At 70.2% G+C, this 54,759-nt stretch carries 54 protein-coding genes and 1 tRNA gene (2 of these 55 running past the window's edge); 13 read left to right on the top strand and 42 right to left on the bottom strand.

Annotated features, from left to right (window positions below; translation table 11 throughout):
* Window positions 1-445, top strand: partial view of a 3-methyladenine DNA glycosylase gene (locus ACTJJ4_RS01090; RefSeq protein ID WP_440941661.1) — the 3' portion only. 434 nt of this gene lie to the left of the window's left edge; only the last 445 of its 879 coding nucleotides appear in the window; the start codon falls outside the window, past its left edge; the stop codon is at window positions 443-445.
* On the opposite strand, the gene ACTJJ4_RS01085 is transcribed toward ACTJJ4_RS01090, so the two are convergent.
* A complete protein-coding gene (locus ACTJJ4_RS01085) occupies window positions 439-1,605 on the bottom strand; it encodes a glycoside hydrolase family 3 N-terminal domain-containing protein (protein WP_440941660.1) in 1,167 nt (388 codons plus the stop codon). The two genes, ACTJJ4_RS01090 and ACTJJ4_RS01085, sit on opposite strands and share 7 nt — an antisense overlap.
* 9 nt (window positions 1,606-1,614) lie before the next feature.
* Window positions 1,615-2,685: an NAD(P)-binding domain-containing protein gene (locus tag ACTJJ4_RS01080; protein ID WP_440941659.1), complete on the bottom strand. Its 1,071-nt coding sequence runs from the start codon at window positions 2,683-2,685 to the stop codon at window positions 1,615-1,617.
* A gap of 123 nt (window positions 2,686-2,808) precedes the next feature.
* On the opposite strand from ACTJJ4_RS01080, the gene ACTJJ4_RS01075 reads away from it, so the two are divergent.
* On the top strand, window positions 2,809-3,957 hold the full coding sequence (locus ACTJJ4_RS01075) for a calcium:proton antiporter (RefSeq protein WP_440941658.1): 1,149 nt from the start codon (window positions 2,809-2,811) through the stop codon (window positions 3,955-3,957).
* Window positions 3,958-3,991: 34 nt separating this feature from the next.
* The gene (locus tag ACTJJ4_RS01070; RefSeq protein WP_440941657.1) at window positions 3,992-4,429 is read left to right on the top strand and encodes a VOC family protein; all 438 of its coding nucleotides are present in this window, start codon (window positions 3,992-3,994) and stop codon (window positions 4,427-4,429) included.
* 44 nt (window positions 4,430-4,473) lie between these two features.
* On the opposite strand, the gene ACTJJ4_RS01065 is transcribed toward ACTJJ4_RS01070, so the two are convergent.
* The 7 genes from ACTJJ4_RS01065 to ACTJJ4_RS01035 all read right to left on the bottom strand — a co-directional run bounded on the left by ACTJJ4_RS01065 (window position 4,474) and on the right by ACTJJ4_RS01035 (window position 13,394).
* On the bottom strand, window positions 4,474-5,073 hold the full coding sequence (locus ACTJJ4_RS01065) for a hypothetical protein (protein WP_440941656.1): 600 nt from the start codon (window positions 5,071-5,073) through the stop codon (window positions 4,474-4,476).
* A gap of 4 nt (window positions 5,074-5,077) precedes the next feature.
* The gene (locus tag ACTJJ4_RS01060) at window positions 5,078-6,346 is read right to left on the bottom strand and encodes an ammonium transporter (RefSeq protein WP_440941655.1); all 1,269 of its coding nucleotides are present in this window, start codon (window positions 6,344-6,346) and stop codon (window positions 5,078-5,080) included.
* Between the two features lie 193 nt (window positions 6,347-6,539).
* Complete coding sequence (locus tag ACTJJ4_RS01055) at window positions 6,540-7,220, bottom strand: ABC transporter ATP-binding protein (protein WP_440941654.1); 681 nt, start codon at window positions 7,218-7,220, stop codon at window positions 6,540-6,542.
* On the bottom strand, window positions 7,217-8,146 hold the full coding sequence (locus ACTJJ4_RS01050) for an ABC transporter ATP-binding protein (protein ID WP_440941653.1): 930 nt from the start codon (window positions 8,144-8,146) through the stop codon (window positions 7,217-7,219). Before ACTJJ4_RS01050 ends, ACTJJ4_RS01055 begins: the two co-directional genes overlap by 4 nt.
* 26 nt (window positions 8,147-8,172) lie before the next feature.
* Window positions 8,173-10,848 (bottom strand): FtsX-like permease family protein, encoded by a 2,676-nt coding sequence (locus ACTJJ4_RS01045; protein ID WP_440941652.1) that lies wholly within the window; start codon window positions 10,846-10,848, stop codon window positions 8,173-8,175.
* Window positions 10,845-13,202, bottom strand: a complete 2,358-nt coding sequence (locus ACTJJ4_RS01040; protein WP_440941651.1) for a hypothetical protein — start codon at window positions 13,200-13,202, stop codon at window positions 10,845-10,847. The genes ACTJJ4_RS01045 and ACTJJ4_RS01040 overlap by 4 nt, the downstream gene beginning before the upstream one ends.
* A gap of 116 nt (window positions 13,203-13,318) precedes the next feature.
* A tRNA-Ala gene (locus ACTJJ4_RS01035) sits at window positions 13,319-13,394 on the bottom strand.
* Between the two features lie 118 nt (window positions 13,395-13,512).
* Between ACTJJ4_RS01035 and ACTJJ4_RS01030 the strand changes: the two genes are divergently transcribed.
* From ACTJJ4_RS01030 to ACTJJ4_RS01015, 4 genes are all read left to right on the top strand, one after another.
* On the top strand, window positions 13,513-14,304 hold the full coding sequence (locus ACTJJ4_RS01030; RefSeq protein WP_440941650.1) for a hypothetical protein: 792 nt from the start codon (window positions 13,513-13,515) through the stop codon (window positions 14,302-14,304).
* A gap of 1 nt (window position 14,305) precedes the next feature.
* Entirely contained in the window at window positions 14,306-14,839 is a 534-nt protein-coding gene (locus ACTJJ4_RS01025) for a hypothetical protein (RefSeq protein WP_440941649.1), read from the top strand.
* 62 nt (window positions 14,840-14,901) lie between these two features.
* Window positions 14,902-15,327 (top strand): DUF1003 domain-containing protein, encoded by a 426-nt coding sequence (locus ACTJJ4_RS01020; RefSeq protein WP_440941648.1) that lies wholly within the window; start codon window positions 14,902-14,904, stop codon window positions 15,325-15,327.
* Between the two features lie 86 nt (window positions 15,328-15,413).
* On the top strand, window positions 15,414-15,731 hold the full coding sequence (locus ACTJJ4_RS01015) for a hypothetical protein (RefSeq protein ID WP_440941647.1): 318 nt from the start codon (window positions 15,414-15,416) through the stop codon (window positions 15,729-15,731).
* 10 nt (window positions 15,732-15,741) lie between these two features.
* On the opposite strand, the gene rsfS is transcribed toward ACTJJ4_RS01015, so the two are convergent.
* From rsfS to rplU, 9 genes are all read right to left on the bottom strand, one after another.
* A complete protein-coding gene (gene rsfS, locus ACTJJ4_RS01010) occupies window positions 15,742-16,119 on the bottom strand; it encodes a ribosome silencing factor (protein WP_292698430.1) in 378 nt (125 codons plus the stop codon).
* A complete protein-coding gene (locus ACTJJ4_RS01005) occupies window positions 16,119-17,399 on the bottom strand; it encodes a hypothetical protein (protein WP_440941646.1) in 1,281 nt (426 codons plus the stop codon). Before ACTJJ4_RS01005 ends, rsfS begins: the two co-directional genes overlap by 1 nt.
* A complete protein-coding gene (nadD, locus tag ACTJJ4_RS01000) occupies window positions 17,396-17,998 on the bottom strand; it encodes a nicotinate-nucleotide adenylyltransferase (RefSeq protein ID WP_440941645.1) in 603 nt (200 codons plus the stop codon). Before nadD ends, ACTJJ4_RS01005 begins: the two co-directional genes overlap by 4 nt.
* A 7-nt stretch (window positions 17,999-18,005) precedes the next feature.
* Window positions 18,006-18,215, bottom strand: coding sequence for a hypothetical protein (locus tag ACTJJ4_RS00995; protein WP_285630305.1), 210 nt, complete (start codon window positions 18,213-18,215; stop codon window positions 18,006-18,008).
* A 49-nt stretch (window positions 18,216-18,264) separates the two neighbouring features.
* Window positions 18,265-19,542: a glutamate-5-semialdehyde dehydrogenase gene (locus tag ACTJJ4_RS00990; protein ID WP_440941644.1), complete on the bottom strand. Its 1,278-nt coding sequence runs from the start codon at window positions 19,540-19,542 to the stop codon at window positions 18,265-18,267.
* 53 nt (window positions 19,543-19,595) lie between these two features.
* A complete protein-coding gene (gene proB / locus ACTJJ4_RS00985; protein ID WP_440941643.1) occupies window positions 19,596-20,384 on the bottom strand; it encodes a glutamate 5-kinase in 789 nt (262 codons plus the stop codon).
* Window positions 20,381-21,880, bottom strand: coding sequence for a GTPase ObgE (gene obgE / locus ACTJJ4_RS00980; RefSeq protein WP_440941642.1), 1,500 nt, complete (start codon window positions 21,878-21,880; stop codon window positions 20,381-20,383). The genes proB and obgE overlap by 4 nt, the downstream gene beginning before the upstream one ends.
* 100 nt (window positions 21,881-21,980) lie before the next feature.
* A complete protein-coding gene (gene rpmA, locus ACTJJ4_RS00975) occupies window positions 21,981-22,238 on the bottom strand; it encodes a 50S ribosomal protein L27 (RefSeq protein WP_285630296.1) in 258 nt (85 codons plus the stop codon).
* A gap of 20 nt (window positions 22,239-22,258) precedes the next feature.
* Window positions 22,259-22,567: a 50S ribosomal protein L21 gene (rplU, locus tag ACTJJ4_RS00970; RefSeq protein WP_285630294.1), complete on the bottom strand. Its 309-nt coding sequence runs from the start codon at window positions 22,565-22,567 to the stop codon at window positions 22,259-22,261.
* Window positions 22,568-22,780: 213 nt separating this feature from the next.
* Between rplU and ACTJJ4_RS00965 the strand changes: the two genes are divergently transcribed.
* A complete protein-coding gene (locus ACTJJ4_RS00965) occupies window positions 22,781-23,047 on the top strand; it encodes a DUF4031 domain-containing protein (protein ID WP_292698381.1) in 267 nt (88 codons plus the stop codon).
* Here ACTJJ4_RS00965 and ACTJJ4_RS00960 read toward each other — a convergent pair.
* Window positions 23,012-25,519 carry an Rne/Rng family ribonuclease gene (locus ACTJJ4_RS00960; protein WP_440941641.1) on the bottom strand — a complete coding sequence of 836 codons (2,508 nt, stop codon included), beginning with the start codon at window positions 25,517-25,519 and terminating at the stop codon, window positions 23,012-23,014. The two genes, ACTJJ4_RS00965 and ACTJJ4_RS00960, sit on opposite strands and share 36 nt — an antisense overlap.
* Window positions 25,520-25,788: 269 nt before the next feature.
* Between ACTJJ4_RS00960 and ACTJJ4_RS00955 the strand changes: the two genes are divergently transcribed.
* Entirely contained in the window at window positions 25,789-26,397 is a 609-nt protein-coding gene (locus ACTJJ4_RS00955; protein WP_440941640.1) for a vitamin K epoxide reductase family protein, read from the top strand.
* A gap of 60 nt (window positions 26,398-26,457) precedes the next feature.
* Here the strand turns inward: ACTJJ4_RS00955 and ndk are convergent, their stop codons facing one another.
* From ndk to ACTJJ4_RS00920, 7 genes are all read right to left on the bottom strand, one after another.
* Window positions 26,458-26,874 (bottom strand): nucleoside-diphosphate kinase, encoded by a 417-nt coding sequence (gene ndk, locus ACTJJ4_RS00950; RefSeq protein WP_285630287.1) that lies wholly within the window; start codon window positions 26,872-26,874, stop codon window positions 26,458-26,460.
* A gap of 1 nt (window position 26,875) precedes the next feature.
* Window positions 26,876-27,286: a DUF4233 domain-containing protein gene (locus ACTJJ4_RS00945; RefSeq protein ID WP_440941639.1), complete on the bottom strand. Its 411-nt coding sequence runs from the start codon at window positions 27,284-27,286 to the stop codon at window positions 26,876-26,878.
* Window positions 27,283-28,635 carry a bifunctional folylpolyglutamate synthase/dihydrofolate synthase gene (locus ACTJJ4_RS00940; RefSeq protein WP_440941638.1) on the bottom strand — a complete coding sequence of 451 codons (1,353 nt, stop codon included), beginning with the start codon at window positions 28,633-28,635 and terminating at the stop codon, window positions 27,283-27,285. The genes ACTJJ4_RS00945 and ACTJJ4_RS00940 overlap by 4 nt, the downstream gene beginning before the upstream one ends.
* A complete protein-coding gene (gene ileS, locus ACTJJ4_RS00935; RefSeq protein ID WP_440941637.1) occupies window positions 28,632-31,958 on the bottom strand; it encodes an isoleucine--tRNA ligase in 3,327 nt (1,108 codons plus the stop codon). Before ileS ends, ACTJJ4_RS00940 begins: the two co-directional genes overlap by 4 nt.
* 340 nt (window positions 31,959-32,298) lie before the next feature.
* On the bottom strand, window positions 32,299-32,967 hold the full coding sequence (locus ACTJJ4_RS00930; protein WP_440941636.1) for an endonuclease domain-containing protein: 669 nt from the start codon (window positions 32,965-32,967) through the stop codon (window positions 32,299-32,301).
* Between the two features lie 379 nt (window positions 32,968-33,346).
* Window positions 33,347-34,033 carry a hypothetical protein gene (locus ACTJJ4_RS00925; RefSeq protein WP_440941635.1) on the bottom strand — a complete coding sequence of 229 codons (687 nt, stop codon included), beginning with the start codon at window positions 34,031-34,033 and terminating at the stop codon, window positions 33,347-33,349.
* Entirely contained in the window at window positions 34,030-34,182 is a 153-nt protein-coding gene (locus ACTJJ4_RS00920) for a CopG family transcriptional regulator (protein WP_292698391.1), read from the bottom strand. The genes ACTJJ4_RS00925 and ACTJJ4_RS00920 overlap by 4 nt, the downstream gene beginning before the upstream one ends.
* Window positions 34,183-34,249: 67 nt before the next feature.
* Between ACTJJ4_RS00920 and ACTJJ4_RS00915 the strand changes: the two genes are divergently transcribed.
* Window positions 34,250-34,900 carry a pentapeptide repeat-containing protein gene (locus ACTJJ4_RS00915; RefSeq protein WP_440941634.1) on the top strand — a complete coding sequence of 217 codons (651 nt, stop codon included), beginning with the start codon at window positions 34,250-34,252 and terminating at the stop codon, window positions 34,898-34,900.
* Window positions 34,901-34,926: 26 nt separating this feature from the next.
* Here the strand turns inward: ACTJJ4_RS00915 and ACTJJ4_RS00910 are convergent, their stop codons facing one another.
* Genes ACTJJ4_RS00910 through ACTJJ4_RS00895 form a run of 4 tightly spaced genes read right to left on the bottom strand, consistent with a single transcriptional unit; the run spans window position 34,927 to window position 39,812 of the window.
* Complete coding sequence (locus ACTJJ4_RS00910; RefSeq protein ID WP_440941633.1) at window positions 34,927-36,405, bottom strand: ATP-binding cassette domain-containing protein; 1,479 nt, start codon at window positions 36,403-36,405, stop codon at window positions 34,927-34,929.
* On the bottom strand, window positions 36,402-37,205 hold the full coding sequence (locus tag ACTJJ4_RS00905; protein ID WP_440941632.1) for an ABC transporter permease: 804 nt from the start codon (window positions 37,203-37,205) through the stop codon (window positions 36,402-36,404). Before ACTJJ4_RS00905 ends, ACTJJ4_RS00910 begins: the two co-directional genes overlap by 4 nt.
* Complete coding sequence (locus ACTJJ4_RS00900) at window positions 37,202-38,164, bottom strand: ABC transporter permease (protein ID WP_440941631.1); 963 nt, start codon at window positions 38,162-38,164, stop codon at window positions 37,202-37,204. Before ACTJJ4_RS00900 ends, ACTJJ4_RS00905 begins: the two co-directional genes overlap by 4 nt.
* Before the next feature lie 13 nt (window positions 38,165-38,177).
* Window positions 38,178-39,812, bottom strand: a complete 1,635-nt coding sequence (locus ACTJJ4_RS00895) for an ABC transporter substrate-binding protein (RefSeq protein ID WP_440941630.1) — start codon at window positions 39,810-39,812, stop codon at window positions 38,178-38,180.
* A 165-nt stretch (window positions 39,813-39,977) separates the two neighbouring features.
* Here ACTJJ4_RS00895 and valS point away from each other — a divergent pair, with 165 nt between their 5' ends.
* Together valS and ACTJJ4_RS00885 are read left to right on the top strand one after the other, a co-directional pair.
* Window positions 39,978-42,551, top strand: a complete 2,574-nt coding sequence (valS, locus tag ACTJJ4_RS00890; RefSeq protein WP_440941629.1) for a valine--tRNA ligase — start codon at window positions 39,978-39,980, stop codon at window positions 42,549-42,551.
* A gap of 2 nt (window positions 42,552-42,553) precedes the next feature.
* Entirely contained in the window at window positions 42,554-42,769 is a 216-nt protein-coding gene (locus ACTJJ4_RS00885; protein WP_440941628.1) for a hypothetical protein, read from the top strand.
* A gap of 98 nt (window positions 42,770-42,867) precedes the next feature.
* On the opposite strand, the gene ACTJJ4_RS00880 is transcribed toward ACTJJ4_RS00885, so the two are convergent.
* The 6 genes from ACTJJ4_RS00880 to tdh all read right to left on the bottom strand — a co-directional run bounded on the left by ACTJJ4_RS00880 (window position 42,868) and on the right by tdh (window position 47,267).
* Window positions 42,868-43,089, bottom strand: a complete 222-nt coding sequence (locus ACTJJ4_RS00880; RefSeq protein WP_440941627.1) for a hypothetical protein — start codon at window positions 43,087-43,089, stop codon at window positions 42,868-42,870.
* A gap of 2 nt (window positions 43,090-43,091) precedes the next feature.
* Window positions 43,092-43,700 (bottom strand): ArsR/SmtB family transcription factor, encoded by a 609-nt coding sequence (locus ACTJJ4_RS00875; RefSeq protein ID WP_440941626.1) that lies wholly within the window; start codon window positions 43,698-43,700, stop codon window positions 43,092-43,094.
* Between the two features lie 87 nt (window positions 43,701-43,787).
* Window positions 43,788-44,087, bottom strand: coding sequence for a hypothetical protein (locus ACTJJ4_RS00870; RefSeq protein ID WP_440941625.1), 300 nt, complete (start codon window positions 44,085-44,087; stop codon window positions 43,788-43,790).
* Window positions 44,088-44,212: 125 nt separating this feature from the next.
* A complete protein-coding gene (locus tag ACTJJ4_RS00865; protein ID WP_440941624.1) occupies window positions 44,213-45,010 on the bottom strand; it encodes a hypothetical protein in 798 nt (265 codons plus the stop codon).
* A gap of 25 nt (window positions 45,011-45,035) precedes the next feature.
* Window positions 45,036-46,214, bottom strand: a complete 1,179-nt coding sequence (locus ACTJJ4_RS00860) for a glycine C-acetyltransferase (protein WP_440941623.1) — start codon at window positions 46,212-46,214, stop codon at window positions 45,036-45,038.
* Window positions 46,215-46,223: 9 nt separating this feature from the next.
* Complete coding sequence (gene tdh / locus ACTJJ4_RS00855) at window positions 46,224-47,267, bottom strand: L-threonine 3-dehydrogenase (protein WP_292698420.1); 1,044 nt, start codon at window positions 47,265-47,267, stop codon at window positions 46,224-46,226.
* A gap of 87 nt (window positions 47,268-47,354) precedes the next feature.
* Between tdh and ACTJJ4_RS00850 the strand changes: the two genes are divergently transcribed.
* Window positions 47,355-48,263 (top strand): LysR family transcriptional regulator, encoded by a 909-nt coding sequence (locus ACTJJ4_RS00850; protein ID WP_440941622.1) that lies wholly within the window; start codon window positions 47,355-47,357, stop codon window positions 48,261-48,263.
* A gap of 64 nt (window positions 48,264-48,327) precedes the next feature.
* Here ACTJJ4_RS00850 and ACTJJ4_RS00845 read toward each other — a convergent pair whose 3' ends face one another.
* The 6 genes in view from ACTJJ4_RS00845 to ACTJJ4_RS00820 are tightly spaced (each overlapping or abutting the next) and all read right to left on the bottom strand, a layout consistent with a single transcriptional unit that may run on beyond the window.
* Complete coding sequence (locus ACTJJ4_RS00845; protein WP_440941621.1) at window positions 48,328-49,917, bottom strand: ABC transporter substrate-binding protein; 1,590 nt, start codon at window positions 49,915-49,917, stop codon at window positions 48,328-48,330.
* Window positions 49,917-50,969, bottom strand: a complete 1,053-nt coding sequence (locus ACTJJ4_RS00840) for an ABC transporter ATP-binding protein (protein ID WP_440941620.1) — start codon at window positions 50,967-50,969, stop codon at window positions 49,917-49,919. The genes ACTJJ4_RS00845 and ACTJJ4_RS00840 overlap by 1 nt, the downstream gene beginning before the upstream one ends.
* Window positions 50,950-51,948: an ABC transporter ATP-binding protein gene (locus ACTJJ4_RS00835; protein ID WP_440941619.1), complete on the bottom strand. Its 999-nt coding sequence runs from the start codon at window positions 51,946-51,948 to the stop codon at window positions 50,950-50,952. Before ACTJJ4_RS00835 ends, ACTJJ4_RS00840 begins: the two co-directional genes overlap by 20 nt.
* Entirely contained in the window at window positions 51,945-52,835 is an 891-nt protein-coding gene (locus ACTJJ4_RS00830; RefSeq protein ID WP_440941618.1) for an ABC transporter permease, read from the bottom strand. Before ACTJJ4_RS00830 ends, ACTJJ4_RS00835 begins: the two co-directional genes overlap by 4 nt.
* Window positions 52,828-53,757, bottom strand: a complete 930-nt coding sequence (locus ACTJJ4_RS00825; RefSeq protein WP_440941617.1) for an ABC transporter permease — start codon at window positions 53,755-53,757, stop codon at window positions 52,828-52,830. Before ACTJJ4_RS00825 ends, ACTJJ4_RS00830 begins: the two co-directional genes overlap by 8 nt.
* A protein-coding gene (locus tag ACTJJ4_RS00820; protein WP_440941616.1) for an ROK family protein crosses the window boundary here: on the bottom strand, window positions 53,757-54,759 show its 3' portion. The gene runs 1,352 nt beyond the window's last position; only the last 1,003 of its 2,355 coding nucleotides appear in the window; the start codon falls outside the window, past its right edge; the stop codon is at window positions 53,757-53,759. The genes ACTJJ4_RS00825 and ACTJJ4_RS00820 overlap by 1 nt, the downstream gene beginning before the upstream one ends.

Raw genomic sequence — 54,759 nt, 5'->3', positions numbered from 1 at the left:
GGCGGGCACGGATGCGGTGGTCGAGACGCACGAGCTGCGCTGCACGCACTTCGACGCCTTCCGGTTCTTCACACCGGATGCCGTGCCCCGCAACCGTCTCCCGCTCACGCGCGGCTCCCAGCCCGACCTGGAGCAGCCCGGCTGTCTGCACGCGGGCATGGACCTGTACCGGTGGGTGGTGAAGCTGGGCCCGCTGATACCCGGTGAGCTCATGCTGGACGCCTTCGAGCTCGCGCGCGACATCCGGCTGCTCGACATGGAGGCCGCGCCCTACGACCTGTCCGCCTGGGGCGTGCGGCCGGTGCACATCGAGACCGCCGAGGGCAAGGCGGAGTACGTGCGCCGGCAGCGTGAGTTCGCGGACCGGGGAACGGTCATGCGGGAGCGGATCCTGCACGCCTGGATCGGTGCCCCGACAGGCTCAGCAGCGCACGCCGGTCACTGAGCCGGTCGGAGCGCCATCCGCTGGGCCATGACGTGCTCGGCGGCATCCTGGAGCCGCTCCGCGGGCAGCGTGCCGTCCTGCACCGCGGTGACGATCGCCTGGGCCATCCGCCCCGCGGTCCCTGCGTCCGATCCCGCGATCATCAGCACCATGTCATTCCCCGCGGCGAGCGCCGCGACGGCATCCGCCACCGGGTCCCGGTAGGCGGCGACCCCCGACGAGGTGAGCATCCCGATGTCGTCGGTGATCATCAGGCCCGTGAATCCCAGATCGTTCCGCGCGATCTCGTGCCAGCGCGCTGAGAGCGAGGCTGGTGCGGCGTCCACCGCCGTGTAGGCGAGGTGCCCGAACATGAGCACTTCGGCGCCCGCGCCGATGCCGGCCGCGAACGGCGCCGCCGGTCCCGCCCGCCACTCGTCGAGGCCCATCGGAGTCGAGGGGATGCTGACGTGCGAGTCACCGGCTGTCGCTCCGTGGCCCGGGAAGTGCTTCAGCGTGGAGAGCACGACCCCCTTCTCCCCCTCGACGGCTGCCACGACCCGCGCCGAAGAGGATGCCGGGTCCGCGCCGAGCGCACGCGGCGCGATGAACGACTTCGGGTTCACGGGAACGTCGGCGACGATGCCGAAGTTGAGGTTCGCCCCGGTCGCGGCGATCATCGCCGCTCGCTGCGCGAACACCTGCTGCGCCTGACCCGGATCCACGGACTGCATGCGGCGCCCGCCCGGCAGGGTGTCCCAGGGCAGGCGGGAGACGTAGCCGCCCTCCTGGTCGATGGCGATCAGAGGGGGCAGTGCGGGATCGATGCGGAGCGCGTCGGTGACAGCCTTCTCCTGCGCCGCGTCGGCGGCGATGTTCGATCCCATCAGGATGAAGCCGCCGAGCGAGGAGCCTTCCGGCCCGGAGGTCATGAAGGCGCGCAGTGCGGCGGGGTCGGTGCCCGGCACCGTGCCCATGATCACGCTCGACGCCTGCTGCGCGAGACTCATCCTGGCGACGGCGGCCCGCACCGGGTCCACTGTCGGAGTGGGTGTCGGCGACGGCGTGGGCGTGATGGTGCGTGAGGCGGATGCCTGCGGCGACGCCGTCGAAGGCGCGCAGCCGACCAGGGCGATCACGGCGAGCGCGGCGATCGCTGTTCCCCAGGCGGATCTGCGCATGCGTCCACGCTACGCGATGACGCTGACCGTCTCCCGGGCGGCGAGACTGCGCTGCACGCCCTTGGCCGCGGTGCGGCCCGCACGGTTGGCGCCGATGGTGCTCGCGGACGGCCCGTATCCGACCAGCTGGATGCGCGGATCGGCCACCGCCGTCGTGCCCCGCCCGGCTCGGTCGAGCTGGATGCCGCCGAGCGGGCTGCGCAGGTGCAGCGGCGCGAGATGCGCGATGGCGGGACGGAAGCCCGTGGCCCAGAGGATGACGTCCACGCGTTCGAAGGAGCCGTCCGCCCAGCGCACGCCGTCGGGCTCGATGCTCTGGAACATCTCGCGACGGGCGGCATAGGCCCCGAGCCGCTGGGCCTCGCGCTCCTGCGGGCGGAGCATGAGCCCGGTGACGCTGACCACGCTCTCCGGCGGCAGGCCCTGCGCGACGCGCTTCTCGACGAGGGCGACGGCGGCGGCCCCGGCCTCGGGGCTGAAGTCGTCCGTGCGCCACACCGGCGGGCGCCGGGTGACCCACAGGGTGTCGGTGATCGGCGCCAGCGCCCCGAGGAACTGCACAGCCGAGGCGCCACCGCCCACGACCAGCACCCGCTTGCCCCGGAAATGCTCGGGGCCCGGGTAGTCGACGGTGTGCAGCTGCTCGCCGAGGAACGTCTCCATACCCGGGTAGTGCGGCAGGAAGGGCTGGCTCCACGTGCCCGTCGCGTTCACCAGCGTGCGAGTGCGCCACTCCCCCTGGTCGGCGCGCACCACGAGGATGCCGTCCTCGTCGACGACCTCGCGCACTGTGACGGGCCGGAGAACGGGCAGATCGTGCGCGCGCTGGTAGGAGCCGAAGGTGCGGGGCACCGCCTGGTTCGCCCGCTCGGAGGTGTGCGCGGGCGGGGTGTCTCCGGGAAGCTCGGCCACATTGTGCACGTCCTGCATGGTCAGGGCATCCCACCGGTGCTGCCACGCGCCTCCCGGGCGGTCGTTCGCGTCCAGCACGACGTGCTCGATGCCGAGCCGCTTGAGGTGGTACGAGGCCGACAGGCCGGCCTGGCCCGCCCCGATGACGACGCTCTGGAGGATGCTCACATCGGGTCCCAACGTCCGGCGGCGTCGGGATGTTCCTTGGTAGAATGGGGACGAAGCGACCGCCGGGACGACCCGTGCGGAGTCATCACAGGCGGGGACGGCCCTGCGGATTCGGCATCCGCCATGCGAACCCTGCTCCGCACCGTCCTCACCCCGACGGCCGTCCTCCGGCTGGTCCTGGGCTGGGGATCCTTCCTCCTGCTGCTGGCGCTCACCCCTGCGCTGGACGGCCCGCTGCCGGCCTGGCTGCTGTGGCTGCTGCTCGGCGGCATCGTCGCCGTGATCACGGTGAGCGCGTTCGGCGTCGTCACCGAGGCGGAGCATCTCGCGCACCGGCTCGGCGATCCGTACGGGACCCTCGTGCTGACGATCTCCATCGCCGCGATCGAGGTGATCCTGATCGCCGCGGTGATGCTCGGCCCGGGCGAGCACACCACGATCGCCCGCGACTCCGTGATGGCCGTGTCCATGATCATCATGAACCTCGTGGTCGGCATCGCCCTGCTGGTGGGTGGGATGCGGCATCGGCATCTCCGCGCGAACCCGACCGGCGTCTCGCTGTACCTCGGGATGCTGATCGTGCTGCTCTCGGTGGCGTTCGCGCTGCCCGCCCTGATCGGCGGCGAGGGCGCCTACGCCCCGGCGCAGGCGATCCCCCTCGTCCTGCTGACGGTGGGTCTCTACGCCTTCTTCCTGCTGCGTCAGATGGGCGCACAGCGGGCGGACTTCCAGGAAGCGGCGGATGCCGGTCATGCGGCCTCCTCCTCGTCCTCCTCCGATGCAGAGCGGGCGCCGATCGGCGCGGTCCTCCTCGAGCATCGTGCCGAGCTGATCGCCCGCACGCTGCTGCTCATCACGATGGTGCTGCCGATCGTGCTGCTCTCCCACGACATGGCGACGCTGCTGGATGAGGGGCTGGACAGGCTGGGAGCACCGGTCGCGCTGTCGGGCATCCTGATCGCGATGATCGTGTTCCTGCCCGAGACGATCACGACGATCCGGGCGGCTCTCGGCGGCGAGATGCAGCGCGTCAGCAACCTGTGCCACGGCGCCCTGGTCTCCACGGCGGGGCTGACCATCCCCGCCGTGCTGACGATCGGACTCCTCACCGGTCAGCACGTGCTGCTGGCCGAGTCGCCCGTGAACCTGCTGCTGCTAGGCGTGACGCTGCTGCTGACCCTCGCCACGTTCCTGGGTCGCCGTCTCACGGCGCTGCACGGCGCGGCTCACCTGTTCGTGTTCGTGCTGTACGGGATGAGCGTGTTCAGCTGACAGCCCCTCGCACGCACCGGAGTACCGTGGCCGCATGGCGATCATGCGCATGGACAATGTGGGAATCGTGGTGGACGACCTCGACCTCGCAGTCGAGTTCTTCACCGTGCTCGGGATGGAGCTCGAGGGACGACAGCTGATAGAGGGCGAATGGGCCGGACGCGTCGTCGGGCTGAGCGGGATGCGATCGGAGATCGCCATGATGCGCATCCCCGGTGCTCCGGGAAAGCTGGAGCTCGCGACGTATCACGCGCCGGAGCTGCTCGGACGAGGCGTGCAGGCGATCCCCCACACGCTCGGGTTCCACCGGGTGATGTTCGCCGTCGACGATCTCGACGACACGATCGCGCGCCTCGGCCCGCTCGGCGGCGAGCTGCTGGGCGAGGTCGTCGACTACCGCGGACTCGTGCGCCTGTGCTACTTCCGAGGACCGGGCGGAATCGTCATCGGCCTGGCGGAGGACGCCGCCTGAAGCAGAGCCGAGCGGATCCGCCTGGACTCGGATCCGCTCGGCTCTCAACCGACGACCATCAGCACCCGGGCGTCGTCGGCGACGACCCCGAGGCCTGCGACACCGCCCTCCCCCGGAGCCTCGTCCGGGAGCACCAGCGCCTCCATCGCCGTCGCGGTGCTGCCGCCCGCGCTCACCCTCCCCGAGCGCACCACGATCGCTCGCAGGTCCTCGGGAAGCACCGGCGCTCCGTGCAGATCCGAGAAGACCAGCGCGGGCGTCGCCCGTGCCGGCACCGAGGAGAGCACGAGCACGCGGCTCAGCTCTGCGGCACGCAACTGCGGGCGTCGCAGTTCGAGGAACGCGCCCGCGTAGTGCAGCACGCGCTCCTTGCGCAGCCCCACCGCGGCTCCCGGCCCGACGCCCACCTGCGGCCCGCCGATGCCGGCGAGCGTGTGCGCGGCGTCCGGCGGGAGGTGGAGCACCCCCTCCGGACGCCGCAGCTCGACCAGCTGCAGCATCCAGTGCAACTCGCCGCCGGCCCCCCAGTGCCCGCAGATCTCACGGACGTGTCCCCCTCCGGCCACGAGCCCTCGCCGGGGCAGGTCCCGCAGGCGCGTGAGCCTGGTCGGGGCCGGCCCCGGAACGAAGGTTGCACTCGTCATCGGATCAGACCCGGGCTCCGATGAGGACGTAGCCCTCTTCGCCGTGGACCACGGTGTCGAGACCGGCGATCTCGTCCTCGTCCTTGACCCGGAAGCCCATGGTCTTCTGGACCACGAAGCCGATCACGAGTGCGAGCCCGAACGAGTACACCAGCACCGCTCCGGCGGCGAGCGCCTGAGCCGCGAGCTGCGCGAAGCTGCCGCTGTAGATGAGTCCCGTGTCGTTGGCGAAGAAGCCGAGGTACAGCGTTCCGATGATGCCGCCGATGAGGTGGATGCCCACCACGTCGAGCGAGTCGTCGAAGCCGAGCTTGAACTTGAGGTCGATCGCGAGCTGGCAGACGGCGCCGGCGAGGAGACCGAGCACGACCGCCCAGATCGGGGTGAGGGCGGCACAGGCCGGAGTGATCGCGACAAGACCCGCGACCGCACCCGAAGCGGCTCCGACCGACGTCGGCTTGCCGTTGCGGATCTTCTCCATCACGAGCCAGCTGAGCAGGGCCGCGGCGGGGGCGGCGAGGGTGTTGACGAACGCGAGGGAGGCGGTTCCGTCGGCGCCGAGCTCGGAGCCTGCGTTGAACCCGAACCAGCCGAACCACAGCAGGCCCGCGCCGAGGAGCACGAACGGCGGGTTGTGCGGCACGTCGGCGCCCTTCTGGAAGCCGATGCGGCGGCCGAGCACCAGGGCGAGCGCGAGTCCTGCCGCTCCCGCGTTGATGTGGACCGCTGTTCCTCCCGCGAAGTCGATCGCGCCGACGCCCAGCATGTCCTGCAGGCCCTTCGTGATCCAGCCGCCGTAGGAGAAACTGCCGTCCTCGGCCAGGCCGAAGTTGAAGACCCAGCTCGCGACCGGGAAGTAGACGACGGTCGCCCAGACGCCGGCGAAGACCATCCAGGCGCCGAACCGGGCGCGGTCCGCGATCGCGCCCGACACGAGGGCGACGGTGATGATCGCGAACGTCGCCTGGAATCCGACGAAGGCGAGCGGCGGGTAGGCGGCGCCCTTGGGCACCTCGAGCAGGCTGTTCAGGCCGATCGCCGACCAGTCGATCGTCCACGGGGCGATCAGCCCTGTGCCGCTCGGGAACGCGATCGCATATCCGAAGACGACCCACAGCACGCCGATCAGGCCGATCGCGCCGAAGCTCATCATCATCATGCTGATCACGCTCTTGGCCTTGACGAGGCCGCCGTAGAAGAACGCCAGACCTGGCGTCATCAGCAGCACGAGGGCTGCGCAAATCAAAACGAAGGCGGTGTTCCCCTGATCCATGGGTCCGCTCCTCTCTCAGTGAGAACGCTCCTGCAGCGTCGGGTGCAGCAAGACTCCCACCGGCGCGTTTCGCGCCGACGCGCGCTGTGTTTCCGGGGCGTTTCGGCGCAGACCCGGCGCGTGAACACCTCGTTACAGGGGCCGGATCAGCGGCATCCCCGCGCTCTCTACCGCTCGGCGCGGCCGCTGCCGTTCAGCTCGTGCGCCGGCGCAGCACTCCGTCGTGCAGTTCCAGCACGCGGTCGGCGCGGGCGAACATCGCCGCGTCATGCGTGGCCACCACGGCCGCAGTGCCCCGATCGTGCACCAGTCGGGCGATGAGCTCCATGATCTGCCCACCGGTCTCGCTGTCCAGCTGGGCGGTCGGCTCGTCGGCGAGCAGGATGCCCGGAGCCATGACCAGTGCCCGTGCGATGCCGACTCGCTGCTGCTGCCCACCCGACAGCTCGCCCGGCCGCTGCCTGGCGTGATCCTCGAGGCCGACGTCGCGCAGGGCATCCGCGACCCGGCGATCCCGCTCGGCCGGATCGGTGCGGCGGATGCGCAGCGGCACCTCGACGTTCTCGGCGGCCGAGAGCACGGGGATGAGGCCCGCCGTCTGGAAGATGGACGCGATGCGCGATCCCCGCAGGGCGGCGACGTCCGTCCTCGGGTCGGCGAGGTCGACGCCGTCCACGAGCACCCGGCCGGCTGTCGGACGGTCGAGTCCGCCCAGCATCGTGAGCAGCGTCGTCTTCCCCGCTCCGGAACGCCCGGCGATCACCACGAGCTCCCCCGGCTCGACCGCCAGCTCGGCCTCGCGCACCGCCACGACGTCTCCGCCCGCGCTCGCGAATGTCCTCGACAACCCCTCCGCCCGCAGCACGGCGCTCATGCTCCGCCCTCCCCCTCGTCGGGAGCATCATCCGATTCTCGCTGCGCCGGATGCCCGTGCCCGGGCGCCACCCGCACGTGATCGGGTTCGAGCGTGAGCCTCACCCGCTCACGCAGCTCGAGCGCGCTGACGAAGTCGGCCGGGAGCTGCATGCGCCCGGCGCGGTCGAGCACGGCGTACTCCTGCGCCATCCGCACCGACCGGCCCTCGTCATCCAGATGCGTGCGACGCAGAGTCTCCGTCGAGGTGCGTCCGTCGCGAATCCGCACCGTGCGCTCGACATGCTCGGTCACCCCCGCATCATGCGTGACGATGAGGGTCGTCACACCGCGCTCGCGGTTCACGGTCTCCATGGCGGCGAGCACCTCGCCGCTGGTCTGCTCGTCGAGCTCGCCGGTCGGCTCATCCGCCAGCAGCACGCGCGGACCGTTCGCGAGGGCGACGGCGATCGCCACCCGCTGCCTCTGTCCGCCGGACATCTCCGCGGGATGCCGGTCGGCGACGTCGGCGGCGCCCAGCAGCTCCAGCAGCTCATCGCCGACGGCGACACGCCGTGTGCGCGGCACGACGCCCGCGACCTCGTGCACCATCGCGATGTTCTCCCGTGCGGACAGGTAGGGCAGCAGATTGCGCGCCGACTGCTGCCACACGAAGCCGACGCTCTGCCGGCGGTAGCGCAGCCGCTCCGCGCCCCTCATCGTCACCAGGTCGTGGCCCGCCACCCGTGCGGACCCGGCAGTGGGCCGGTCCAGGCCCGCCAGGATGCCCAGCAGCGTGCTCTTGCCCGATCCGGACGCCCCGATGAGCGCGACCATCTCCCCGCGCGACATCCGCAGTTCCAGTCCCTGCAGCGCCTGCACCTCCACGCCCTGCGCGGTGAAGATGCGCACCAGTCCCTCGCACACGATCGAGCCGTCGTCCGACATGTGGTCCATCCTCTCTCCTGCGTGCATCACAGCACCCGCTCGTCGTCGCCGTGGATCGCGTCGGCCGCGCCGAGCCTTGAGGCCAGTCCCGTGGCGACCAGCACGGCAAGCGCCGACAGACCGGCGAAGGCGATCACGGCGAGCACCGGCCACCAGCCTCCGAGCTGGACCGGCGGCTGGTCCGCGCCGCCCACGAATCCGCGCAGATCCAGCTGCGGGATCACCAGCCAGGCCATGGCGATTCCGACGACTGCGCCGAACGGCAGCGCCACGAGCAGGGCGGGTCCCACCTCCCACAGCACCAGGCCGCCCGCCGCACGCCGCCGGTGCCCCAGGGTGCCGAGGATCGCCAGCATCCGCGCCCTTGACCCCGCGCCGAGGACGAGGGTCGCGCCGACCGCGAGAGCGAGAAGCGCGGCGACGAGGGCGCTCGCCGCCAGCAGGGCGCCCTGGACGAACCCGTAGCCGGGGTCCTGCTCGTGGACGTCGGCCACCGCGGCCGGTGTGGTGGACGTCGCGTCGCCGCCGAGTGCAGCTGCGGCGGCTGCGCCGACGGCATCCGCATCCGCTCCCGGTCGCAGCGAGAGGAACAGCTGCGCGAGGCCGGTGTCCTGCACGTCCAGCGCCTCGGTGTTCGCATCGTCGACGATCAGCCATTGCTCGGCTGTGCCGAACGGCGCCTGCGAGGGCGCCGTTCCCACGATGCGCGCCGGTACGCCGCCGATCTCGAGCCGCGTGCCCTCGGCCGCGCCCAGCAGGGCGGCCAGCTTCTCCGAGACGACCACGGGAACGGCGTCGCCGGATGTCCGCGACAGCGCCGCGGGAAGCGGCAGGGCGCCGTCGGAGTCCCGCTGCACCTTCACGAACGCCTCCCGATCCACCGTGTACACGCGCGCCTGCTGGTGTCTGGCGCCCGAGGAGACCTCCACGGTCGAGCCGCCGCCACGACCGGCCATCGCCGCCACGCCGTCGAGCTCGGCGACGCGGGCTGCCCCGGATTCCGCGATGTACGCGGCGTCGACGCGCACGTCCGCGCCCACGCCGATCGAGGCGGCGCGGGCGATGCCGCCGGAGACGGTGGCGGCGAACGCCACCGAGAACACGGCGACCCCCACACCGACCACCACCGCCATCACGGGCGCCGCGCGGACGACCGGGTCGCGTCGTGCGCGGGCGGGGCCCAGCAGTGCGGCGAGCGACACCCGACTCCGCCCGCGGGCCTCGGCGAGCCCGAGCAGCGCCGGCAGCAGCCGCAGGGAGAGCACGGTGCCCGAGGCGCCCAGCAGCACGAGCAGGGCGAGCAGCAGCGGGTCCGCTCCCCCGCCCCCGCCGCGGGTCATGACGAGCAGGGTGAGAACACCGGTCACGACCAGGATCGACATCTCCGCCGCGAGCCTGAGCCTGCGGTATTTCCCCGCACCGCCCAGGTCGTGCCGTCCACGGCGCTCGGCCTCCGCCAGGACGCTCCACGGCAGGACCACGATCGGCACGGCGGCCAGCGTCACGGGGATCACGGCCACCGCGCCCGACGCCCATCCCGGCCGGACCGCGGCCACGACCGCTCCCAGCGCCGCGCCGAGCACCCCCAGGACGGCACCCTCTCCGCCGAGCAGCGCCACGAGCCGGCCGAGGGACGCGCCACGTGCCCGAAGGACACCTGCGGCGGTGACGCGGCGCACGGCGATCAGACGGCTCACCAGCGCCAGCACGACGAGCGCGACGACGGTCGGACCGACGGCGGCGACCGTGACGACGGGCGTCATCGCGTCCGCGCGCGCGACGCCCGCATCGATCGACTGGGGCAGCGAGGACCGGAACTGCAGACCGCCGTTGTAGAACGGCGAGTCGTGCATAGGGATGCGTGCGGGATCCGCGGCGAGCCGGCGCAGCTGCGCCGCGGCCTTCGCGGCCGTCGTCGCGTCGATCGCGGTCCCCTTGAAGGGCATCCACGCGCTGGTCTTGATGTCGCTGATCCGATCGGTCAGCGCGGTGATCTCATCGACATGCATGAACCCGGCGACGACGAGGATGCGGTTGCCGCCGCCGTCCACCTCGATCAACGGGGTGAGCGATCCGTTGATGAACGTCCAGTCGCCGATGTCCCGACCGGACGGCTCCACCGTGCCGGTGAGCGTCAGCGTCAGATCCTCCCACTGGCGCTCCGTCCCGACCTTCCAGTCCAGCTGCGCGGCGATCCTGTTCGTGAGCGCGATCTCCACGCCGTCCGCAGGGTCGGTGCGCTTCGGCAGACGCCCTTCCACGAGCTGCGAGCGTGACAGGAATCCGGGGTCGGACGCGAGGCCCACCTTGTTGAACGGCACGGGCCCCACGCGGTCGGGATCATCGTCGGTTGTCGGCACGGGGTCGATCATCATCGACAGCCTCGGCGCGCCGAGCAGCCCGCGCAGCGGCTCGGGCTGCTCCTGACGGCTCCGGTCGAGCGCGCTGAGGGCGCTGCGCCAGACACCGGCATCCGCATCTGTCCCGCCGAACGCGGGCATGCCGGGCACCGTCGCGGACGGCCAGCGCGTCAGTGCCGGCACCGATGACACCGCTCGCTGCACGGTCGCGGTGCGACCCGCCTCCAGCATCCCGGGTGCCGCGATGCCGGCCCAGGACAGCGCGGCGATCACGACTACGAGGAGCAGCGATAGCAGCGGGGTCGTCGACGCGCCCCTCATCAGCATGCGGATGCGGTTCATACGCCGGCCGCCAGCATGATCGGCAGCACCGCCGCGGCGATGCCAGCGCCCACGGCTGCGCCGGCCAGCACGGCGTACGCCGCGAGGCCGGCCCCCTCGCCGGCTCTCAGCGCCCGGCGGCGATGCGGTGCCAGGCCGAGTGCCAGAAGCATGCGCTCCTCACCACGGCGCGTGCGGTTCATCGCCGAGGTGGCGGCGATGAACCCGATCACGCCGAGCAGCGCGGCCAGCAGCGCTCCCGCCGTGAGCACGCGAGTCGCCACGGAGGTCAGGGGAACCACGCTCACCTGTGCAGCGGTGAGGATGTGCACGGGCTGCGTCGCATGGGCGCGCAGCCGTTCCGCGGTCCTGACGGGATGCTCGCTGCGCAGCCAGAGCTCGTTCGCGGGAAGGTCCACGTCCGCGGCTCGCAGCTCCGCCGGGTCGGTCGCGATCGCCAGGCCGCTGCCCGCGCCGGGGATGCTGTCGACGATGCGTGCGATCCGCACGGTGACCGGTCGCGGCACGAAGCGGATCTGCACGGTGAACGCGGAGCCGACCGCGGCGTCGAGGCGATCGGCGAGCCGTCGTGTGACATCGGCGTCGATCTCAGGAGCGCCGTCCCCCTTGCGATGCCCGCCGAAGCCGACGGCGCTCGCCGGCCCGGCGACGAGCACGCCGGTGTCCGCGCCCACCGTCAGGAGCGTGTCGAGGACCTCAGCCGCGGTGGTCACTTCGCTCCAGTTCGAGGCGGTGTTCGCGCTCACGTCGACCGCCCCTTCGGAGATCAGCCGGACGTCGCCGCCCAGGAGGGTGGTCAGCGTGCGCTGCTCCGCCTTGCCCGCGACGAACGGAGCCGTCGCAGCCAGGGCGATGGATGCTGCGGCCAGGGCGAGGCACAGGATCGCCACGGCGACACCGCCCATCCGCCGGGCGATCTGGCGCAGAGGAAGGATCGGCGCGATCCCGCGGGTGCGCCGCAGCACCCGCTCGGCGCCGGCGGCCAGCGGGGCCGCTGCGACGGGGATGAGGGCGCTCGCCGCGATCAGCAGCAGCGCCGGAGCCGCGGCGGCGAGCGGCTCGGGCGTGCCATCGTCACGCACGACGGCTCCGAGCGCGAACAGCTGCCAGGAGGACAGCGCGGCGGCGCCGACGACCATCGCCGTCGGGAGCAGCAGCGCGGCGAGCGTGCGCGCCCCGGCATCGCTGCGCTCCGCCTCCGGGCGCACACCGTCGGCGCCACCGGCGCGCCGCGCCGCGAATAGCGCCGATGCGAGGGTGGCGAAGCCGATCGCACCGGCTGCGCTCCACGCCATCACGACGGTGAGCCCCGTCGTGATGGCGAGCACGGCCAGGGCGAGCACGGCGCCCGCCCCCGCGAAGATCGAGGTCTCGGCCGCGGCAGCCAGCGCGAGGCGGCGCACGGAGGCGCCCCGTGCGCGCAGCAGAGCGAGTTCCTCACCACGTGCGCCGGACAGCGATGACAGCACGATACCGAGCACGAGCGCACCGAGCAGCGCGAGGATCAGCAGGGGTGCGACGAGCAGGCCGCGCGTGGTCGCGAATGCAGCGTCCAGACGCTGCAGGGTGTCGCCCAGGTCGCCCTGGATCGCGGTGCTGTGCTCGTTTCGGGGATCGACTGCCTCGGGCAGGCTCCGCAGCGTGACCAGGGCGCTCTGCAGCCCCGGGATGTCGGCGGGTTCGACCCGCGTCGGCGCGACCTCCCAGGTGGTCGTGACCGTGTCGGCGTACCGCTCCATCGCTCCATCCGTGACGAGCACCGGCCCGATCGAGCCGTCGTTCTCGCCTGAGACGACGGCCGGGTCCCCGAGCCAGGCGGGATCGATGGGGTCGTCGGGGGTCCAGGTGCCGATCAGGGTGAGCTCGGTACCCGCCGCGTCGCCGGCGAGGGAGACGGTGTCACCGATGCCGAGATGCAGCCGGTCCGCGGCGGCGACCGGCAGGGCGATCTCATCGTGCGTCTGCGGCCACGCCCCGTCGACGAGGGTGGCCAGATCCGGGAGGCGCTGATCGTCCAGCATCGCGAGGCTGAGACTCGTGTCGCCGGCGGTGGCGAGTTCGACATCGCCGGTGGTGCGGCGTGATACGACCACCTTCTCCCCCGCGAACGCGGCGGAGATCTCCCCGCGCACGGCCTCGTCCTGTGCGGCGGCGTCGGACGCCTGGTCGGCGACCACGCGAGTCGTGCGGGCACCGGGCTCGGCATCCGTGAAGACGCTCGAGGCGCCGCCCGCCAGCATCCGCTCGGCGGCCGCATCGATGCCGCCGATACCCGCGACGAGCAGCGCGACAACGAGTGCGACCAGCGACAGACGCTCGGCGTGCTGTCGAGCCCGCCTCAATGCAAACGCCATCGTTCCTCATCACACCCACACAATGCTGATCATCTTCGCGCGGACGCGGCGGCGACGCAACGGCCCGTGCGCGGGCTGGAACGGAAGAAGCCCGCGATCTCTCGCGGGCTTCTCGATGGTGGACCTGAGGGGACTCGAACCCCTGACCCCCTGCATGCCATGCAGGTGCGCTACCAGCTGCGCCACAGGCCCATCTTCGCTGCCAGGACCGGAACCCCGGCAACCTGTTCAGCATACTACGGAGTCCGCAGCGCTCGCGAATCGTGCCGATACGCCGGGTGTGTCGCATCGCAGCCGATAACCTGGGCGCGTGATCCGCAACCTCCTCCGCCTCGTCTGGCTGCTGCTCTCCGCCTGGTTGATCGTCTGGGTGCTCGAGGGGTTGTTCGGCATCGATCAGCGTCATTCCATCCTCCCGTTCCAGGGAGACGGATCGAGCCGTCCGGCTCTGTTCATCGGCGTCGCGTGGGGCATCCTGCCGATGCTCGGGATCTTCTCCCCGGCCGGACCCGGCCGCAGACGCGCGCGCCCCGACGACCGGATCGCCGTCGCCAAGGTCATCGCCGTCGACGCCACCGGCACCACGATCAACGATGTGCCGCAGTACGACATCTTCGTGCGCGTATCCCCGGACTCCGGCGAGGACTTCATCGGGCAGCTGCGGATGCTGATCACGCCGGACGAGCAGTCCTCTCTCGTGATCGGGGCGCCTCTGCCCGTGCGCTTCTCCTCGATGAAGCCCGACGCGGTCGCCCTGGCCGACCCGCTGGACCCCGCAGTGCGCCAGGCTCTGCTGGACTGGCGCATCGCGAAGGGCCTGATCGACCCGCGGCAGGTGCGGGCCAGGACGAGCGGCATCACCTCCCCCGCGGACATCCTCTCCGTGCGCCCCACGGGGAAGCGCCTCGAGGGGCAGAGCGAACTCGCCTTCACCGTCCTCATCAGCCCGGAGGGGCAGACGCCGTGGGAGGCGGAGACGACGCTGTTCGCGTATCCTCAGGCGATCGGACGCCTGCAGGTCGGTTCACCCGTGTGGGCGATGTACCGGCGCGAGGACCCCAAGACCGTCGCGATCACGATCGAGAAGGAGACGGTGGCCTGAGATGCTCGACACGATCTTCTGGCTTCTGAACTTCCCCGCGTCCAACGGCTACGCGATGGTGTTCATCGCCGCATTCGGCAGCACCGGCCTCGCCATGCTCGCCTTCGGCGGCGCGCGCGGGGGCCGGTCGCGGCTTCAGTCGCTGCGCGAGCAGGAGGGCCTTGCGGCCCCGACGGCATCCGCGTGTCCGGCGGTGCTCACGCGGACGCGGCAGATCGTCTTCCGCATCGTCTTCGCCGTCGTGCTCGTCAGCGGAGCGGTCGGTCTGCTGGCGTTGATCGGGGTGCCGGTCACGAACGCGTACATCCACGCGAACGGCGTCGAGACCACGGGCACGATGGACTCGGGCGACTGGGTGACGTTCACCACCGAGGACGGCGCCGAGTACACCCTCGCGAACGACTTCTTCACGCCTTCCGTGTACCCGGACGCGCACGCGAGCGTGGGCTGGGATGACGCTCCCGTCACCGTGCGCTACCTGCCCGGGCACCCGCAGGCGTTCGTGATCGACAGCACTCCGGCGTCCGGCGACTGAGCCGCCGGCCAGGCTTCCGGTCGATTCGACCCGGACGGTCGGCTCGCGCCTATATTTCTCACATGAGCACCGACGACGCAGGACGTCCCCTGACGAACTGGCACACCTCGCACACCGAGCAACTGACCCGCGGGCAGCGAGCCGCCGACCGACTGCGGAACGGGATGGGCTCGTGGATGTTCATCGCCGTGTTCGTGCTGTTCATGCTCGCCTGGGCGGCCGTCAACCTCACCGCCGTCGCCTGGGATCCGTACCCGTACATCCTGCTGAACCTGTTCCTCAGCATGCTCGCGGGACTCCAGGGCGCGATCCTGCTGATCGCGGCGAAGCGGCAGGATGCCATCGCCGCGGCGCTCGCGCAGCACGACTACGACACCAACCTCGCCGCGAAGAGGGAGATCGAGGAGCTGATGGAGATCAACCGGACGCAGCTGCAGCTGCTGCGCGAGCTGCGCTCGGCGGCCGGCGACGCTCCTGCGGCGCGCTAGCCGGACCGCGGTCGCGCGTCAACCCGCTCGTCGCGCATACCGTTCGGACGTAGCGTCACCGGCATCCGTTCTGAGAGGAGCACGCCATGTCCGAACCGACACCCGACTACCTGCCCGAGGATCCCGACCTGGATGACGACGCGGAACCCGGCACGCGGGTCGTCGACGGCGAGGAGGTCCTGGATCCCGATGCGGACCCCGACCTGATCGACAGCGCCGAGGCCGACCGGCTGGCGGCCGGTGCCGACGACGCGACAGATGTCGGCGATGTGCCGGCCGGTGGTGCCGGTGCCGACAGCGGTGCGGTCGACGCCGTGCAGGTGGATCCGGACGACGAAGCCGAGATCCCGGACATGTCCGAGACCAACGACGAACCGGGCGTCGGGACGCGTCGTCCCGAGTGAACCGCGGAGGTTACTCCCCGGGGACCTTCGTGGTCAGCTCGATCGGAACGACCGGGCAGTCCTTCCAGAGCCGCTCGAGGCCGTAGTAGACGCGCTCCTCGGAGTGGAACACGTGCACGATGAGGTCGCCGAAGTCCAGCAGCACCCAGCGCGCCTCGGCGCGTCCCTCCCGGCGCACGCGCCTGTGACCGGCCTCGTGCAGCTGGTCCTCGATCTCATCGGCGATAGCGGCGACGTTGCGCTCGCTGTTGCCGGTGACGAGCAGGAAGATGTCGACCAGCGGAAGCGGGCCGGAGACGTTGAGCGCGACGAGATCCTCGCCGCCCTTCGAGTCCGCCGCGTCTGCGGCGATCTGAAGCATCTCGAGGGCGTTGTCGGGGGACTGCATCAACCGAAGACTCCTGTGGTGAAGGCGATGACGAGGGTGGCGCCCAGCACGACGGCCAGGGTTCCCGCGACGATCGCCAGGGTGAGCATGAGCTTGTTGCCCTTGTCGGGTGCCGGGGGGCGGATGACCTCGCCGGCGGGCTTGGAGGTGCTGACGGCGGCGCTGGCCGCGATCGGCGTGGGCGACGAGGCGGGAGCGAGCTCGCCGTCGAGGAGCACGGCGTCGATGTCCTTGCCGTCCGTCGTGCCGTGCGCGTGCCCCTGCGATCCCAGCCCGTCGGGCAGGGCGTAGGTTCCGGTGACGAGGATCTCCCCGGTCGAGGCGATCGGGCCCGAGAGCGAGCCGACGCCGGGCGACGGGGTGAAGATCAGCGCGGTGGAGGCGCCGTGCTGCGCGCTGGACGAGGTGCCGCCGACCAGGGCGTCGAACGGCGCGGTGGCCACGGGATCGCGGTGGTCGGCCTTGACGCCGATGCCGAACGCGGCGCCCACCTTCGGTGCCTCCTCCTGGGCGGGAGCAGGAGCGGGCTCGGGCTCGGCCTGCGCCGGGACCTCGGGGATGACTGGTGCGGCGGCCGCGGGCGCGGCTGCGGGAGCGTGCGCGGGCGCGGGCGCCACGATGGGCAGCTCGTCGGACTCCGGCGCGGACGCACCGGGGAACATCAGATCCCGGGCCATGATCTCCGGGACGATGCCCCTGCGCACGGGCGCGGGAGCCGGCTCCTCGATCGGCTGCTCGAAGATCGCGGCGACCTGCTCCTGATCCACGGACAGCGGATGCTCGTCGTCGAGCGCGGGATCCACGGGGGTCGGCTCGAAGCGCGGAGCGGATGCGGGCGCGGGCGCGGGGGCGAACGACGGGAGACCGGAGACCAGGCCCGGCTGCTCGCTCTGCGCGGCGGCGGGCGGTGCGGTCTGCGTCGCCTCGGCGGCGGGCACCGTCTCACGGACGGGCTCGGCGACCGGTGCGGGTGCGGGCTCGACTGCAGGTGCGGGCGCGGCGCTCTCAGCGGCGCTCTCCGCGGCGCTCTCCGCGGCGTGGGCGTGCTCCAGGGCACGCATCTGGCGCCGGGTGAGCGGCGCGTTCGGGGTCGGCGGTTCCGCGGTCGGGGCCGGAGCGATCTCGATCGGCTGCGCGGCACGCGGCAGCACCGTGGTCGGCGGCTGCGTGGCGGCGGCTGCCGCCTCCTCCTCGCTGATGACCGGCGTCGAGCCGGTCAGACGGATCTCACGCAGCTGCTTGCGCGTGAGGGTCCTTCCGTTCTCTTCCGATGTGCTCATGCCTTGCTCCGATACAGGTGATGCTTTGCGATGTACTGGACGACGCCATCCGGCACCAGATACCAGACGGGCTGCCCCTCAGCGACCCGCTCACGACACGCCGTCGACGAAATGGTCAGTGCCGGCACCTCCAGCTGACTCACGTCATCCGTGGGCAGTCCGTCGGTGCTGAGCACGTGTCCGGGTCGGGAGACCGCGACGAAGTGGGCGAGATCCCACAGTTCATCATGGTCCCTCCAACTGAGAATCTGCGCTACGGCATCCGCTCCCGTGATGAAGAACAGCTCCGCGTCGGGCCGTTCGGCCTTCAGATCGCGGAGCGTGTCGATCGTGTAGGTGGGCCCGTCGCGGTCGATGTCGACTCGGCTGACGGTGAAGCGGGGATTGGATGCGGTGGCGATGACCGTCATCAGATAGCGGTGCTCGCTGGGTGAGACGTTCTGCTTCTGCCAGGGCTCGCCGGTGGGGACGAACACGACCTCATCGAGGTCGAACGAGTGCGCCACCTCGCTCGCGGCGACCAGGTGCCCATGGTGGATGGGGTCGAAAGTACCGCCCATCACGCCGATGCGCGGTGCTCGAGCAGTGGATGGCTGCATGTGCGCCTTAGTGACCGTGGCCGTCCTCGCCGTGCTTCTCGGCGTATGCGTCGGCCTTGGCCGAGTGACGGTTGGCGACGTTGCGGTACGACAGCGTGACCAGGGCCAGCGCCGCGAAGATGATCGCCGCGATGATGCCGAAGATCACGGTCTGACCCATGACGTTGTGGGACTCGGACGCGGCGGCGGTCATCGCGATCTGGGCGACGAGGTTCATTCTGGCTCCGTTTCTGGGCGGTCGGGCGAACGCCTGACAAGTCTAGCGCTCAGCCCCGGGTCTGGCCCGTCCCCCGCGCCAGCCATTTGGTGCTGGTCAGCTCGGAGACTCCCATCGGGCCGCGGGTGTGCAGCTTCTGCGTGGAGATGCCCACCTCGGCGCCGAATCCGAACTCCCCGCCGTCGGTGAACCTGGTCGACGCGTTCGCCATCACGACGGCGGAGTCCACCTCCGCCAGGAAGCGCTCGATGTTGCGGGAGTCGGTGGTGATGATCGACTCCGTGTGCCCCGTGCTGTACTTGCGGATGTGCGCGAGCGCATCGTCGAGAGTGTCCACGACCTTCATGGAGATGTCCAGGCTCAGGTACTCGGTGGCCCAGTCCTCCTCGGTGGCCGGGATGACACCGGACACCAGACCGGCGACGATGTCGTCGCCGTGCACCGCCACGCCCTCGCTCTGCAGCGCGCTGGCGACGACCGGCACCAGCAGTGGCGCCGCCTGGCGCAGGACCAGGACCGTCTCGACGGCGTTGCAGACGCTCGGACGCTGCACCTTCGCGTTCACGACGATGTCGCGCGCCCAGTCCAGCGGGGCCGATTCGTCGAGCACGATGTGCACCACGCCGGCGCCGGTCTCGATCACGGGCACCGTCGACTCCGTGACCACCGTCTCGATGAGCGAGGCGCTCCCCCGCGGCACCAGCACGTCGACGAAGCCGCGGCCGTGCATCAGTGCCTTCGCACCGTCCCGGCCGAAGTCGTCCACGGTCTGGATCGCCTCGCGATCCACGCCCACGGCATCCAGAGCCTCGCGCATCAGCTCCACGAGGACGGTGTTGGACATCCGCGCGGCGCTGCCTCCACGCAGGACCACGGCGTTGCCCGCGCGCAGCGCGAGCGCCGCAATGTCGACGGTCACGTTGGGGCGGGCCTCGTAGATCGCGCCCACCACGCCGAACGGCACGCGCACCTGCTCGAGGGCGATGCCGTTCGGCATCCGGTGGCCGCCCAGCACCTGTCCGATCGGGTCGGGGAGCGCCGCCACGTCGCGCACAGCGGATGCCAGCGCCGTCACCCGCTTCTCGTCCAGACGCAGCCGGTCGATCAGGGCATCCCCGATGGCGTTCTCCCGGCCGTGCTCGATGTCCAGCCCGTTCGCGGTGACGATGCGCTCGACGTTCGCCTCGATCGCGCGCGCGATGCTCTCCAGTGCCGCGCCCTTCTCGCCGCTGGTGAGTCGGGCGATCGATCGGGACGCCTCCTTGGCGCGCGCAAGGCGCTGCTGTGCGGAATCGGCGGTGAGGTCGCCTGCGGCGGGAGTGCTCATCCGGTCAGTGTATCGACGGCGGCACGGACGCTGGCGCCGTATGACCCACGGGATCAGGCCGTGACGGCCGGTTCGAACCAGGTGCCGATCGCGGCGCCCTCGAGCGCCTTGCCGATCAGATCCGCGCTGGTCACCATCACTCCGATGCCGGATGCGGCTGCCATCCGCGCGGCGGAGACCTTGGTGGCCGCTCCCCCGGTTCCGACGCTGTTCACGACGGATGCCCCGAACTCGAGTCCGGCCAGGTCGGCGTCGGGCGCGACGGTGTCGATCGGCCGCGCGTCCGGGTCGGTCGGCGGCTTGGTGTACAGCGACTCCACGTCGCTGAGCAGCACCAGGGCGTCGGCGTGCAGCAGCTGGGCGACGAGTGCGGCGAGCCGGTCGTTGTCGCCGAAGCGGATCTCCTGGGTGGCGACGGTGTCGTTCTCGTTGACGATCGGCAGCACGCCGAGCGCCAGCATCCGGTCCATCGCGCGCCGGGCATTGCTGCGCGAGGTCGCGTTCTCCAGGTCGCCGGTCGTCAGCAGCACCTGTCCCGCGACGATCCGGAAGGGACGCAGCGCCTCCTGGTACCGGAACACGAGCAGGTTCTGCCCGACCGCTGCCGCGGCCTGCTGGGTCGCCAGGTCGGTGGGGCGCGAATCGAGGTCGAGCACCGGGATGCCCGTGGCGATGGCGCCCGAGGACACCAGGATCACCTCGACGCCGCGGCGGTGCGCGCTCGCCAGTGCCTGGACGATCATCGGGATCCGCCAGGACGCCTCGCCGCTGATGGACGAGGAGCCGACCTTGACGACGATGCGCCTGGCGGTGGCGAGGTCTGCGCGGGTCTGCGCGCTCATTCCTCGCCCTCGCGGGATGCGAGTCGCTGCTCCTCGAGCTCCGCACGGGCGGCCGCCTTGGCGTCCATCCGCTCGTAGTACTTCTCGCGGCGCTCGCTGGTGGTGCGGCGGCTGCTGCCGCCGATGCGGATGTCGGTGCCGCGCGGCGAGGCCATCAGCTCGGCCGTGGAGGCGATGGACGGCTCCCAGTCGAACACGACGCTGTTGTCGCCGGTGCCGATCATGACGGTGGAGCCGGGCTCCGCACCGGCCTTGACCAGAGCGTCCTCCACGCCGAGGCGCTCGAGACGGTCGCCGAGGTAGCCCACGGCCTCCTCGTTCTGGAAGTCGGTCTGCTGCACCCAGCGCACGGGCTTCTCGCCGATCACGCGGTAGACGTTGCCGTACGTGCCGCCCTCGACGCGGATCGTGAACTCCTCCTTCATGCCCTTCGGGCGGATGACGACGCGCTCGGGCGGGGTCTCGACCGCCGTGGCCGCACGATGCTCGTCGACGAGCTCGGCCAGGGCGAAGCTGAGCGGACGCAGACCTTCGCGCGAGACGGTCGAGATCTCGAACACGCGGAAGCCGCGCGCCTCGATGTCGGCGCGGACCATGTCGGCCAGTTCGCGCGCCTCGGGCACGTCGACCTTGTTCAGGGCGACCAGCTGAGGACGCTCCAGGAGCGGGACCTGTCCCTCGGGGACCTCGTAGGCGGCGAGTTCGGCCAGGATCACGTCCAGATCGGAGAGCGGGTCGCGCCCGGGCTCCAGCGTGGCGCAGTCCAGCACGTGCAGCAGGGCGCTGCAGCGCTCGACGTGGCGGAGGAACTCCAGTCCGAGTCCGCGGCCCTCGCTGGCGCCCTCGATGAGGCCGGGCACGTCGGCGACGGTGTACCGGCTGTCGCCGGCCTGCACGACTCCGAGATTCGGGTGCAGCGTGGTGAACGGGTAGTCGGCGATCTTGGGACGCGCGGCCGACATCGCCGCGATCAGGCTGGACTTGCCCGCCGAGGGATAGCCGACCAGCGCCACGTCGGCGACGGTCTTCAGCTCGAGCTGGATGGCGCCCTCGTAGCCGGGGGTGCCGAGCAGCGCGAAGCCGGGCGCCTTGCGCTTGGGAGAGGCCAGCGACGCGTTGCCGAGGCCTCCGCGTCCGCCCTCGGCGACGACGTAGCGCTCGCCGGGCGTGACCATGTCGTGCAGGACCTCGCCGTCGACCGACTTCACCACGGTGCCCAGCGGCACGGGCAGCTCGAGGGTCTCGCCGTCGTAGCCGGATCGGTGGTCGCCCATGCCGAAGCCGCCGTTGCCGCTGCTGCGGTGCGGCGAGTGGTGGTACGACAGGAGCGTGGTCACCTGGGGGTCGGCGACCAGCACGATGTCGCCGCCGTCGCCGCCGTTGCCGCCGTCCGGTCCGCCGAGAGGCTTGAACTTCTCGCGCTTCACCGAGACGCAGCCGTTGCCGCCCTTGCCCGCACGCAGGTGCAGTGTGACGGTGTCCACGAACGTGACCATGGGTGCTCCTTGTGAAGATGGCCCCTGAGCCTGACGGAGGGGCCTATACGCAGGAAGGGGCGAGCCGAAGCCCGCCCCGTTCCGAGAGTGTGTGCTGCGCTTACTGAGCGGCAGCGACGATGTTGACGACCTTGCGGCCGCCCTTCGTGCCGAACTCCACAGCGCCCGCCTCGAGGGCGAACAGCGTGTCGTCGCCGCCACGGCCGACGTTCACGCCGGGGTGGAAGTGCGTGCCGCGCTGACGGACGAGGATCTCGCCGGCGTTGACGGCCTGGCCGCCGAAGCGCTTCACGCCGAGTCGCTGTGCGTTGGAGTCACGACCGTTGCGGGTCGAGCTCGCACCCTTCTTGTGTGCCATTTCTCAGCTCCTCTTCGTGCTTACTTGATGCCGGTGATCTTGACGCGGGTCAGGTCCTGACGGTGGCCCTGGCGCTTCTTGTAGCCGGTCTTGTTCTTGTACTTCTGGATGATGATCTTCGGGCCGCGGAGATCGCCGAGGACCTCAGCCGTGACCTTGACCTTCGCCAGCTTGTCCGCGTCGGTGGTCACCGTGGCACCGTCGACGAGAAGCACGGCGGGAAGCTCGATCTTCTCGCCCTGGGCAGCCTGAACACGGTCGAGCTGAACGATCGTACCGACCTCGACCTTCTCCTGCCGGCCACCGGCGCGCACTACTGCGTAAACCACTTCATACCTGTTTCGTTGGGGAGCGGACTGCTCCGGGAATCTCACGGGAAGACTTCTGCTTGCGTACGACGCCTTCGCGAAGGGTGCGGACGCAAGACTTCTCCTGCCGCCCGGGGAGCAGACAGGGGTCTCGCACCAAAGGACTACTTTACCTGAAGCGAGGCCATGCCGCAAAGTGAGCGGCGGGGTGTGTCACGGGCCTAGGATCGCGACATGACCGTTCTCGTCGACGACCCGATCTGGCCGGCGCACGGACGGCTCTGGGCCCACCTGGTCTCCGACGCGGACCTCGGCGAGCTGCATGCGTTCGCGGCGGCGCAGGGACTCCCCCGGCGCGCCTTCGACCTGGACCACTACGACGTCCCCGAGGACGCGCTGCCGCGGCTCCTCGCCGCCGGCGCTGTGCACGTCGGCGGCAAGGAGCTCACAAGGCGGCTGATCGCCTCAGGACTGCGCGTCCGGGGCAGGGATCGACACTGAGTCGGATGCCGACTGGGCGGACGCCGAGCCGGCGGTGAGCATCGCCGTGGTCACGCGGCGGCGGTTGCGTCCCTGACCGGGAGCCTTCGGCTCGGGCAGCGCGTCGAGCACGGAGTCGAGCAGCTGCTCGGCCTCGGTCTTCGGCCCACGGCGCTCACCGCCGCGCTTGCGACGGCTCTTCTTGGGCCGCTCGGGCGCCTCAGGAGCCTCGGGGGCTTCCTGCGCCACCACGGGCACCTCGCCTGTGGTCGGCGCGATCGTGGAGGCCGCGATCGCGGCGAGAGCCGACTTCGCGCCCTCGGTGATGCTGTGGGTGCCGCCGTTCGCCGCTGCAGCCGGCTGAGCGGGAGCGGCCTGCGGAGCCTGCTGCGGAGCGGAGGAGCCGCGCGAGCGACGCCCCTGGCTGCTGCCGGCGGGGCCGCCGCGGTGCTTGACGACCGGGTCGTGGTGCACGACGACACCCCGGCCGGCGCACACCTCGCAGGGCTCGCTGAAGGTCTCCAGCAGCCCCAGGCCGAGCTTCTTGCGGGTCATCTGCACGAGCCCGAGCGAGGTGACCTCGGCGACCTGGTGCTTCGTGCGGTCGCGGCTCAGGCACTCCACCAGGCGGCGCAGCACGAGGTCGCGGTTGGACTCGAGCACCATGTCGATGAAGTCGACGACGATGATGCCGCCGATGTCGCGCAGGCGCAGCTGGCGCACGATCTCCTCGGCGGCCTCGAGGTTGTTCTTGGTGACGGTCTCCTCGAGGTTTCCGCCCGAGCCGACGAACTTACCGGTGTTGACGTCGACCACCGTCATCGCCTCGGTGCGGTCGATCACCAGCGAACCGCCCGAGGGCAGCCAGACCTTGCGGTCCAGGGCCTTCTCGATCTGCTCGGTGATGCGGTACGCGTCGAACGGGTCCACCTCGTCGGTGTAGGTCTCGACCCGCTCCAGCAGGTCGGGAGCCACGCTCTCGAGGTAGGCGCTGATGGTGCGGTGCGCGTCGTCGCCCTGGATGGTCATCCGGGTGAAGTCCTCGTTGAAGACATCGCGGACGATCTTCACCAGCAGGTCGGGCTCGGCGTGCAGCAGCGCGGGCGCCTGCTGGGTCTGCACGAGCTTCTGGATGTGCTCCCACTGCGAGGTGAGCCGCTGCACGTCGCGCGTCAGCTGCTCCTCGGTCGCGCCCTCGGCCGCGGTGCGGACGATCACGCCGGACGACTCCGGCAGCACCTCCTTGAGGATGCGCTTGAGGCGGGCCCGCTCGTTGTCGGGCAGCTTGCGCGAGATGCCGTTCATGGAGCCGCCGGGCACGTACACCAGGTACCGGCCGGGCAGCGAGATCTGGCTCGTCAGGCGGGCGCCCTTGTGTCCGACCGGGTCCTTGGTGACCTGGACGAGCACGCGGTCGCCGGGCTTGAGGGCGAGCTCGATGCGGCGCGGCTGGTTGCCCGTCTCGACGGCGTCCCAGTCCACCTCGCCGGAGTAGAGCACGGCATTGCGGCCGCGGCCGATGTCGACGAAGGCGGCCTCCATGCTCGGCAGCACGTTCTGCACGCGCCCGAGGTAGACGTTGCCGATCAGCGAGGCGTCCTGGTTGCGGGCGACGTAGTGCTCGACCAGCACGTTGTCCTCGAGCACGCCGATCTGGGTGCGACCGTTCTTGGCGCGCACGACCATCATGCGGTCGACGGCCTCGCGGCGGGCGAGGAACTCGGCCTCGGTGACCACCGGACGGCGGCGGCCGGCGTCGCGACCGTCGCGGCGGCGCTGCTTCTTCGCCTCGAGGCGGGTGGAGCCCTTGATGGCCTTCGGCTCGGTGATGTACTCGACCGTGCGCTGACGCTGGCGCGGCTCGTCGCGACCTTCGTCGCCCTCGCCGCCGCGGCGGCGACGGGTGCTGCTGCCGCGACGCGAGAACGCCGAGCCGCGCTCGTCGTCCTCGTCGTCGTGCGCGGCGGATGCCGGCAGCGGGACGATCTCGGGAGCGTAGAAGTGCAGCTGCGTGGAGACCTTGGAGACGAAGACCTCGGGCAGCAGCCCCAGGCTCACTGCGGTGACGGGCTCGGGCGCTGCGGGCTTCTCCTCCGCGGGGGCCCCGGCCTCCGCAGGCTTCTCGGCCTCGGCGGGCTTCTCGGCCTCGGCGGCCGGCTGCTCCGGCTCGACGGACTGCTCAGCCTCTGCGGCGTTCTCGCCCTCGGCCGGCGCGGATGGCTCGACCGCTGGCGCCTGCTCGGAAGCCGGCGTCTCGGCTTCCGCCGTCTCGGGCGCGGACGATCCGGACTCGGGCTCGCCCTCCGCCGTCGCCTCCGTCGAGGAGGCGTCCACCACGGGAGCGGCAGCCGACTCGCTCGCCGCCTCGGGCGCGGCATCCGGCTCCGCGACGACGGACTCGTCCGTCTCCGCGACCGGGGCGTCCTCGACTACCGGCTGCGCCGGCGTCGTGTCGAGGGTAGGGGTGTTCTTGTCATCGTTCTCATCGGCCATCTCTGGCTAGCTCCCTGCGCGGGCACTGCGTGCGCCGCGAAAACTCGTGCGGCGAAACAGCAGCCGCGAACTCAATCGGCATGCGATCCGCTCAGTGGCTGGATCGCGTGGGACATCCGGTCCCGAAGTCTTGTCGATGCGGCCGTGACTTCTCACGACGACACCTGTGACCATTATCGCATCCCGATCGTTCGACGGTGTCATCCGAGCGTGCGACGCGCGTCATGTCCTCACCCGAACCGCATAGCGAACGCTGGGATAATCCCGATATGACCGCACAGCGCACACGGCACATCGGGTACGGCATCTGGCTCATCATCGCGAGCGTGGTGGGCTGGTGGGCCGCCTTCCAGCTCACGATGGACAAGTTCATCAGTCTGGAGAACCCGAAGGCCGAGCTGGGCTGCAATCTGAGCTTCTTCGTGCAGTGCGGCGCGAATCTCGAGTCCTGGCAGGGCTCGGTCTTCGGCTTCCCGAACCCGATCATCGGCCTCACCGGCTGGATGGCCGTGCTCGTCATGGGCGTCGCCGTCGTCGCGGGAGTGCGGTTCCCGCGCTGGTTCTGGGGCCTGTTCGGACTCGGCATCACCGCCGCGTTCGCATTCATCGCCTGGCTCATCTGGCAGACGTTCTTCTCGCTGCACACGCTCTGCCCCTGGTGCGGTCTGACCTACCTCGTGATGATTCCGACCTTCCTCACTACGGTCGTGCACCTCGGCCGGAACGGGACCCTGTCGAAGAAGAAGTCCGTGCAGGAGGCCTTCGGTCGTCTGATGGCGTGGACGCCGCTCGCCTCGATCCTGTGCTTCGCGGTCATCGTGGCGATGTCGTACATGGCAGGTGGAGATCTGATCGGCGAGCTCCTGCGCCTCTTCTGATCCTGCGTCAATGAAAGAGGGACGCCCCGTCGGGGCGTCCCTCTTCCGTCTGCTCGGGGTTCAGCTGAACCAGATGCCGAGTTCACGAGCGGCCGACTCGGGGCTGTCCGAGCCGTGCACGAGGTTCTGCTGCACCTTCAGACCCCAGTCGCGGCCGAAGTCGCCACGGATGGTGCCGGGCGCGGCCGTGGTCGGGTCGGTGGTGCCGGCGAGGGAGCGGAAGCCCTCGATGACGCGGTTGCCGGCCAGGCGGATCGCCACGGACGGGCCGGACATCATGAACTCGAGGAGCGGCTCGTAGAACGGCTTGCCCTCGTGCTCGGCGTAGTGCGCCGCCAGCAGGTCGCGGTCGGGCTCGACCAGGCGGATGTCGACGAGCGCGTAGCCCTTCGCCTCGATGCGGGCGAGGATCGTGCCGGTCAGGCCGCGGGCGACGCCGTCGGGCTTGACGAGGACGAGGGTTTCTTCAGTGGCCATGTCATTCGCTCTCTGTGTGAGTCTCGGGCTGTGCGTGGGTGTCCGCCTGTCTGCGGTCCATCCGGGCCCCCACGATCGTCGCATATCCCCACATGCCGCCGAAAATCAGCGCGACGAGCGCGATGGCGGGGACGAGCAGGGCGGATGCCAGGACGAGCGCCTGCAGCACCCACCCGATCGCGATCGCGCCCGGGCGGGCGATCGCGCCGGACAGGGCGATCATCGCGACGGCGAGCACGATGCCGCCGACGATGCCCCACCAGGACGGGATCCCCTGCGGCAGCACGTTCAGTCCGTACACCGTCAGGCCGGCGAGGAAGACGACGATCGCCTCGAAGCCCAGCACGATCGCGCCCAGCTTCTGTGCGAGGGTGCGCGGAGTCCTGGAACGGGGCGCGCGCGAGGCCGTCATCCGCGCCATCCGCTCTTCCAGTCCTCCTCCTCGGAGAGCAGCAGTGCCTCGCCGGCGAGCACGATCGACCCGGCGATCACGACGGCGCGCCGCTCGGAGGCCGACGCCCACTCGCGCGCGGCGTCGACGGCCTCGGCGAGCGTGGGGTGCACGCTCGCGCGGCGGCCGCGCTCCTCGACCAGGTCGGCGATGGCATCCGCCTCCTCGGCGCGCTCGGAGTCGGGCGAGGTCGCGAACACCTCGGTGACGGCAGGCAGCAGGGTGTCGACGATGCCTGCGGTGTCCTTGTCGGCGAAGACGCCCAGCACCAGCCCCCACTCGTCGAAGTCGAAGCTGTCGTCCAGGGCGCGCGCCAGCGACGCCGCGCCGTGCGGGTTGTGCGCGGCATCCACGACCACGGTGGGCGCGATGCCGGCCAGTTGCAGGCGGCCCGGAGAGGTGGCGTTCTGCAGCCCGTCGGTGATGATCTCACCGGCGATGCGCTGCGAGCCGCCGCCGATCAGCGATTCCACCGCGACGACGGCGAGGGCCGCGTTGTGTCCCTGGTGCGCGCCGTACAGCGGCAGGTACTCGTCGGCGTACTCGCCTGCGAGCCCGCGGATGCTGATCATCTGTCCGCCCACGGCGAGCTTCTGCGCCGACAGGCCGAAGTCCTCGCCCTCGAACGCGATGGTCGCGCCCTTCTCTGCGGCGACCCGGCGCAGCACAGCCTCGGCCTCGGGCTTCTGCTCCGCGGAGACGACGGCTGCGCCGTCCTTGATGATCCCGGCCTTGACCTCGGCGATCTTCTCGATGGTGTCGCCCAGCCGGTCGGCGTGGTCCATGTCGATCGGGGCGAACACCGCCACGTCGCCGTCCGCGGTGTTGGTGGAGTCCCACGAACCGCCCATGCCGACCTCGAGCACGAGCACGTCGACCGGGGCATCCGCCGCCGCCACGAAGGCGAGCACCGTGAGCAGTTCGAAGAAGGTCAGCGAGGCGTCCCCGGCGGCCTCGAGCTCGGCGTCGACGATGCCGACGAAAGGCTCGATCTCATCCCACGCGTCGGCCACAGCGGCATCCGCGATCGGCTCGCCGTCGATCATGATGCGCTCCGTGAAGCGCTTCAGGTGCGGGCTGGTGAAGAGACCGGTGCGCAGTCCGTGGGCGCGCAGCAGGCTCTCGATCATCCGCGCGGTCGAGGTCTTCCCGTTCGTGCCGGTGATGTGCACGACGCGGTAGGTGCGCTGCGGGTCGTCGAGCAGGGTGAGGATGCGGGCGACCCGCTCCTTGCGGGGCTGCACCCAGCGCTCCCCCGCACGCTCCAGCAGCTTCTCGTAGACGGCGTCCGCCCTCTGCACGTCGCTCACTGCGCTGCTCCCGTCCGGGCGACGGCGACCGTGAAGTCGCCGCCGTTGGCGTAGGTGCCCTTGCCGATGACGTTCTCGAACTCGCTGTCCGCGAGCGCGTCGTCCGCACGCAGCAGGCTGTGCTCGACGGCCAGGGTCTCGCCCGCGACGTCCGCCAGCGCGAACGCCGACTCCACGGCATCCGCATCCGCGGCATCCGCGAAGCGCAGCTGCAGGCGGATCCGGTCGCTGACGTCGAAGCCGGCCTTCTTGCGGGTGTCCTGCACGGCGCGGATCACGTCGCGGGCCAGGCCCTCGGCCTCCAGCTCCGGCGTGGTCGCGGTGTCGAGCAGCACGAACCCGCCCGTGGGCAGCACGGCGAGCGCCTCACCCTCCGGTCGCCCGGTGGTCTCCAGCACGAGTTCGTACTCGTGCGGCTCCAGGGCGATGCCGTCGGCGGTCACGACGCCGGCGTCCTCGGTCCAGAAGCCCTCCTTCGCGGCGCGGATGACCTTCTGCACGTCCTTGCCCAGTCGGGGGCCGGCGGCACGGGCGTTGACGCTCAGTCGGTGGCTGATGCCGTACTCGCGCGCCGTGTCCTCGCCGAGCTTCACCAGCTCCACCGTCTTGACGTTGAGCTCCTCGCGGAGGATGCCCTCGAACTGCGCGAGATCGTCGGCGAGCGGCGAGACGACCGTGAGGCGGGCGAGCGGCAGCCGCACGCGCAGCTTCTCCTTCTTGCGCAGGGCGTTGCCCACGCTGGAAAGCTCGCGCACGGCGTCCATGGCATCGCGCACGTCATCCGCGGCGGGGAACGCGTCGGCATCCGGCCAGTCCGTCAGGTGCACGCTGCGCCCGCCGGTCAGTCCCTGCCAGATGCGCTCGCTGATCAGCGGCACGAGCGGCGCCGCGACCCGGGTGAGAGTCTCGAGCACCGTGTAGAGCGTGTCGAACGCCTCGGTGGCGGTCCCCTCCCAGAAGCGGTCGCGGGAGCGGCGGATGTACCAGTTCGTCAGCACCTCGGCGAAGTCGCGCAGGCGAGCGGATGCCGTGGTCGAGTCGAGGCCCTCCAGGTCGGCGCGCACATCGCGGACGAGGTCGCCGAGCCGCGCCAGGATGTAACGGTCGAGCACGTCGGTGGAATCGGTGCGCCAGGTCGCCTCGTAGCCGCCTTCCTTCGCGGCGTTCGCGTAGGTGGCGAAGAAGTACCAGGAGTTCCACAGCGGCAGCAGGAACTCGCGAACTCCGGCGCGGATGCCCTCCTCCGTGACCGCGAGGTTCCCGCCGCGCAGCACCGAGCTGGACATCAGGAACCAGCGCATGGCATCCGAGCCGTCCCGGTCCAGCACCTCGCTGACGTCGGGATAGTTGCGCAGCGACTTCGACATCTTGTAGCCGTCGGAGCCGAGCACGATGCCGTGGCAGCTGACCCCGGTGAACGCCGGACGGTCGAACAGGGCGGTGGAGAGCACGTGCATCACGTAGAACCAGCCGCGGGTCTGCCCGATGTACTCCACGATGAAGTCGGCGGGGGCGTGCGAGTCGAACCACTCCTGGTTCTCGAACGGGTAGTGCACCTGCGCGTAGGGCATCGAACCGGAGTCGAACCACACGTCGAAGACGTCCTCGATGCGGCGCATCGTGGACTTTCCGGTGGGGTCGTCGGGGTTTGGCCGCGTCAGGTCGTCGATGTACGGCCGGTGAAGGTCGACCTCGCCGTCCTCGTTGTGCGGGAGCGTGCCGAAGTCGCGCTCGAGCTCCTCCAGCGAGCCGTAGGCGTCCACCCGGGGGTAGGTCGGGTCATCGCTCTTCCAGATCGGGATCGGCGAGCCCCAGTAGCGGTTGCGGCTGATCGACCAGTCACGCGCGCCCTCGAGCCACTTGCCGAACTGGCCGTGCTTGACGTTCTCGGGCACCCAGGTGATCTGCTCGTTGTTCGCGAGCATCCGATCCTTGATGTCGGTCACGCGGATGAACCAGCTCGAGACCGCCTTGTAGATCAGGGGGTTCCGGCAGCGCCAGCAGTGCGGGTAGGAGTGCACGTAGCTCTGCTCGCGCAGCATCCGCCCCGCGGCGCGCAGCAGGCGGATCAGGGGCGTGTTGGCCTCCATCCAGAGCACGCCGGCGACATCGGTGACGTTCGGCAGGAACTTGCCGCCATCGTCCAGCGAGAGGATGGTCGGGATGCCCGCGGCGTTGGAGACGCGCTGGTCGTCCTCACCGTAGGCCGGCGCCTGGTGCACGATGCCGGTGCCGTCGGTGGTGGTGACGTAGTCGTCGACGAGGATGCGCCAGGCCTTCTCGGTACCCCAGGTCTCGGCGTCCGCGTAGTAGTCGAACAGTCGGTCGTAGGTGACGTCCTCGAGCTCCTTGCCGAGCACGGACCGGTCGGCCGCGGCGAGCGCCTCCTCGGCCGACTCGTAGCCGAGGTCCTTGGCGTAGCCGCCCAGCAGGTCGCGGGCCAGCAGGTAGCGGTGCGCGGCGGTCTCGGCGGGGTCGTCCCCCGTCACGACGTCGGCGGCGCCGTTCGGGCCGGCGGGGAGCACGACGTACTCGATGTCGGGGCCCACGACGAGGGCCAGGTTCGTCGGCAGGGTCCACGGGGTCGTCGTCCAGGCGAGGGCGCGCACCGCGGTGAGGCCGAGCGACTCGGCCTTGGCGCCCGTGAGCGGGAACGTGACGGTGACGGAGGGGTCCTGCCGGTCCTGGTACACGTCGTCGTCCATGCGCAGCTCGTGGTTGGACAGCGGCGTCTCGTCGCGCCAGCAGTACGGCAGCACGCGGTAGCCCTCGTAGGCGAGGCCCTTGTCGTAGAGCGTCTTGAACGCCCAGAGCACGCTCTCCATGTACCCGAGATCGAGCGTCTTGTAGCCGCGCTCGAAGTCGACCCAGCGGGCCTGACGGGTCACGTAGTCCTGCCATTCGCGCGTGTACGCGAGCACGGAGTCGCGCGCCTTCCCGTTGAAGACGCCGATGCCCATGTCCTCGATCTCGCTCTTCTCGGTGAGCCCGAGCTGCTTCATCGCCTCGAGCTCGGCGGGCAGGCCGTGCGTGTCCCACCCGAACACGCGGTCGACCTTCTTGCCGAGCATGGTCTGGAAGCGCGGGAAGAGGTCCTTGGCGTACCCGGTGAGCAGATGGCCGTAGTGCGGCAGGCCGTTCGCGAAGGGAGGACCGTCGTAGAAGACCCACTCGTCGGCGCCCTCGCGCTGCGCGATGGAGGCGCGGAAGGTGTCATCCGTCTTCCAGAAGTCGAGGACCTCGGTCTCGATCTCGGGGAAGCGCGGGCTCGGAGTGACGGCGGCCGGGCCGAAGGCCGTGCCTGAGGTGCGCGGATAGGTCATCGTGTCTCGCAGTGGTCGTGGGCGGATGCTGCTGCCGGGACGACCCGTGCTGCGACGGACCGCGGTACCACCCGACGTGCTTCTCGCGAAGCCACTCTCACTGCGGCGATGACGGGCCTGCCCCGCTCGGTTCTAGTGACCCCGCCGAGGCGGGACGTTCTTCCGAGAGCTCCCCGGTGATGGCCGGATCAGTGCTTGTCCGGCCATTCTACGCGCATCCGGTCAGGCTTCTGCCCCGATCGGAGCGAGCGCTTCGCGCGGGAATGTGCACCTCCTGCGGACAGATCCCGGAAATTCGTCCGCACGAAGCGCACATCTCCGCGCGAAGCGCACGGCAAAGTCAGGCGGCGAGGTGCAGTCCCTGCGCGACTGCACGCATGATGAGGTCCTGAACGGCCGGCCAGTCGAACATCACCTGCGTGTAGGACACCCGGATGACGTGATACCCGAGGAGCTTCAGCTCAGCGTCGTGCTTGATGTCCTCGGAGCGCTGCGCGCCGACATGATGCTTCCCGTCGATCTGCAGAACGAGCCGCGCGCCGATCAGGGCATCAACCCGATGACCGTGGATCCACGTCTGGATGCGCAGCGGCATACGCAGCCAGCGCAATCTCGTCCGCAGGTAGGTCTCGAGTCCGGCATCCGCGAACGGCGATGCCTCCGCCAGCACCCGACGTGCCGCGGGGCGCAACGGGAGACGTGACATGGCCGCCATCTCCACCAGGCCTTTGTTGAACGCCGAATCCCACGTGGCGAGAGCCTGCTCGAATGGCTCGCATTCGGCGATGTACGCGAGCACGTTCTCGATCGGATCGATGAGCGCGTCGGGATCGCGAGGGATCAGCGGCGCACCCCAATGCACCTTGGCTCGGACCGGCACGCGACCGCCCCGGGCCACCGGAACCGCGACATGCGGTTCACCCTGCGGATCATGGAGCCAGATGTCGTAGTGCTGCGCGGCGGTGCGGCAGGTCAGGACAAGGCCGAATGTCATCGCGTCGTGCAGCATCCGGGGCGTGCTCCTCACCGCGATCCAGCCGCGGCGCGGTCGAGTGAGCAGACCGCCTGCGACTGCGGCATCCACCGTGCGACGGCCGAAACCGCGCTCGGTCACCCGTGCTGTGCGCGCGTAGCCGCCGCAGTCGGAGATGAAGTCGACGAGGGCCGAGATCCGGGGAGCCATGACGACATGGTGCTTGACCCTGACGCGACCCGCACTCGGAATCCAGCGAATGTGGACGAATCGACCTGGAGGTCCGACTGTGCAGGCGAAATGGCCCTCATCGGCGCGAGCGCTTCGCGCGGGAATGTGCACCTCCCGCGGACAGATCCCGGAAATACGTCCGCACGAAGCGCACATCTCCGCGCGGAGCGCACGGCGAGGACGGTCAGGCTTCGCGGTGGTAGCCGTACAGGTCGGTCTGGACGCCGTTGATCCAGACGTCCGGTTCCGCGATGCGGACGGTGCGGGCGTACGCCTCGTCGACGACGGATGCCTCGAACCCGGCGTCCCTCAGCCGTGCGGCGAGCGCGTCGAGGTCGCCGTCGGCGAGGAAGCCCAGGCCGACCGCGGGCTCGGATGCCTCGTGGACTCCCACGGATCCGCCGCCGGCCGCGTGCAGCTCCGCCCAGCCGCCCCGGTCGGCCACGATGTCCGGGCGAAGTCCGAGCGCCTCCAGGACGCCGCGGGCCTCGGCGACGTCCTCCTGGAACAGGATCGGCTGCACCGCGATCGGGCCGGCGGTCGCACGGGCGCCTGCCGAGACGCTGATGCCGAGACCGGACGCAAAGCGCACGAGCAGCATGTCCCCGACGCCCTCCAGCGCGGTGCGGGTGACGTCGCGCCCGGCGAGCGCCTGCTGCACGGCGTCGAGGTCGTCGACCAGCAGGTGCAGATCCACGGTGCCGTCCGCGTGACCGTCGATCTCGCGATGCACGGCGAGCACGCCTCCCCTGTCGAACTCGGCCCAGTCGGCCTCCGGAGGGTAGGGTGCGACGAACCCGAGGACCTCGGCGAGGGCGTGCCAGCGCTCCGGGTGCCGGGCGTAGACGATCTGCTGCACGGTCGTCGTCACGATCCCGCCCCCTCCAGGTACTGCCGCAGCGCGCGCTCGACCAGCGCCGAGAGGCTGGATTCCTCGTCGATGGCCCGGTGCTTGACCGCGCGGACGACGTCGGGCGGCAGATAGACGTTGAACTGCACCTTCGCGTCACTTGACTGCATGCTAGCAACATAGCCGGAGCAGCAACAGGTCGGCAAGCCGTCGGTGCCCTCGCCTAGAGTCGAGCGCATGGCCCGCCGCAGTGAGGATCTCCGTCCGCCCCTCGTGTCCGCACCCGATCTGCCCGATCACCTGGCCCCCGCGCCGCCCCGCCGGAGCGCGGACCTGATCGCCGCGCTCATCGAGCTGGACGACGACGCAGACCTGGCGCACTCCTCCCTGGAGCAGTGCGTGCTCACCGGCAGCGCCGACTCCCTCGACCTGCGCGGCGCCACTCTCATGGATGTCGAGATGCGGGATCTGCGCGTCGCCGATCTTCCCGCACGTGCGGCCAGCCTGCGGCGGGTCCGCATCTCCGGCGGCCGGATCGGCACCCTCGACCTGACCGACACCCGCATCCACGAGCTCGAACTGCACGGCGTGCGCATCGACTACCTGACGCTCTCAGCCACGAAGGCCGTGGACGTGCGCATCGACGGATGCCGGATCACCGCGCTCGATCTGCCCGGCGCCACGCTCACCCGCGTCGCCTTCGACGACACGCATGCCGACGAGGTCGACTCCCGCGGGCTGCAGGCCTCGCACGTGGACCTCCGTGGTCTGGACGCGCTCTCGTTCCTCGACGTCGGCTCGCTGCGCGGCACGACCCTCAGCGTCCGGCAGGTGGAGCTGCTGGCGCCCGCGTTCGCGGCGTCCGCCGGGATCTCGGTGCGGGACTGACGCGACCCCGATCGCGTTCCGCGGGATCAGCGCCCTGCGGCGAGCAGTTCCCGGGTGAACGGATGCCGGGGGTCGGCGAACACGTCGGCCACCGCGCCCTGCTCCACGACCACCCCGTCCTGCATGACCAGCACGTCGTCGCTGACCGCGGCGACGACCGCGAGGTCGTGCGAGACGAACACCATCGTGAGCGCGCGTTCCCGCTGCAGGCTGCTGAGCAGGCCGAGCACACGCTGTCGCACCGTCGGATCCAGGGCCGAGACGGGCTCGTCGAGGACCAGCACCTGCGGGTCGGCGGCGAGCGCGCGGGCGATCGCGGCGCGCTGGCGCTGACCGCCCGAGAGCTCATGGGGGCGACGGCGTGCAAGCGAGCCGTCCAGGCCGACTTCCGCGAGCAGCTCGAGCGCCCGCTTCGTGCGGAGCGCGCGTGGCGCACCGGCTGCCTGCAGGGCCTCGCGCAGCGAGCGGCCGATCGTCCATCGCGGATCGAACGCACCGAGCGGATTCTGGTGCACCAGCTGCACCCGCTGCGGCGAGACCCATTCGAGTGCGCCGGAATCCGGATGCTGCACGCCGACGATCATGCGTGCGAGCGTCGTCTTGCCCGATCCGGACTCCCCCACCACACCCAGCGTGGTCCCTGCCCGCAGGACGAAGCTCGCCCCCACGACGGCGGGACGGTCGAACGACTTCGAGAGGTCCACGGCACGAAGCAGCGGTGCTCCCGAAGACGGCGACGCCGGTCGCGGGACCGGCGAGCTGGCCGCCACGAGCTCGCGCGCGTGATCGCTGCGGGGCGACCGCATCACCTCGTCCACCGCGCCCTGCTCGACGATGCGGCCGGCCTGCATGACGATCACTCTGTCGGCCACCCTGCGCACGGCCGCGAAGTCGTGGCTGATGAACACGACAGCGCGGCCGCTGTCCGCGATGCCGCGCAGGAGCTCCAGGATGCGGGCCTGCACCGTGGCATCCAGCGCCGTCGTCGCCTCGTCGGCGACGATCACCTCGGGATCGGCCGCGAGCGCGGATGCGATCAGCGCGCGCTGCCGGAGACCCCCGGAGAGCTCATGGGGCCGGCTGCGCACCCGGCGCTCCGCGTCGGGCATCGACACCGACTCGAGCAGCTCGAGCACACGCCCGCCGTCGGCACGCAGGCCGTGGATCTCCATCGGCTCGGCCACCTCGCGCCCGATGCGCCGGAGCGGGTCCAGCGCCGCCAGCGCGTCCTGCGAGACCAGGGCGATCCTGCGCCCGCGCAGCGACCGCCATCCGGATTCCCCCAGCCGCCCGGCATCCGTGCCGGCGACCAGCAGTCGCTCCGTCGTCGCCGACGCCCCGTCCGGGAGCAGCCCGAGCAGTGCCCGGGCGGTGAGCGACTTGCCCGCGCCAGACTCCCCGACGATCGCCACGCACTCCCCGGGCTCCACGGTGAACGAGACATCGTCCACCACGATGCGGCCGCCGAACGCGATGCGCAGCCCCTGCACGTCCACGGCGCTCATGCGGCCCGCCCTTCCATCCGCGCGCGCAGCGCCCGGCCCAGCACGGTCGCGCTGATGACGGTGAGGGTGATCGCGAGCCCCGGGAACACCGAGATCCACCAGGCCTGACCCAGCACGTTGCGGCCGCCGGCGAGCATGAGCCCCCATTCGGGCTGCGGCTCGGCGGGGCCGAGTCCCAGGAAGCTCAGGCCTGCGGCGGCGAGGATCGCCGAGCCGATGCCGATGGTGGCGAGCACGCTGAGGGAGCCCAGCACACCCGGGACGACGTGCCGGACGAACGCCCGCATCCGCCCGACCCCGAGGATCCGCGCGGCCTCGACGTGCTCGGCGACCCGCAGCGTGCGGGTCTGCGTGCGCGCCAGCCGGATGTACACCGGTACGGCCGCGATGGTCACCGCGATCGCGACGTTCGCGCCGCCCGGCCCGAGCACGGCCACGACGATCAGGGCGACCAGGAACTCCGGGAACGCCAGGAGGATGTCGGTCACGCGCATCAGCACGGCATCCGCCCACCGCGGTGCGATGCCGGAGAGCGCACCCACCGCGAGGCCGGTCACGAGCGCCAGTGCGGTGGCGAGCAGTCCGATGCCCGCCGAGCGCGCGGCGCCGTGCACGACGCGTGCGAGCACGTCCCGGCCGGACTGATCCGTGCCGAACAGGTGCGCGCCGCTGGGCGGCTGCAGCGCTGCACGGACATCCGTCTGCAGGGGGTCGTGCGTCGCGAGCAGATCGGGAGCGAATGCGGCCAGCGCGACGAGCGCGAGATACAGCCCCGCGATCCAGAGCCCGGCCGCCTTCATCGCCGCTCCCCGATCGCGGGTGCCTCGAAGCGCCCCGACGCGCCCAGGCGCGGGTCGATGAGCGGATGCAGCAGCTCCACCACCACGTTCACGATCACGAACACGAGCGCGCTGAGCATGATGATCCCGGCGACCACGGGCAGGTCTCGGTTGACGATCGCGGCCAGCGTCACGCGCCCGAGGCCGGGGCGCGCGAACACGGTCTCGACGAGCACGGCCCCGCCGAGCAGCGAGCCGACCAGGTACGCCGTGAGGGTGAGGGCGCTCGCGGCGCCGTGGCGGAGGGAGTGCCGCAGCACGAGCCGAGCCGGGGTCGCGCCGCGGGCTCGAACGGTCTCCGCGAACGGCTGCCGCTCGGCCGCATCGATCCCGTCGCGCAGGACCTGCCCTATCAGGGCCGCGACGGGAAGAGCCAGGGTGACCGCCGGCAGGACGAGCGTCGCCGGTGTCCGCGACCCCGCGACCGGGAACCAGCCGAGCGTGAACGCGAACACCGCCAGCAGCAGCAGCCCGATCCAGAACACGGGCGATGACAGCACGATCAGCTCGGCTGTCACGACCACGCCCCGCGCGACCCCGCGCCGGGCGAACAGAGCCGCCGCGAGCGCCAGCACGAGCGCGATCAGGAGCGCCAGGACGGTCAGCTGCACCGTGGGGCCGAGCTGGCGCCCGATGACCTCGGTCACCGGCATCCGCAGCTGGTACGACCGCCCGAGGTCGCCGTGCAGGAGCCCGCCGAGGTACGACAGGTACTGCACCAGCGGCGGACGATCCAGGCCCAGATCGGCGCGGATGCCGTCCTTGACCTCCTCGCTCACCTGTGCCTGCGGACCCAGCATGACCGAGACCGCGTCGCCCGGGATGATCCGGAACGCCAGGAAGGCGAGCGTCGCCGCGCCCCACAGGACGACGACGACGGATGCCAGGATCCCGGCGCTCCGGATCAGTGCGCGCGACACGTCGGAACGCGACTCAGCCGGCCAGGCTCGCGGTGTAGAACTGCGGACGCCCGTACAGGTCGTAGGTCAGGCCCTTGACGTCCTTGTCCGACGCGGTGATGAGCGACGAGACGTACAGCGGCACGATCGCGACGTGCTCGGCGTTCCACTGCTGCACTTGCTGGTAGATCTCCGCGCGGGCGGCCGGATCGGTGGTGGACAGGCCGTCCTGCAGGAGCTTGTCGACGGCCGGGTCGCTGACCTGGGATGCGTTCTGGAACCCGTCCGTGCCGAGGTGGTTGCGCAGCAGGTCGGCGTCGACGCCGGAGTAGTCCCAGTCGGTGAGGTCGTAGGTCTTCGGACCGTACTGCTCGTTGTAGGCGGCGGGCTCCAGGGTCTCGCGCACGACCTCGAAGCCGACCTTCTTCAGGTCGGACTGGATGGCGTTCGCCATGGCCGTGTGCTCGTCGGAGACCGGGGTCCAGGCGATCCAGCGCGCGGACAGGCGCTTGCCGTCCTTCGTGCGGTAGCCCTCGGCGTCGCGAGTGGTCCAGCCGGCCTCGTCGAGCAGCTGGCCCGCCTTCTCCGGGTCGAACTTCCAGGTGCCCTCGAGCGCCTTGTCGTAGCCCGGTGTGGTCGGGCCGAGGATGCTCCAGGCCCGCGGGAACTCGCCGAAGAAGATCTGCTTCACGGCGGCGTCCACGTCGATCGACAGCTCGAACGCCTGGCGCACCTTCTGGTCGGCGAAGACGCCGTACTTCTCGTTGAGGAACAGCGAGTACGGCAGGCCCGGGTACTCCTTGGCGCTGACCGTGACGCCCTTGCCCAACTGCTTCACCGTGCTCGGCGGGAGCTGGCTGGCGACCTGCGCCTCGCCGGAGCTGAGCACCCCGGCGCGGACGGAGGCCTCGGGCAGGATCTCCACGCGCAGCGTCTTGACCTTCGGTGCCTTGGCGCCGTCGGGGCCCCAGGCGTAGTCGTCGTTGCGGGTGTAGACGATCTCCTGGTCGGCCGTGTACTCGGCGAGCTTGAACGGTCCGGTGCCGATGTTCACGTCGGGGCCGCCGGCCTTGAGCTGTGCGGCCGAGTCCTTGAGGACCTTGGGCGACCAGAAGCCGAGCTGGGCGGTGCTGGCCGCCTGCAGGAACGGCGCGTAGGGAGAGGTGAAGTCCACCTCGACCGTGTGGTCGGAGATGACCTTGGTGCCCGCGTACAGCTCGCCGCCGAGCATGGCCGCCGCGGACGCGGACTCGGTCTTCGGGTCGATGATGCGGTCGAAGTTCGCCTTGACGGCCGCGGCGTCGAACGGGGTGCCGTCGGTGAAGGTCACGTCGTCACGCAGCTCGAACGTGTACGTCTTGCCGTCGTCGGAGACCTTCCAGCTCTTCGCGAGCCACGGAGAGAACGAGCCGTCGGCCTCCTGGAACACCAGGGAGTCGAGCACCTGACGCTGCACCATGGCGGAGACGTCGAGCTGGCTGGTCTGCGGGTCCATGTGGCCGTTGGAGAGGTTGGCGCCCTCGATCGCCCAGCTGAGCTCGGCGTCGGGATCTGCCGCGGCATCCGTCCCGCCGGAGGTGGCGGGTCCGGCGCAGGCGCTGAGGATGAGTGCGGATGCTGCGGCGAGAGCCGCCAGCGGAAGAAGCCGGCGCACAGGGAAGGAAGGCATTCGGGAACCTCGGGAGAGTGCGGAAAGGGTGACGTTCCATCCTATCCGCGGTTTCTTGGACCGGGTCGATCTACGTCGCACTCGCGGATGCCCGGTAGACTCGCCCCACAACCCACACTCAGGCACGCTCACACAGTGCCGCACACATCGCTCAAGGAGACCCCTATGTCCGTCATTCCCGACAAGCCCGCACTCGAGGGTCTCGAAGCGAAGTGGGGTGAGCGCTGGTCCGAGCAGGGGACGTTCCTGTTCGACCGCCTTCGTGCCGCCGAGGCCGGCCGCACCGGCGTGTACTCGATCGACACTCCCCCTCCCACGGCATCCGGCAGCCTGCACATCGGTCACGTGTTCTCGTACACGCACACCGACATCAAGGCCCGCTTCGAGCGGATGCGCGGCAAGAACGTCTTCTACCCGATGGGATGGGACGACAACGGACTGCCCACCGAGCGCCGCGTGCAGAACTACTACGGCGTGCGCTGCGATCCGTCCCTCCCCTACGACCCCGACTTCACGCCCCCGTTCGAGGGCGGCGACAACAAGTCCTCCCGCGCCGCCGACCAGCTGCCGATCAGCCGCCGCAACTTCATCGAGCTCTGCGAGAAGCTGACCATCGAGGACGAGAAGCAGTTCGAGGCCCTGTTCCGCCAGCTGGGACTCAGCGTCGACTGGACCCAGACCTACCGCACGATCTCCGACGACACGATCCGGCAGAGCCAGCTGGCGTTCCTGCGCGGGCTGGAGCGCGGCGAGGCCTATCAGTCGCTCGCCCCGACGCTCTGGGACATCGACTTCCGCTCCGCGATCGCGCAGGCCGAGCTCGAGGACCGCGAGCAGCAGGCCGCGTACCACCGCGTCGCGTTCCACAAGAGCGACGGATCGGGCGACATCCAGATCGAGACCACCCGGCCCGAGCTGCTCGCCGCCTGCGTGGCCCTGGTCGCGCACCCGGACGACGAGCGCTACCAGCCCTTCTTCGGCTCCACCGTGCGCACGCCGATCTTCGACGTCGAGGTGCCCGTGCTGGCGCACCACCTCGCGCAGCCCGACAAGGGCTCCGGCATCGCCATGATCTGCACCTTCGGTGACGTGACCGACATCATCTGGTGGCGCGAGCTGGACCTGCCCAACCGCACGATCCTCGGCAAGGACGGCCGCGTGCTGGCCGACGCACCCGAGGCGATCGTGTCGGATGCCGGCCGGGCGGCGTATGCGGAGCTCGCCGGCAAGACCGTGTTCAGCGCCCGCAAGTCGATCGTGGAGCTGCTGCAGGCGTCCGGCGACCTCATCGAGGTGGGGAAGCCCTTCAACCACGCCGTGAAGTTCTTCGAGAAGGGCGACCGCCCCCTCGAGATCGTCTCGACCCGCCAGTGGTACATCCGCAACGGCGCCCGCGACGAGAAGCTGCGCGACGACCTGCTCGAGAACGGCCGCCAGATGGCCTGGCATCCCGACTTCATGCGCGTGCGCTACGAGAACTGGGTCGGCGGCCTGACCGGCGACTGGCTGATCTCGCGTCAGCGCTTCTTCGGCGTGCCGATCCCGCTCTGGTACGGCCTCGACGAGAACGGCGAGCGCGACTACGACCGCGTGATCACCCCCTCGCACGACTCGCTGCCGATCGACCCGACCAGCGACGTGCCCTCCGGCTACACGGCGGAGCAGCGCGGCGTGCCCGGCGGCTTCGACGCCGAGCAGGACATCTTCGACACCTGGGCGACCTCCTCGCTCACCCCGCAGCTGGCCGGCGGCTGGCAGCGCGACGAGGACCTGTGGAACCTGGTCGCTCCGTTCGACCTGCGCCCGCAGGGCCAGGACATCATCCGCACCTGGCTGTTCTCCACCATGCTGCGCTCGACCCTCGAGGACCAGCGCGCACCGTGGAGCAACGCGGCGATCTCCGGCTTCATCGTGGACCCCGACCGCAAGAAGATGTCGAAGTCCAAGGGCAACGTGGTCACTCCCGCCGACATCCTCGACAAGCACGGCTCGGATGCCGTGCGCTACTGGTCGGCCTCCAGCCGCCTGGGCATGGACGCGGCGTTCGACCCGCAGAACCCGACGCAGGTCAAGATCGGCCGGCGCCTCGCGATCAAGATCCTCAACGCCGCGAAGTTCGTGCTCTCGTTCCCGGTGCCGGAGGGCGCGCAGGTCACGCACGCTCTGGACGCCTCGATGCTCGCCACCCTCGACCGGGTGGTTCGCGAGGCCACCGCGGCGTACGAGAACTACGACCAGGCCAAGGCCCTCGAGGTCACCGAGGCGTTCTTCTGGGCGTTCTGCGACGACTACCTCGAGCTCGTCAAGGAGCGCGCCTACGACCAGACCGACGTGGGCCAGGCATCCGCCGCCCTCGCGCTACGGCTCGCCCTGTCCACCCTGCTGCGCCTGCTCGCACCGATCGTGTCGTTCGCGACCGAGGAGGCGTGGAGCTGGTTCGAGGAGGGCTCGATCCACACGGCGTCCTGGCCCGAGGCACTGGACATCGAGGGCGACCCCGCCGTGCTCGCCACTGCGAGCGAGGCCCTGGTCGGCATCCGCCGGGCCAAGACCGAGGCGAAGGCCTCGCAGAAGACCCCGGTGGCGACCGCCACGATCGCGGCTCCGGCTGCGAAGATCGAGGCGCTGCGAGCGGCGGCCGACGACCTGCGCGCCGTGGGTCGGATCGCCGAGCTGGGCTTCGCCGAGGCCGAGGAGCTCGCCGTGACCGCGATCGAGCTCGCCCCGGTGGAGGCCTGATCATGCAGCTCGGAACGCGGTGGGCGACCGGGGCGGAGCCGCCGGCATCCGTCCCCGCCGAGCTGCGCCCCACGATCGCCGAGGTCGAGGCGCGCGGCCTGGCCGGTCACTGGACCCTGACCTGGCTGGAGGGCCGCCCCCTCGCCGAGCTGGATGCCGGGTGGGAGGTCCTGCTCACGGCATCCGGCGAGGTCATCGCCAGGCCGTTCGAGGACTGATCGCTCACACCCCGTTTCACCGCCGAGACCCCGGCCTGCAGACGTCTGCAGGCCGGGGTCTCGACGACAGTACGGGGTCTCGGCGATGGTGCGAGGCGTCAGCGGCGCGGGCGCGAGCCGATCGCGAGCAGCGCGCAGTCGAGGGCGCGGGGGTCCTGCCTGCGGGCCTGCTGCTCACGCAGCATGTCGAGTGCGATCTCCCTGCGCTCCGCGCGCAGCAGGCGGCGGTTCTCGGTGTACGCGGTGATGGCGTCGGCGATCTTCAGCAGAGCGCGCTCGGCGGTCGTGGGTGAAGCGAGGTGAAGCGTTGCGGCGGTCATGATCACTCCTGATTCGTCGTGTCGCGGCTGCTCGCCGCGGGAAGGTCGAAGATCTCGGCGCGCAGTGAGACGCGTCGGGTTCCCGGCATGCCCTCCTGGCCGCGATAGCGCTCGATGGCGGCGTCGACCGTGTCGGAGAGCTCCTGCTTGAGCTCGGTCATCTGCTCGGGGGTGAGATCGAGCATCGTGGTCATCACGAGCCCGGCATCCCGCCATTCCTCGGGCTGGTCCGAGATGGACCGGTTGAGGTAGTCCATCAGCGTCTGATGGCGCAGACGGAAGAACTCCGAGGTGACGATCTGCGCCGCCGCCCGGTTGGCGGGCGACATCTTCTCATCGGGACCGGGCAGGTTGATGCGCCCCTTCGGACGCTCCCACCACCGCTCGCGCGCGGTCCCCCGTCCCTCGACCTCGCGGATGAGATCCTTCGCGGCCAGCGCCCGCAGGTGATAGCTGGTGGCGCCGGAGGTCTCGCCGATCAGGGCCGCGAGACTGCTCGCGGTCTGCGGACCGCGCTCGCTGAGCAGATCGTAGATGCGCACACGCAGCGGATGCGCGAGCGCCTTGAGCGCTCCCGCATCGAGCGTCCGTCCCTCTTCATGCTCCGTCATAGATGCAAAGATACTCTTGCAAATATTTCTTTGCAAGGATTTCTTTGCAGAGTTTTCTCGGCACCGGGGTTCCGGGCAGGCCGTCCCTCAGCGGATGCTCGCGCGAGGAGGAACGTCACCCTGCCACGACAGCCGGAACTCCCAGGGGCCGCGCCGCAGCACACGGACGCCGTCCGGCGCCGTCTCCCGCGCGGCATCCACGGGAGTCGCCTCGAAGACCGGGCCTCCCGCGCTCTGCTGCCAGGTGCGCAGCCGCTCCGCCATCCGTTCGGCGAGAACAGGGCCATCGGACCCGAACGATCTCACGAAGACGTCGACGCCATCGCCGGCCAGACGATGATCGATCACCGCGAGGCCGTCGTCCGCGAGCCAGACCGGTGTCCTCATCCACGATGCTCCGGGGAATCCGTTCGCCTTGCTCCGTGATGCGCTGCGGATCGAACCTGCGCGCTCCGATCCGCACAGCAGTCGCAGGAAGAGAGGCAGATACTCAGATCCCATGATCTGATGCGTCACGGCACCGGACGCCTCCCCCTCCCGCGACAGCACCGAGGCCAGCCATTCTGCGTCCAGATCACGATGGGAGCGAGAACGACATCGTCGCTCCGGATCTCCTCGGGCTCGTCGCCCTCTGCACCCGCTCCGCGCGCGCCGACGAATCCGCCGCCGAACGAGGTCCTGCCGATCAGCCTGTTGCCGTCCCATTCGAGCGCCCAGCCGCATCCGACGCCGCAGATGCTCATCGGCGCGACCACTCGACCGCCTGGAGGCAGCGCGTCAGGCAACCAGGCGGGGAGCGTCCAGGTGTCGACGGTGAACTCGACCAGATCGAAAGAGCCCGCCGCGATCGCCGTCCCCGCCTCCCAGGCGTCGATGCGATCCACTCGCACCGGCACGGGCGTGGGGTGCCGCCCCAGCGAGGCTCGAGCGCGCTCGACGACCCGCTCGTCGATGTCCACCGTCCAGACGGATCCGCGCGGCGCGACCATCTCGGCCAGCAGCGCGGCGTTCGAACCCCCGGAACCGATCTCGAGCACGTCCTCACCGGGCAGAGGCGCGGCGACCTCGAGCATCAGCGCCTGCATCGAAGGAGCAGAGACAGTGCTGACCTTGACGCCGTCATCCTCCGCGACGGTATGCGTGCGATCCGCGTAGACCTCCTCGAGCGGCACGTCCGGGACGAATGCCGTGCGTCTCACTCGCTCGAACGCGCTCCGCACCCGTTCTGAGCGGATGCTCCCCTGCTCGGTCAGCTGATCGATCAGTCCTCGTCGCGCGGTGATCTCGGCATCCATGATCCGATCATGCACGGAGGCTCCGACATACCCCTCAGGCTCAGTCCACCGCTGCGCGCGCCGCGACGAAGGCGGCCACGCAGCGCTCCACCTGCTCCGGCGTGTGCGCCGCGGAGAGCTGCACGCGGATGCGGGCGAGACCACGCGGCACCACCGGGAAGCTGAACGCCGTGACGTACACGCCGTGCGCCTGCATCGCCTTCGCGATCCGCGCGGTGAGCGCGGCGTCGCCGAACATCACGGGCACGATCGGGTGCTCCCCCGGCTGCAGGTCGAAGCCCTCCTCCGTCATCCGCCTGCGGAACAGCGCGGCGTTCTCACGAAGGCGCGCGCGCAGATCGGCGGAGCCCTCCACCAGGTCCAGCGCGGTGAGCGTGCCCGCGACGATCGCCGGGGCGAGGGTGTTCGAGAACAGGTACGGACGCGAGCGCTGGCGCAGCAGCGCCACGATGTCGCGGTGCGAGGCGACGTAGCCGCCGGATGCCCCGCCCAGCGCCTTGCCGAAGGTGCCGGTGTAGATGTCGACGCGGTCCGACACCCCGCACAGCTCGGGAGTGCCACGGCCGTTCTCGCCGATGAAGCCCACCGCGTGCGAGTCGTCCACGAACACCAGGGCGTCGTACTTCTCCGCGAGGTCGCAGATCTCGGGCAGCTTGGCGATGTAGCCGTCCATCGAGAACACGCCGTCGGTCACGATCACGCGGAAGCGGGCATCCGCGGCATCCTTCAGCTGCTGCTCGAGATCCGCCATGTCGCTGTTGCGATAGCGGAACCGGCGGGCCTTGGACAGGCGGATGCCGTCGATGATCGAGGCGTGGTTCAGCTCGTCCGAGATGATGGCGTCCTCTGCGCCGAACAGGGTCTCGAAGACGCCCCCGTTCGCGTCGAAGCACGAGGAGTACAGGATGGCGTCGTCGGTGCCGAGGAACGCCGACAGGCGCCGCTCGAGCTCGAGGTGCTGCTCCTGCGTGCCGCAGATGAAGCGCACGCTGGCCATGCCGTAGCCCCACTCGTCGAGCGCGCTCTTGGCGGCATCCACGATGCGAGGGTCGTCGGCGAGGCCGAGGTAGTTGTTGGCGCAGAAGTTCAGCACCTCGGTGCCGTCGGCGGTGATCTCGGCGCTCTGGGGGCCGCGGATGCCGCGCTCGCGCTTGGTGAGCCCGGCCTCCTCGATGCCGGCCAGCTCTGCGGCCACGTGGTCCTTGAAAGTCGTGTACATCTCGGTTCCTTACAGCTCGGTCCAGTCGAGGATGATCTTGCCGGTGCCGGCGGATGCCGCGGCGGCGAAGCCCTTCTCCCAGTCGCGCGCCGGGATGACCTCGGCGATGACGCGGCTGATCGAGTCGCGCAGCACGGCACTTGTCTGCAGCATGGCCCCCATGGCGTTCCAGGTCTCGAACATCTCGCGGCCGTAGATGCCCTTGATGGTGAGCATGTGCGTGACCAGCTTGCCCCAGTCGATGTCGAATCCGGCGCTGGGCAGGCCGAGCATGGCGATCCGGCCGCCGTGGTTCATGTTGTCGATCATGGCGGGCAGCGCACTCGGGGCACCGCTCATCTCGAAGCCGATGTCGAACCCCTCGCGCATGCCGAGGGCGGTCTGCGCCTCGCGGATGTCGTGCTGGGAGACGTCGATGGCCTGGTCGGCGCCCATGGTCAGCGCCATCTCCAGGCGCGGGCCGCTGACGTCGGTCGCCGTGATGAAGCGTGCTCCGGCGTGCCGGGCGACGGCGATCGACATCAGCCCGATCGGACCGCAGCCGGTGACCAGCACGTCCTCGCCGACGAGCGGGTACGTCAGCGCGGTGTGCACGGCGTTGCCGAGCGGGTCGAAGATCGCGCCGAGCTCGGGAGTCACGTCGTCGTGGTGCACCCAGACGTTGGTCGCGGGCAGTGACACGTACTCGGCGAACGCGCCGTCGCGCTGCACACCCAGACCGATGGTGCGGATGCACATGTGCCGGCGGCCGGCGCGGCAGTTGCGGCACGTGCCGCAGACGATGTGCCCCTCGCCGGACACCCGGTCCCCGACCTTGATGTCGCGCACCAGCGGACCGATCTCGACGACCTCGCCGTAGAACTCGTGGCCGGGGGTGAGCGGGGCGTTCACGGCGGACGCCGCCCAATCGTCCCAGCGGAGGATGTGCAGATCGGTGCCGCAGATGCCGGTGCGCAGCACCCGGATGACGACCTCGTCAGCTCCTGCGGTGGGGTCCGGACGGTCGACGAGCTCGAGGCCGGCGGCGGCCGCCGGCTTGAAAAGGGCCTTCATACTTCGATGAGACCGCATCCGAACATGAAGATCAATCGCCACTCTCTGGACAATTGATGAAGATCGTCTTCATGATTGACTGGAACCATGAACCTGCAGCAGCTCCAGATCCTGCGTGAGCTCGGCGCGCTGGGCAGCGTCACCGCCGTGGCCGAGGCGCTGCGCGTCTCGCCGTCCGCTGTCTCGCAGCAGCTCGCAGCGCTGCAGCGCGGCTTCACGACCCCGCTCACGCGGAAGCAGGGCCGGACGCTGGTGCTGACGCCCGCCGGCGAGGTTCTCGCCGACGCCGGCGCGACGGCGCTCGACGCGATGGCCGCCGCGCGCACCGCAGTGGACCGCTTCGAGGCAGCGCCGTCGGGCGTGGTGACGGTGAGCGGGTTCCTCAGCGCTGCGCAGGCGCTGTTCGGCCCGCTCGTGCGCGAGCTCGGCACCGGCGACGACGCGCCCACGATCCGGTTCACCGACGAGGACGTGGCCCAGAGCGAGTTCCCCGCGCTCACCGCACGCTACGACCTGGTGCTCGCGCACCGCATGGAGCACAGCGCGCCGTGGCCGCGCAGCGGAATCCGCTCCGTGCCCCTGGCGACCGAACCGCTCGACGTCGCGCTCGCCACCTCGCATCCTCTCGCCGGCAGGGATTCGCTGACGCCCGAGCAGGTGGTGGGAGAGCGCTGGGTCACCAGCCGCACCGGCTACTCCCCCGACGACGTGCTGCGCACCATCTCGGCCGTCACCAACCGGCCCGTCGAGATCGTGCACCGCATCAACGACTACGGCGTCGCGGCCGCAGTGATCTCCGCCGGCGGCGTGGTCGGGATGCTGCCGCGCTACACCTCGGTCGCGGCCGGCGTCACCGGCGTGGTGCGCCTGCCGCTCGACGGCGTCAGCACCAACCGCATGATCGACGTGCTGGCACGCCCGGAGAACCTGCACCGTCGGTCGGTGCGCCTGGTCGCCGAGGCGCTCGAGCGGGTGATGGCGGCGCTGGCCGCCTGAACGTGCGGGAGGGCCGGGACGGAGGTGCTCCGTCCCGGCCCTCCCCGGATCCGCCGTCAGCGGGTCACTTCCCGCAGGTGACCTGCGTGCGGTAGATCTGCATGTCGCCTCCGGCCGCGTGCGGGGTCACGCACTCGGTGTGGGCGATGTACATCACCTGCTGGTACAGGGGCTGGATCACCTGGTCGGCGAGGATGCGGTCCTCCGCCTTCTGCCAGAGGGCGTCGGACTCCTCCTGGGTCGGCGCGGCGAGTGCGCCGTCGACGGCGGCCTGACCCTCCGCGTCCGTGTACTGCAGGCGGTAGTTCGCGTCGACGTACACCGATGCGATCCACTCCGACGCAGCCGGGAAGGACGAGCCCCAGAGCTGGATGACGGGGCCGTCCAGCTTGTAGGAGTTGATCGTCTCCGATAGCGCGGCAGACGGCACCGGCTTCGGCTCGACCTCGAGCCCGATCTCCTTCGCGGAGTTGGAGACCGCCAGTGCGGTCGCGGCATCCGTCGTGTTCTCGGAGGAGTAGTTCAGCGGGATGCTGCCGGTGAAGCCCGACTTCGCGATGAGCGCCTTCGCGGCAGCCGGGTCGAACGTGCAGTACTGCCCGCAGGCATCCTCACGGTAGGCGGACACCGAGTTCGGCATCAGCGAGCCCGCCGGGACGGTGGCGTCCTTGAACAGGTCCTTCGAGATGCTCGCGCGGTCGACGATCATCGAGAACGCCTGACGCACCTCGAGCGGATACGTCTTGTCGAGGTAGGTCGGCCAGGTGAAGTACGTCTCCAGCGTGTTGCGGTCGATCGCGGTCAGGCCCTTCTCGCCGAGGGAGTTCCGGCCCTGGGCGATGAGCCCCGGCGGCAGGCTGCGGAGCACGTCGGCGTTGCCCGCGACCACGTCCTGGTACGCGGTGTTCGTGTCGGTGTACACGCGGAACGTGATCTGGTCGGCGGCGCCCTTCGGAACCCAGCCCTTGTACTTCGGATCCCTCTTCAGCACGGCCTCGACCTGCGGGTCCAGCTTCTCGAGCGTGTACACGCCGTTGCCGATCGGCTTCTTGTCATAGGCGACCGGGTCGGCGAACGCGCTCTCGGGCATCGGACAGAACGCCAGCTGCGAGAGGATGTACGGCACGTCGTTGTTCGGCGTCTTCATCTCGATCGTGAACGTGTGCTCGTCCTCGAGCCTGATGCCCGAGAACTCCGTGGCGGTGGCCTCGCCCTCGGCGGGGTTCAGCTCGTCGTAGCCCTTGATCGGACCGTACGCGTAGTTCGAGGGCATCCCGTTCTTGCCTGCACCGACGAAGTTGAAGGTGTCGACATAGGTCTTCGCGGTGATCGGCGTGCCATCCGAGAAGGTGTGGCCGTCCGCGACCTTCACCGTCCAGTGCACCTGGTCCTCGCTCTCGAGCGACTCGGCACCGCGCATGAAGACCTTTCCGTCCTCCTCGATGCCCGTCAGCGGCTCGCAGAGCGCCATGGCGATCTGGCTTCCGGGGTTCTGCGCGCCGGTGATGCGGCCGATCTCGCCGTTGTTGACGGCGACGAAGGACGTCTTGCCATCGCCGGCGTCGGCGGTCTGACCGAGACATCCGGTCAGCATCGTCGCGCACGCTGCGGCGGCGACGATGCCGACCGCGATGCGGCTGGTGGTGCTTTTCATCAGGTGTTCCTTTCGGATGGGGAGGGTGAGGCGGAGATCGTGGAGACCATGCCGACACGGGACAGGGTGATCTGCGCCGCGAGATGGCAGGATGCCCGGTGCTCGGGCCGTCCGCCCGGGACGGCGTCGAGAGCCGGGACGTCGGTGGCGCACCGTTCGATCGCCGCATAGCAGCGGGTGTGGAACGGGCAGCCGGGCGGCGGGTCGATCGGCGAGGGCGGATCGCCTTCGAGCACGACGCGCTCCAGGCGCTCGTTCGGCGCCAGCTTGCGGGGAATGGCGGAGAGCAGCGCCCGGGTGTAGGGGTGGGCGGTGGCGCCGTACACGTCGTCGCAGTCGCCCTGCTCGACGACCTTGCCCAGGTACATCGTGACGATGCGATCGGACATGTGCTGCACGACGTCGAGGTCGTGCGCGATGAAGATGATCGACAGACCGAGTTCGCGTTTCAGCCGGTTCAGCAGGTTCAGCACCTGCGCGCGCACGGAGATGTCCAGCGCGGACACCGGCTCGTCGCACACCAGCAGCTTCGGCTCGACCGCCAGGGCCCGGGCGATGCCGATGCGCTGGAGCTGCCCGCCGGAGAACTCGTGCGGGTAGCGATGCGCGTGGTCGGGGTTCAGACCCACCTGCGCGAGCAGCTCCTCGACCCGCGCCGCCACATTCGATGCGGGCAGAAGCCGGTGCGTGGTGATCCCCTCCGCGATCGACTGGCCGACCGAACGGCGCGGATCGAGAGACGCGTGCGGATCCTGGAACACCATCTGCACCTGGCGGTGCAGCAGAGACTTCCGGTCGGAGTGCGACATCGCCGAGACGTCGGCTCCGTTCCAGCGCACCGTGCCCTCGCTGGGCGCCTCCAGCCCGCAGATGATGCGGGCGAGCGTGGACTTGCCGCACCCGGACTCCCCCACCAGGCCGACGGTCTCGCCCTCCTCGACGGTGAAGTCGACGCCGTCCACCGCACGCACCTGGCCGTGCGCACCACGGGAGAACATCGTGTGCTTCTGCTTGTAGAAGCGCCGCACCGACTCAAGCTCCAAGAGCGACATCGGCGATCACCTCCTGCTTGTGGTGGCAGGCCGCTGCCCGCTCCGGGGCGAACACGTCGAGCAGCGGCAGCTCGGTGCGGCACTCGGCCGTCGCATACCCGCAGCGCGGGTTGAAGCTGCAGCCGGGCGGGCGCTGCGCGATGTCCGGCGGCAGCCCCTGGATGGTGGGCAGATCGCCGCCCCGGTGCGCGGCGCTCGGGATGGAGCCGAGCAGGCCCTTCGTGTACGGGTGCGCCGGGTTGTCGAACATCGGCCCGATCGGCCCCGATTCGGCGACACGACCCGCGTACATCACCAGTGCGCGGTCGGCGAGCTGGCCGGCGACGCCCAGGTCGTGCGTGATCATCAGAAGGGCCATCCGGCGCTCCTGCGTGATCTCGCCGAGCAGCTCCAGGATCTGGGCCTGCACGGTGGCGTCCAGCGCGGTGGTCGGCTCGTCCGCGATGAGGATGTCGGGATCCAGGGCCAGCGCCATCGCGATCATGATGCGCTGGCGCATCCCACCCGAGAACTGGAAGGGGTAGTCGTCCGCGCGGTTCGCGGCATCCGGGATGCGCACGGCGCGCATCATGTCGACCGCAGCCTCATGCGCCAGCTTCTTCGGCATGCCACGGTGCACTCGGTAGAGCTCCGCGATCTGCGTGGACACCGTCTGGACGGGGTTCAGGGCGCTCAGCGCATCCTGGAACACCATCGCGATGCGCGCTCCCTGCACCTTGCGCATCCTCGCGGCGGGCAGGGTCAGCAGATCGTCGCCCTCGAACAGGATTCGTCCGCCGGTGATGTGCGAGGCGGGCTTGGGCAGAATTCCCATGATCGCCTTCGCGGTGATGCTCTTGCCGGACCCGGACTCGCCGAGCACGGCCAGCGTCTCGCCGCGGTCCAGCGAGAAGCTGACGTCCTGCAGCGCCGCGATCGGCGGGCCGCCGGGCGAGCGGAACTCGAGGGACAGGTTCTGGACTTCCAGCAGGGCGGTCATCGGCGGGCCTTCGGGTCGAGGGCGTCGCGCAGGCTCTCACCCAGCACCACGAAGGCGAGCGTGGTGAGGCCCAGCATCAGCGTCGGGAAGAACATCAGCAGCGGAGCGATCTGCCAGTTGCCGTCCTGGCTCGCCAGGGCGATCTGGATGCCCCAGGAGAACGCCGGCAGCTTCAGCCCGACACCGAGGATCGAGAATCCCGCCTCTGCGGCCATGCCGGCTCCGACCGAGAGCGTCGTCATCACGATCAGAGGCGTGACGGCGTTCGGGATCACATGCGAGCGCAGGATGCGCCACGGCCCGACGCCCAGGCCGCGGGCGGCCTGGATGTACTCCAGATTGCGCACTTGCATGACGGAGCTGCGCATGTACCGCATGGTCGCCGCCCAGCTGAACAGCACCAGCACGAACACGATGGTCCACACCGTGCGGGACCGGAACTGGTACAGGATGACCAGGCTGGCGATGCCGACGGGGATGCCGAGGATGACGTTCGACGTCCAGGAGATGATCGAATCCGTGACCCCGCCGAAGTAGCCGGCGAGCGATCCTGCGATCAGGGCGATGACGAAGGAGATCGCGGCCGTGTAGACGCCGACCTCGAGCGACGTGCGCGCACCGTGGACGATGTTCGACCAGTAGTCGCAACCCTGGATGTCGAAGCCCATCGGGTGTCCGGGCGCCGGCCCCACGCGCGACATGGACAGATCGCAGTCGCGCGGATCGATGGTCGTGAACAGGCTCGGGAAGAGCGCCATCAGCGTGACGACGGCGATGATCAGTGCGGCGATGTCGAAGAACGGGCTCTTCCACAGGCTGCGCAGCCCGCTTCGCGGACGACTGCGTCGGCGGTGGCCGACGATGAGCGAGGTGGTGGACTCAGACATGACGCACCCTCGGGTCGATGATCGGGTAGAGCAGGTCCACGATCAGCGCGGCGACCAGGTAGAACAGCAGCAGGAACACCGAGACGCCCACGACCACCGGGCCGTTCTGCGTGTCGATGGCCCGCGCCAGTGTGCCGCCGAGGCCGGGGAGGTTGAAGATCGTCTCGATGAGGACCGATCCGCCCAGCAGCGCCGCCATGCTCAGACCGAGATAGGTGACCACCGGCATGAACGCGTTGCGCAGCGCGTGCACCCACATGATGCGCTGCGGGCCGATCCCCTTCGCCGTCGCCGTGACGATGTAGTCCGATCGCAGCACGTCGACGAGGCTGGTGCGGCTCAGGCGCGCCAGGGGCGAAGCGGTCTCGAGCGCGAGCACCATGGCGGGCATGATGAACGCCAGCGGGAACCCGGCTCTCACGCCTGAGATCGGCAGCCAGTGCAGTTTGATGCCGAACACGTACTGCGAGAAGTACGCGATGATGAACCCGGGGACGGCCAGGAAGAAGATCGTGAAGAACAGGTTGAACCTGTCCGGGAACCTGCCCTGCCGCAGACCCGCCCAGACTCCCAGGCACACGCCGATGACGAGCTTCAGCACGAAGGCCGAGAGCGCGAGCACCACGGTGTAGGGCAGCGCGGTCGCGATCAGGGTCGAGACCGAATTGCCGTTGAAGTCGTGCCCGAAGTCGCCGTGCAGCACTCCCCAGAGGTACTTCGCGTACTGCACGAAGAAGGGATCGTCGAGGTTGTACTGCGCGCGGATCGCTGCGATGGTCGAGTCCGACAGCCGCTTCTCACCCCCGGCGAGCCGGGCCACCGGGTCGCCGGGGATGAGGAAGACCAGCAGATAGACGAGGAGCGTCGACCCGATCAGGGTCGGCACCATCATCAGGATGCGCCGCAGCGCGTAGCGGAGCATCAGTCCCCGACCGGTGTGCGGGCCGGCTGATGCGCCGCGTAGTACTCGAGCATCTCGTCGCTCAGCCGAGGGATCTCGAAGGGCTCGGAGTGGGAGCGGATCGACAGCGCGCCGCCGATGCCGGCGGCGACCGCGTCGCGCGCGGCCACAGGGCTGGTGTCCGTCGGCGCGCCGGTGCGGACGAACTCGACGAACTCCGCGACCGTGAGCGGGTCCGCACCGCCGTGACCCCCGTCGCCGCCGTCCTCGATCGGGTAGCGCACGTGCCCCTTCTCGAGGTAGTCGCTGCGGGCGTTCCAGAGCCGGATCTCGCCACCGGCGTCGTCGTCGAAGTTCTCGATGCGCCCCTCGGTGCCGATCACCGTGTAGTTGCGCCAGTAGTCCGGCGTGAAGTGGCACTGCTGGTAGCTCATGAGCACGCCGGAATCGGTGCGCATCATGATCATCGAGATGTCCTCGACATCGATGACGGGGTTGAGGTCCTGCTGGGATGCCGGGGGCCAGTTCTGCATCGAGAACCAATCGCCCATCCGGCGGTCGGAGTTGTCGCGGCGGGAGGTGACGTCCCCGTACACCGCGAGGTCGCCCACGCCGACGACGGACCGTGTGGAGGTGCCCGCGATCCAGTGCATCACGTCGATGTCGTGCGCGCCCTTCTGCAGCAGCAGGCTCATGGCCTTGTCGCGCTCGGCGTGCCAGTCCTTGAAGTAGTAGTCGCCACCGTGGCCGACGAAGTGCCGGCACCAGATCGCCTTGACCTCGCCGATCTCGCCGCGGTCGACGATATCCTTCATCATGCGCACCACCTGCATGTGGCGCATGTTGTGACCGACGTAGACCTTGGTGCCGGTGCGGTACGCGGTCTCGAGGATCCGATCGGCATCCTCGATCGAGATCGCGAGGGGCTTCTCGATGTACGACGGGACGCCCGCCTCGAGCAGTTCGATCGCGACCTCGGCGTGCGTGAAGTCCGGGGTGGTGATGAACGCGCCGTCGATCTCG

This window comes from Microbacterium sp. 22195 (assembly GCF_052056515.1).
In the GTDB taxonomy this organism is placed as follows: Bacteria; Actinomycetota; Actinomycetes; order Actinomycetales; family Microbacteriaceae; genus Microbacterium.
The sequence above is the reverse complement of the archived record's forward strand: the minus strand, read 5'-3'. Positions and strand labels throughout refer to the sequence as shown.

What these genes read in the sequence shown, in the direction of transcription:
- ACTJJ4_RS00990 (WP_440941644.1), bottom strand. Translation starts at nt 19,542, where the DNA reads ATGAGCACTCCCGCCGCAGGCGACCTCACCGCCGATTCCGCACAGCAG.
- ACTJJ4_RS00825 (WP_440941617.1), bottom strand. Translation starts at nt 53,757, where the DNA reads ATGCTCCGCTACGCGCTGCGGCGCATCCTGATGATGGTGCCGACCCTG.
- ACTJJ4_RS00840 (WP_440941620.1), bottom strand. Translation starts at nt 50,969, where the DNA reads ATGTCGCTCTTGGAGCTTGAGTCGGTGCGGCGCTTCTACAAGCAGAAG.
- ACTJJ4_RS00850 (WP_440941622.1), top strand. Translation starts at nt 47,355, where the DNA reads ATGAACCTGCAGCAGCTCCAGATCCTGCGTGAGCTCGGCGCGCTGGGC.
- ACTJJ4_RS00930 (WP_440941636.1), bottom strand. Translation starts at nt 32,967, where the DNA reads ATGCTGCACGACGCGATGACATTCGGCCTTGTCCTGACCTGCCGCACC.
- ACTJJ4_RS00870 (WP_440941625.1), bottom strand. Translation starts at nt 44,087, where the DNA reads ATGAGGACACCGGTCTGGCTCGCGGACGACGGCCTCGCGGTGATCGAT.
- tdh (WP_292698420.1), bottom strand. Translation starts at nt 47,267, where the DNA reads ATGAAGGCCCTTTTCAAGCCGGCGGCCGCCGCCGGCCTCGAGCTCGTC.
- ACTJJ4_RS01015 (WP_440941647.1), top strand. Translation starts at nt 15,414, where the DNA reads ATGTCCGAACCGACACCCGACTACCTGCCCGAGGATCCCGACCTGGAT.
- ACTJJ4_RS01075 (WP_440941658.1), top strand. Translation starts at nt 2,809, where the DNA reads ATGCGAACCCTGCTCCGCACCGTCCTCACCCCGACGGCCGTCCTCCGG.
- ACTJJ4_RS01040 (WP_440941651.1), bottom strand. Translation starts at nt 13,202, where the DNA reads ATGGCGTTTGCATTGAGGCGGGCTCGACAGCACGCCGAGCGTCTGTCG.
- ACTJJ4_RS00945 (WP_440941639.1), bottom strand. Translation starts at nt 27,286, where the DNA reads ATGACGGCCTCGCGCGCGCCCCGTTCCAGGACTCCGCGCACCCTCGCA.
- ACTJJ4_RS01050 (WP_440941653.1), bottom strand. Translation starts at nt 8,146, where the DNA reads ATGTCGGACGACGGCTCGATCGTGTGCGAGGGACTGGTGCGCATCTTC.
- ndk (WP_285630287.1), bottom strand. Translation starts at nt 26,874, where the DNA reads ATGGCCACTGAAGAAACCCTCGTCCTCGTCAAGCCCGACGGCGTCGCC.
- ACTJJ4_RS00885 (WP_440941628.1), top strand. Translation starts at nt 42,554, where the DNA reads ATGCAGCTCGGAACGCGGTGGGCGACCGGGGCGGAGCCGCCGGCATCC.
- proB (WP_440941643.1), bottom strand. Translation starts at nt 20,384, where the DNA reads ATGAGCGCGCAGACCCGCGCAGACCTCGCCACCGCCAGGCGCATCGTC.
- valS (WP_440941629.1), top strand. Translation starts at nt 39,978, where the DNA reads ATGTCCGTCATTCCCGACAAGCCCGCACTCGAGGGTCTCGAAGCGAAG.
- ACTJJ4_RS00905 (WP_440941632.1), bottom strand. Translation starts at nt 37,205, where the DNA reads ATGAAGGCGGCCGGGCTCTGGATCGCGGGGCTGTATCTCGCGCTCGTC.
- ACTJJ4_RS00965 (WP_292698381.1), top strand. Translation starts at nt 22,781, where the DNA reads ATGACCGTTCTCGTCGACGACCCGATCTGGCCGGCGCACGGACGGCTC.
- ACTJJ4_RS00860 (WP_440941623.1), bottom strand. Translation starts at nt 46,214, where the DNA reads ATGTACACGACTTTCAAGGACCACGTGGCCGCAGAGCTGGCCGGCATC.
- ACTJJ4_RS01070 (WP_440941657.1), top strand. Translation starts at nt 3,992, where the DNA reads ATGGCGATCATGCGCATGGACAATGTGGGAATCGTGGTGGACGACCTC.
- ACTJJ4_RS00955 (WP_440941640.1), top strand. Translation starts at nt 25,789, where the DNA reads ATGACCGCACAGCGCACACGGCACATCGGGTACGGCATCTGGCTCATC.
- ACTJJ4_RS00920 (WP_292698391.1), bottom strand. Translation starts at nt 34,182, where the DNA reads ATGCAGTCAAGTGACGCGAAGGTGCAGTTCAACGTCTATCTGCCGCCC.
- obgE (WP_440941642.1), bottom strand. Translation starts at nt 21,880, where the DNA reads ATGGTCACGTTCGTGGACACCGTCACACTGCACCTGCGTGCGGGCAAG.
- ACTJJ4_RS01020 (WP_440941648.1), top strand. Translation starts at nt 14,902, where the DNA reads ATGAGCACCGACGACGCAGGACGTCCCCTGACGAACTGGCACACCTCG.
- ACTJJ4_RS00830 (WP_440941618.1), bottom strand. Translation starts at nt 52,835, where the DNA reads ATGTCTGAGTCCACCACCTCGCTCATCGTCGGCCACCGCCGACGCAGT.
- rpmA (WP_285630296.1), bottom strand. Translation starts at nt 22,238, where the DNA reads ATGGCACACAAGAAGGGTGCGAGCTCGACCCGCAACGGTCGTGACTCC.
- ACTJJ4_RS00880 (WP_440941627.1), bottom strand. Translation starts at nt 43,089, where the DNA reads ATGACCGCCGCAACGCTTCACCTCGCTTCACCCACGACCGCCGAGCGC.
- nadD (WP_440941645.1), bottom strand. Translation starts at nt 17,998, where the DNA reads ATGCAGCCATCCACTGCTCGAGCACCGCGCATCGGCGTGATGGGCGGT.
- ACTJJ4_RS00845 (WP_440941621.1), bottom strand. Translation starts at nt 49,917, where the DNA reads ATGAAAAGCACCACCAGCCGCATCGCGGTCGGCATCGTCGCCGCCGCA.
- ACTJJ4_RS01055 (WP_440941654.1), bottom strand. Translation starts at nt 7,220, where the DNA reads ATGAGCGCCGTGCTGCGGGCGGAGGGGTTGTCGAGGACATTCGCGAGC.
- ACTJJ4_RS01025 (WP_440941649.1), top strand. Translation starts at nt 14,306, where the DNA reads ATGCTCGACACGATCTTCTGGCTTCTGAACTTCCCCGCGTCCAACGGC.
- ACTJJ4_RS01005 (WP_440941646.1), bottom strand. Translation starts at nt 17,399, where the DNA reads ATGAGCACATCGGAAGAGAACGGAAGGACCCTCACGCGCAAGCAGCTG.
- ACTJJ4_RS00910 (WP_440941633.1), bottom strand. Translation starts at nt 36,405, where the DNA reads ATGAGCGCCGTGGACGTGCAGGGGCTGCGCATCGCGTTCGGCGGCCGC.
- ACTJJ4_RS00915 (WP_440941634.1), top strand. Translation starts at nt 34,250, where the DNA reads ATGGCCCGCCGCAGTGAGGATCTCCGTCCGCCCCTCGTGTCCGCACCC.
- rsfS (WP_292698430.1), bottom strand. Translation starts at nt 16,119, where the DNA reads ATGCAGTCCCCCGACAACGCCCTCGAGATGCTTCAGATCGCCGCAGAC.
- ACTJJ4_RS00875 (WP_440941626.1), bottom strand. Translation starts at nt 43,700, where the DNA reads ATGACGGAGCATGAAGAGGGACGGACGCTCGATGCGGGAGCGCTCAAG.
- ACTJJ4_RS01085 (WP_440941660.1), bottom strand. Translation starts at nt 1,605, where the DNA reads ATGCGCAGATCCGCCTGGGGAACAGCGATCGCCGCGCTCGCCGTGATC.
- ACTJJ4_RS00895 (WP_440941630.1), bottom strand. Translation starts at nt 39,812, where the DNA reads ATGCCTTCCTTCCCTGTGCGCCGGCTTCTTCCGCTGGCGGCTCTCGCC.
- ACTJJ4_RS00995 (WP_285630305.1), bottom strand. Translation starts at nt 18,215, where the DNA reads ATGAACCTCGTCGCCCAGATCGCGATGACCGCCGCCGCGTCCGAGTCC.
- ACTJJ4_RS01065 (WP_440941656.1), bottom strand. Translation starts at nt 5,073, where the DNA reads ATGACGAGTGCAACCTTCGTTCCGGGGCCGGCCCCGACCAGGCTCACG.
- ACTJJ4_RS01060 (WP_440941655.1), bottom strand. Translation starts at nt 6,346, where the DNA reads ATGGATCAGGGGAACACCGCCTTCGTTTTGATTTGCGCAGCCCTCGTG.
- ACTJJ4_RS00960 (WP_440941641.1), bottom strand. Translation starts at nt 25,519, where the DNA reads ATGGCCGATGAGAACGATGACAAGAACACCCCTACCCTCGACACGACG.
- ACTJJ4_RS01045 (WP_440941652.1), bottom strand. Translation starts at nt 10,848, where the DNA reads ATGAACCGCATCCGCATGCTGATGAGGGGCGCGTCGACGACCCCGCTG.
- ACTJJ4_RS00835 (WP_440941619.1), bottom strand. Translation starts at nt 51,948, where the DNA reads ATGACCGCCCTGCTGGAAGTCCAGAACCTGTCCCTCGAGTTCCGCTCG.
- ileS (WP_440941637.1), bottom strand. Translation starts at nt 31,958, where the DNA reads ATGACCTATCCGCGCACCTCAGGCACGGCCTTCGGCCCGGCCGCCGTC.